Below are 57,671 nucleotides of genomic sequence, written 5' to 3'. Positions count from 1 at the left end.
TGAAAAAGCTGAAAAATATGCAGCGTTTCAAAAGGAAGTGGCTCTAACGGTTATGGACTCAATGAATGTGGCGTATTTAGAATGGAGTGATATGAAAGACCTTTCCGCAGAGGAACGTGATGCATATTATGAGATATTGGACAAAGTAAGACCGATTGTGGCCAGCAAGATGAAGGGCATGAAAGATGTTCCTGAAGGTGTCACTGTGGCTGATTTTGTAAATCATATTGATTATATGGTGAAGAAAATCGGGATCGAGCACGTAGGAATCAGCAGTGATTTTGATGGTGGTGGTGGTATTGTAGGCTGGAATGACGCCTCAGAAACCTTTAATGTAACGCTTGAACTTGTGAAACGTGGCTACACTGAAGACGAAATCGGAATGCTATGGAGTGGTAATTTACTACGGGTTTTAGACGAAGTGCAAGCTTACGCTAAAAGTGTACAAAAAAGCTAAAAATTGAGATATATACAACTAAAAAAGTCGGCATCATGCGGACTTTTTATTTTAAAAGGAATTTTATAATTACGATCTATTGTTGGCCAAAACCTCTAGCGCTCTTTGTTCATCAGCCTGGGCAACATATATTTCGATGTCTCCATGTATGACTAAAAAAGAGGAATCAGACTTGTTTAGTTCTTGATAATCGATCTGTTCATTTTCAAGAATATTTTTGATTTCCATGATTCTTACTTGTGAACTTCCTGAATATATTTTTACGTCGCTCATATGTTTTATTTTTAATGTGAGATTTATCTTTCTAAGTTAAGCAAAAAAGAGAGAAATAGAACTATTGGCGTGCGTAGTTTTCTCCTGATAAAATTTAAAAGCTTTAATTTTTAAATCCAACCGTCTATTTTAGATAACAATGTCTCAAATAACGCTCCAGTTATCCATAATTCAAAACTGTGGGTGTCTAAAAAAAATAAGTGCCTGCAATTAATTGCAGGCACCAATTATATCATTGAAGTACAGTCGGCAATCTTAATAATTTAAGACCGCTCGTAGCTCTGTCTCAAACTTACCTTTGGCCAAATATTGATCTTCCAATTGGTTGATGAACGGAATAGGTGTTTCCATACTCGCCACTCGTTTGACTGGCGCATCTAAATATTCAAAACAGTGCTCCATAATCATAGCGCTTAAATCGCTAGCAATTCCGCCAAACATGGAATCTTCCTGAAGGATGATCGCACGTCCGGTTTTCTTTACGGATTTGAAAATAGCGTCGGTATCTAGGGGCTGCAGCGTTCTTAAATCGATTAAATCGGCGTCAATATCTTCATTGTTCGCTAATGTGTCTAAAGCCCAATGTACCGCCGCGCCATAGGTTATAATGGTAATATCCTTACCTTCTTTTAAAAGTGCTGCTTGTCCAAATGGGATGGTGAAATATTCGGCAGGAACTTCCTGACGGATGCTTCTATACAATGCTTTATGCTCGAAAAACAATACCGAATTAGGGTCATTGATAGCAGTGGCCAATAATCCTTTGGCATCATAAGGAAATGCTGGATACACCACTTTTAATCCTGGAGTTTTGGTGAACCAGGCTTCGTTCGTTTGCGAATGGAACGGACCCGCCGCAACGCCAGCGCCACAAGGCATTCTGATCACCACATCAGCATTCTCATTCCATCGGTAATGCGATTTTGCTAAATAATTAACAATAGGATTGAAGCCTGAACTCACAAAATCAGCAAATTGCATCTCTACAATGGCTTTCATTCCCGCTATGGACAGTCCCATGGCCGCTTCTACAATGGCCGATTCACAAATCGGGGTGTTGCGGACACGCTCTTTACCAAATTCGGCTACAAAGCCTTCAGTGATTTTAAATGCACCACCGTATTCCGCAATATCCTGGCCCATAATTACCAAGTCTTTATGGCGTTGCATGCTCTGGCGTAAACCTTGAGAAATAGCGTCAATAAAGCGAATGTCCTCTCCACTCGACTTCGGTTCAATGTGCTGATAATCATAAGGAGCGTAGACGTCATTTAATTCAACACTTGCATCAGCGATAATCTCTTCCTCTGCGCCTGCCGCTTTCAAAGCTGCGTCAATTTCAGACTTTATTTCGGTTTGGAATTGGTTATCTTGCTCCGTGCTTAACACACCTAAATTGAGCAAATAATTTCTATAGTTATTGATAGGATCCTTTGCTTCCCATTCTTTAATGAGATCACTCGGAACATATTTGGTTCCACTGGCCTCCTCATGACCGCGCATTCTAAATGTTTTAAACTCTATCAAAATAGGGCGCGGACGTTTCCGGACGCTTTCTGCAAGTTTCAACATTTTGCCGTAAACTTCTAGAATATTATTCCCATCTAAAATAAAGGAATCAATACCATAGCCTTTTCCTCTATCGGCCAAATCCTTGCAAAAATATTGTTCACTAGTAGGAGTAGACAAACCGTAGCCGTTGTTTTCAATGCAAAAAATTACAGGTAATTGCCATACCGCTGCCACGTTAAGTGCTTCGTGGAAGTCGCCTTCACTTGTTCCGCCTTCTCCTGTGAAAACAGCAGTCACTTGATTTTTGTTTTTTAGGTTACTTGCCAGTGCTATGCCATCAGCAACACCTAATTGCGGGCCCAAATGAGAAATCATGCCTACAATGTTATACTCTTGGGTTCCAAAATGGAAGGAGCGATCACGACCTTTAGTAAATCCATTGGCCTTGCCCTGCCATTGACTAAATAGACGTTGCAACGGAATTTCACGCGTGGTAAACACCCCTAAATTACGGTGCATTGGTAAGATAAACTCATCCGGGTTTAGAGCCATGGTAACACCTACTGAGATGGCCTCTTGCCCTATTCCGGAAAACCATTTGGAAACTTTCCCCTGACGGAGTAGAATTAACATCTTTTCTTCAATCAATCTAGGCTTGAGCATAGACTTGTAGAGTTGAAGAAGTGTCTTGTTATCGAGATTCTTTTTATCGAAGTGAATCGCGCTTTTAATAGATGATAACATAAGGTTAGCGTTTTAAATCTCAAATGTAAATAAAATTAGAGAGAATGACTCTAAACCCTCAATTTTTTAGCACTTTATTGCGACCGCATTTTACAGTATTTTTCGTTACTTTTGTGATAAAGCAGTTAAATCTAAAACATATATAGCAATGAATGTGATACCAAGCGTAAATCTGAAGGATTTCGTCTCCGGCGACCCAGATAGGAAACAGAAATTTATTGACGAGATTGGAAAGGCCTATGAAGAAATTGGTTTTGTTGCCCTTAAAGGTCACTTTCTAGATGATGCCTTGGTAGACGATCTCTACGGAGAGGTTAAAAACTTCTTCTCACTCCCAACCGATGTGAAGCGCACCTACGAGATTCCTGGGATTGGCGGACAGCGTGGCTACGTATCTTTTGGAAAAGAAAGTGCAAAAGGTCAAAAACAGGGCGACTTAAAAGAGTTTTGGCATTTTGGGCAATATGTTGATGATGATCCTGTACGTGCTAAAGAATATCCTGAAAATGTAAATGTTGCTGAACTACCACGGTTTAATGAAGTTGGTAAGGAAGCTTATGCGATGCTCGAAAAAACCGCTAAATATGTGCTTAGAGCCCTGGCCCTACATTTAAATTTAGAAGAAACATACTTTGATAATTATATCCATAATGGCAATTCTATTTTAAGACCTATCCATTATCCACCAATTCATGAAGAACCTAAAGAGGCGGTTCGTGCTGCAGCACATGGCGATATTAACCTGATTACCCTATTAATGGGGGCTCAAGGGCGCGGACTGCAAGTTCAAAATCATAAGGGCGAATGGCTTGATGCCATTGCAGAACCGGATGAATTGATGATTAATGTGGGCGATATGCTATCAAGGCATACTAATAACAAATTGAAATCGACCATCCACCGTGTGGTCAATCCGCCAAGAGAATTATGGGGCACCTCTCGGTATTCCATTCCATTTTTTATGCATCCCATAAGCGAAATGAAATTGGATGTTTTGGAGAGCTGCATTGATGAAGACAATCCAAAACAATTTGAAGATATTACTGCTGGCGAATTTTTAACGGAACGATTGATAGAACTCGGATTAATTAAAAAATAAACAGTAATTGATCAGGGCTATTCGCTTGAATTTTGCCGACACTGAAGACTGAAAGATTTATGGATTTAGAAGACCAACTCAAAAAGTTATTTCCAGAACATACCCCAGAAGAAACCCCAGAAGAATCTCCCTCCAACATTTGGTTGCAGGATGATCCTATCCTCTGCAAATATGAAAAACGCAAAGGGAAACCTATTACCATTTTAGAAGGTTATACGGGCGCTACGGAAGACTTTAAATTACTCGCCAAAGAATTGAAAACCAAACTTAGTGTGGGAGGCAGTTTTAAAGACGATAAAATTATCATACAAGGTGATTTTGGAGATCAAATTATGACCTTATTAAAAGAAAAAGGTTTCGCAGTTAAACGTGTGGGTGGCTGATGGCATCTAAAACACTACATATTACCAACGGGAATAATCTGACTGATTATTTGAAAGAACTCCGCTATGAAGGCCACTTCCTAACGTGGCAGGAAATGTTATGCGAAGGCCCAACAACGGAACGGATTGCCACTCAGGAGTTTTACAATCTTAGAATGGAGTTTCTTCAAGATTATTATGAGATAGAAATCAATGAAGAAGAATTGATTGAGGAAATAGATATTCTCAACCATACCGAGCAGTTTGAGGAGATTGTATTGTGGTTTGAATATGATCTTTTTTGTCATATTAATCTGATGGCAATTATCAACCTGCTACGACAAAAGGACATTGAGCTTCCACTCTACTTGGTGTGCAGTGGCCGTGTAAAAGGAGAAAAGGAATTGAAAGCGTTGGCAGAACTAAAACTTGAACAACTGCAGCAACATTACACCGATAGAATTAAATTATCAACAGAAGATTCAGATTTGATGCGTTCTTTATGGCGTATCTACTGTGGTAAGGATCATAACCTGTTTAAACCTTATATTGTTCAAAATTCATCGTTTCCATATTTGAGCAACTGCTTGAGAGCACATTTAGAACGATTTCCCGATTCAGTAACGGGGCTTTCAACTTTAGAAACGCACACACTTCAAATGATTGCGGATCAAAGTATAAAGTCAAAGCGACATTTATTAGGCTATATTTTAAATTTTCAAGGGTATTACGGATTTGGAGATCTTCAAATCAACCGTATGATTGCTCTGTTAGAAATTTTTTACGAACAAGAAGATGGATTGCTTGTGCTGAATGAAAAAGGCAATGCAGCCATTAAACGAGAACGTGACTTTTCAGAAGAAATAAAGTCCCTAATGATTTTTGGAGGCGTAAAAAAATTAGATTTTCAGTTCAGTAAAACTGAAAACAAACTTATAACATCAACCTAATGGCTATAGCAGCATCAGAACTTATATTAAATCCGGATGGTAGTGTATACCATCTTAATTTGAGACCAGAACATTTGGCAACCACCATTATTACGGTTGGAGATCCAGATCGGGTGGACAGCGTTACGGAACATTTTGACACCGTAGAATTTCAAACACGCAAAAGAGAATTCCATACCCAAACGGGGACTTATAAAGGGAAACGCATCACCGTTATTTCTACGGGAATTGGTACTGATAATATTGATATTGTATTAAATGAATTGGATGCCTTAGTCAATATAGATTTAGAAAAACGCATTATTAAAGACACCCTAACCTCCTTGGAAATTGTCAGAATAGGAACTTCTGGGTCTATTCAAAAAAATATTCCTTTAGATTCATTTGTAATTAGTGAGTATGCAGCAGGCTTTGACAGTTTATTGCACTTTTATGATAATAACGCTATTCAAGATTTGAATATATCTGAAGCACTGGTTGAGCATACCAATTGGAGTCCTTTAAAATCTAAGCCTTATATTGTTAAATGTAATGCTGATTTGTACCAGAAAATGAATTCAGATCAAACTGTGAAAGGTTTTACAGCTACAAATGTTGGCTTTTACGGACCTCAGGGTCGGGTTTTAAGACTTCCTTTGCAGGATGAGGGCTTGAACGATAAATTGGCCAGTTTCAATTTTCAAGATAGGCCTATTACAAATCTTGAAATGGAAACGGCTGGAATTTATGCCTTATCCGCACTTTTAGGTCACAAAGCCGTTTCTATGAATGCGATCATTGCCAATAGAGCGACTGGCGAATTCAGCAAGGACCCCTCAGGTTTGATTAATAAATTAATTACGTATACCTTAGATAAATTAGTGCAATAATTAGCTAGTTTTAAACACTTTAAAACTTAAATTAACACACTTTTTCAATTTGAGAATTGATGAAGTGCTAACAGATCATTTTGATGAAGACAGTAAATATAGGTGGTGTACCGGAACATTTCAACTTAGCGTGGTATTTAACGTTGAAGAATGGCGAATATAAGGAAGAAGAAATCAATTTACGTTGGCAAGATTACCATAGTGGTACTGGTGCCATGACCGAAGCCTTGCGCAACGGCGATATTGATATGGCGGTGATTTTGACTGAAGGCATCGTAAAAGATATCGCTGAAGGCAATCCGAGTAAAATCGTTCAAGTTTTTGTAGAAACTCCACTCATTTGGGGGATTCATGTGGCAAATGGATCAGAATTTAAATCGATTGAAGATTTAAAAGGCAAACGCTGTGCCATTAGTAGATATGGTTCTGGGTCGCACTTAATGGCCTATATTAACGCCGAAAATAACGGATGGAATTTAGACACCGATTTAAAATTTGAATTGGTTAAAGATTTAGAAGGCGCCGTAAAAGCGTTGAGTAATGGCGAGGCAGATTATTTTATGTGGGAAAAATTTATGACCAAACCTATTGTCGATTCTGGAGTATTTAGACGCATTGGAAATTGCCCTACTCCTTGGCCTTGTTTTGTGATCGCGGTTAGAGATGAATTTTTGGCAGCCAATGAAAATCTGGTGAAAATCATTTTAGAAATCATTAATAATACGACGATCGATTTTAAGGAAATCCCTAGTATTGACCGAATGATTGCCAACCGCTATGCCTTAGAATTAGAGGACGTACAAGAATGGCTTTCGCTTACTGAATGGTCCCAACGCCATTTAGATGAAGCTACGGTTAATAAAGTACAGCAGAAATTAATAAAATTGGATATTCTTGCCGAAAAACGGCCTTACCATCAGATTGTCAAAAACGTATAATTTTACATTATCATAAGTAGCCTCGCTCAGAGTTTACCACGCAATGGGAGTCAAACCTAGATTTTTCAGCTGTACATTGGTTTTGCTGAAACTCTGGTTGCCAAACCAATATCCTCTATTGGCACTCAATGGGGACGGATGCCCGGAAGTGATGATATGATGTTTTGAAGCCTCAATAAATTTCACTTTTTGCTTGGCGTAACCACCCCATAATAAGAAGACCACATCTTCTTTTTGGTCGCTTATCGTTTTTATAACCGCATTGGTGAAGGTTTCCCATCCCCTCTTTTGGTGACTTCCGGCCATACCCGCCCTAACGGTTAAAGTGGCATTCAGTAACAGAACGCCTTGTTTTGCCCATGCTTCCAAATTTCCTGAATCTGGATACGTTTTCTGTGTGTCAGTTTCTAATTCCTTAAAAATATTTCTGAGTGATGGTGGATGCGCGATGCCATCATTCACTGAAAAACAAAGTCCATTAGCTTGTCCAGGTCCATGGTAAGGATCTTGACCTATAATCACCACTTTTACCGCATCAAATGGGCACCATTTAAAAGCATTAAAAATGTCGTCCTGTTTTGGATAACATTGCTGCTGCGCGTATTCTTGCGCTACATAAGTCATTAGCTCCTTAAAATATGATTTTTCAAATTCGGATTGTAAGTGCGCTTTCCAGCTCGGCTCTAGGTAAAACTCCATGTGTAATTGATCGTTTGGAATAAAAATAAGGTGATTTATGGTTGTGCTAAAATATACATTCCAAAACTTTAAATTTCCTTAAATTTGAACATAATTAAAAGATCTACAAAAAGCGAATGCACATTCAAGAGAAAACCCTTAAAGATATTGAATTCTATACCGTCCTTGATCAAATGGCGGCGCATTGCCTAACGCACTTAGGCACTGAAAAGGCCTTACAGACCGTTCCCTATTCTAAAAAACACGAGTTGCTGAACGCATTAGCGCTCACCAATGATTATTTAGCATCGTTTGACAATGACAATCGCATTCCAAATCATGGGTTTGAACCGATTACCAATGAAATTAAACTGCTTAAAATTGAAAACTCATATTTAGAAACCATCAGTTTTAGAAAGATTAAAGCAATATCAGCAGCCAGCAATGACATCATAAACTTTTTAAAAAAGTTTAAAGAATATTATCCAAATCTATTTGACTACGCTGAAAATATTACCGTTACCACTGATCTTATTACCCAAATAGATGCAATCATCGATCGTTTTGGAGATGTTAAAGACAATGCTTCTGACGAATTATTTCGTTTGCGTCAAGATATCAATGGGGTTCGCGGGAAGATCAATCAGAGTTTTGCTTCTGCATTAACCGCCTATAGTGGCCAAGATTATTTAGATGATATCAGAGAATCTGTGGTAGAAAACAAACGCGTATTGGCCGTAAAAGCCATGTACAGACGAAAGGTTAAAGGGGCAATTTTAGGTGGCAGCAAAACAGGAAGTATAGTATATATTGAGCCAGAAGCCACTTTTAAATATACTCGGGAACTCAATAATTTAGAATTTGAAGAAAAGGAAGAAGTCACCAGAATCTTAAAGCAGCTTACTAACTTTATCAGACCCTTCCGAGAATTATTACAGGATTATCAGCAATTTTTAACAGAATTGGACGTGATTTTTGCAAAGGCAAAATATGCGGAATCCATTAATGGTATTTTGCCTGAAATCTCGGAGACTAAGGATTATGTGCTCCGGGAGGCTATCCATCCGTTGTTGTATCTATCAAATAAAAAGAAGAATAAAACCACGTTTCCGCAGTCTATAGAATTGCATCCTGAAAATAGAATCATTGTAATCTCCGGACCTAATGCTGGTGGAAAAAGTATCACGCTAAAAACTGTCGGATTACTGCAGGTAATGCTTCAAAGTGGGATGTTGATTCCTGTTCATGAACGCAGTAAAGTTTGTCTGTTTGATAGGATTCTTACTGATATCGGCGATAATCAATCTATAGAAAACCATTTGAGCACGTATAGCTACCGATTAAAACAAATGAATTATTTTCTGAAAAAGTGCAATAAACACACGCTTTTTCTGATTGATGAGTTTGGAACTGGGAGTGATCCTGAATTGGGTGGCGCTTTGGCGGAAACCTTTTTGGAGGAGTTTTACCATAGGGAAGCGTTTGGGATTATCACCACCCACTACTCCAACCTCAAAGTATTAGCAAATGAATTGCCCTTTATGCAAAACGCCAATATGATGTTTGACGAAAAAAGTCTGGAGCCCATGTTTAAATTGGCACTGGGTCAGGCCGGAAGTTCGTTTACCTTTGAAGTGGCTCAAAAAAATGGCATTCCCTACAGTCTAGTCAATCGAGCAAAAAAGAAAATTGAGCGTGGTAAAGTCCGATTTGATGCCACTATTGCAAAGCTTCAAAAGGAACGTAGCAAACTTGAAAAAACAGAACAGTCTTTAAAAATTAATGAACGCAAAACCCAATCTGAAGCGGAAAAATTGGAAGAAATAAATTTCAAAATTCAGAAAAAACTGGAAAGCTATCAAGAATTGTACGACAGCAATCAGCGATTGGTTTATTTAGGACAGAAGATGAACGATTTGTCTGAGAAATACTTTGACAATAAGAAAAAGAAAGAACTCATGGACGAACTCTTTAAGCTCGTGCAGATAGAGAATTCCAAAAGAAAGAAAGTTTCTGCTAAAGTGAAGAAGGTTCAGAAGGCCAAAGAACAGAAAGTGATTAAGGAAGCAGAAAAGACGGTGGAAGTCATTCGCCAGAAAAAGAAAGCAGCCAAGATAAAAGTTGACGCAGCTCCTCAACCTAAACCCACTTTTAAAATTGGCGATCGCGTCCGTTTACAAGACGGTAGAGCGGTTGGAAGTATTGATAAAATCGAAAAAAATAAAGCATTTATTGACTACGGCATGTTTACAACAAGTGTGGACATGGGGCAGTTAGAATTGGTAGAACGGATGAAATAGCGTGTGTTGTCTATAACTACATAACTACATAACTACCAAACGCTGAATACTGAACGCTGAATACTGCAGATTGAATACTGAAAACTGGAGACTGAAAACTGAATACTGAAGACTGAAAACTGAAAACAAAACTGGAGACTGAAAACTGAATACTGAAGACTGAAAACTGAAAACAAAATGTCCATACCTATAGAAAAAAATAAACAACTGATCCTTTTTGACGGGGTTTGCAATTTGTGCAATACTTCTGTGCAATATGTCATTAAAAATGATCAACAGGATGTATTTCGGTATACCGCATTGCAAAGTGCCATTGGGCAAGAGGTTTTAGAGCACTTCAAGATTGATCGGAATGAGACAGATTCTATTCTGCTGTATTCTGAATCTGATGGGATTTCCTATAAATCGACAGCAGCCTTAAAAATAGTCTCCAAATTAGGGTTCCCAAGAAATTTGTTAGCCATTTTTCTGATTGTGCCAGCTTTCATCAGAAATTGGGTATATGATTATATCGCTAAAAACAGATACAAATGGTACGGTCAAAAGGACGAGTGTATGATCCCGACGCCCGAATTGAAGTCGAAATTTTTATAAATTGATTGTACATAAACTTAAAAAGTCCTCAGATGAGGACTTTTTGTAGTTTATAAATGTTTGAAAATTCAACCTATAGTTAACAGAATAAGTTTGTTATAATGTCGCCAATCGGCTGTTGTATAAATAATCATTGTACATGCTCTTATAATACACTTTTCGCTCAATAGATTCAATGACAGGAGTTGCAAAATCACAATCATACATTTGTCCCATCACGTTCAACCCACCAGGACTAAACACGTTGATCTCCATTAACTTTGACCCAACAATGTCAATTCCTACCAAGAACATTCCGTCTTGGACCAATTTAGGTTTTACGATATCGGCCAATTTCATGATCTGATCTGTCATCTTAACCAGCTCAGGTTTTCCACCTGCGTGAATGTTACTTCGGATATCTCCCGAAGCATTCACTCGTTGCATTAATGCATATTGACCATTAACTTGCAATGGCTCCCCGTTCATGATAAACAATCGCGTGTCGCCACCTGTAGCTTCGGTGAGATATTCTTGAGCAATCACGAATCCATCTCTACAGATGGCGTCTATCGTTTGGGACAGATTGTGTTCATTTTTCTTATCCATCATAAACACATTGGTCCCCCCAGAGCCTTGTAAGGGTTTCAAAATCATTTTTTGTTTTTGCTCCTTAAAGAATTCCTTGATCTCATTATGATCTCTGGTAATAATCGTTTTTGGTCGAATGATTTCCGGGAAATGCTGAAAATACATTTTATTGACCGCACCTGCCAAACTACTTGGGTGATTTAACACAATGACGCCATTACTCATGGCAATTTCACCAAAAATGAAGGCTGCATTATAGGCCCAATCACGTTCATTAATTTCATCGGCAGGGTTGTTTCTCAAAAATAAAACATCCAAATCTTCAGACGATAAGGTGGTAAACTCTTCTTTTTGGACAGCTTTAAAAAACGTCTCTTCCGATTTAAAAGTTCGGTCTTTTATGGTTTTACAACGCACGGACAAATGTCCTTTTGAGGCATAAGACAATTCGCCAACCCCAATAAAATAGACGTCGTGTCCTCTTTTGTAAGCTGCAAACCCTAGTGCAGGCGTTGTGTAATTCCACTTCTCTGTGGCATGATCATTTATTATAAATGCTATTTTCATTTTTATATAATTTAATTAACAAGTTCAACAATATTTATGCCTTCACGTAATTTTTGCAATCGGACCTGAACATCGTCACGATCTAAAAATCTGGGTAATATGGGCTGATTTAATACCCCGCGGTATAATAATTCTTCAATTAATTTAATGTGTGTTACATTAAACTTTCCAGTATATAAGGGCTCCAATTTACCACCGTCTTTTAAATAGGCCATCAAGTCAATTAAGCCGGCTAAATAGACGGCATCTTTGGTAAGTCCGCCTCCTCTATACACCCGCATACTGATATAATAGGCTACACGATCCTGAAACGCATAGGATTCCCTTAAGAGATTAAAGGTTTCGATAAACGTAGCATTGTCCACCATCGATTGAACGGCAATGACCCTTCCTGCAAGTAAACGAAGACGGTTTACGGTTAAACCACCTACCAAATATTCGGCAATTACAGCCAAACCTTCCTGAAGCTGATCATACCCTTCAAAACCTTCATACATTTGTTTTAAGGGTTGACTTTTTCCGTTGCAATAGGTCAGAATATGCGTGCCAATTTCGTGTTGAATGAGCGCATCACATCGGTTGACATCCAAATTCATTTCTTCGTTGATCAATAATTTCGATTTAGAAACCATAATCCCGGCAACATCATCTCTAATTTCAATACCTAAATCGAGATCAGGAAACTGTTGGATATAATGGTCCATTTCTTTTTGCGCAAACTGAGCAAACTCAATCCCGTTATAGCGTTTGGAGCTTTGGACGGTTTCTGCCGTTGGATACACTTGTAGGATGTGTTTTGCCATCTCCAAGATATCTTCGCGGATAACCCCGTACAAACTTTCACCAATAAACCTAAAATTGTCGGTGCCACGTTCTTCCAACATGATCAGTTGCTTTTCAATTTCAAGGCGTTTCCCCCTTAAAATAAAGGCGATGGTTGGATCTTCTATAAGATCTATAGGGATATTAAAAAGTTTACGTTTTTCGAGCTCAGGATCAACCGCTAGTAGTCGGTATTTAAAAGAGGGTTCTTTCTCATAATTATTCTGCTCAAATTTGTCCCATTCTTCATTGCTATTCACGGGGGTAACTCTCAGTAAAAACGACATGCCTTCACTGATTTCAGCTAATTTGGTGTCTGAGGACAGGGTAACCGCATCAATATGGGTTTTCCCGAGCATTAGGTAATTTTCAAAAGCATCTGTTGTTTGCACTCTTATAAATTCGTAGACTGCCCTTTTTATTGTTTCGGAAAAAACGGTGTAAAACTTTCTAAAAAATAAAGAGAACAGTTGGTCTGTTGTGGTGTTTTTATAAACCACAGGTACAGAGACCCCAATTACTAAGGCGCCTTGCTTTTTAGATTTATTAACATCTAATAGCGGTGATAAATGTTTAGGATGGCGGAATTCCGTTTGTATAATTTCAGAGCTTACGTAAGATAAGGTCTTTCTTATTTCACTAAACCCTTCTTTTAATGCATTAACCGTCTCTAAAGATTTATTTTTTGGTCCGTAAATTTGAAATTGATTTTTTAAACTATCTGCATTAGGCCACAATTCTAAGATTAAAAACGTTTCAAATTTTTCTGATGTAATTAATCTGATTGCCTCAAGTAGGTGGGAGATGTCAATGGTTTCGTCAACAATCATATAGGATGCCTGTGTTTTCAGTAAGCTAGAGAAATACACATCGCGATCCTTATAACGGTAAACGCAAATATATGGCAAGAGTTTATCAATATGTAAGAGCCCCTTATTTGGCAATGCGACATTTACAGGCACATTCTCTGTAACGTTTTTACAAATTGTCTCAACTAGTTCGGCATCTATATGATAATCTTCACTCATTTAATTGGAATATATATTATAAAAATTTGAAGCATGCTCTGGCAAACACGTTCTAAGTCCTTTACGAATTGCTGATACCACTTCTGGGTAGATAATTTGACCTTCTTCATCACAATAAATTTTAGCCACTTCAGTCGCTAACACTAATGTTTGGTCGAAATTTTCAGTTATAAATTTTAAAAAATAGCCGTTGCCCTGAAAGGTATCATTTATTTTAGCGGTACTGGCAATGCCATTTGGTAATTTGATTTCGGACAACTCTTGGCGCCAGTCTTCTATAGAATTTTTAAAACGTGTATTATCGACATTAGAAGTCCCTAAATTCCAGGTTGGCACTTCCCTATCCCAACGTTTCCAATTGTAACTGTGCATGTCGTAAACAATACAGCATCCAAACTTAGCCTCTAAAGTTTTGATGAGTGCATGCACGACTTTATAAAAGTTGCGATGTTTTTCTAAACTTTTAGATTTTTCTTCAGTGGTCAAAGGTTCTTTCCATAATTGTTTTCCCCAAGCATCTTCATAGATAGCATTGTCAGGATCGCGATTCAAATCATATTCAAAGCGAGAATCCATTCCCGAAATGACAATCGGATGGTGTTTGACCATATTTACGGTCTCTGGATCTTCTTCATACCAACGCTCGTATTCCGTATGCAGGCATTTTGGCCATAATTCCCTACGGAATTGATGTCCGTTATGTACAGCCGCACAGGCATAAGGTACATAATCGTCAATTTTGATGGTAAAGGAATAGTCTGAGGCAACTGCACGAAACAATTCTTCAGCTTCTATTTTTTTAATGATCTCTTCTATCGTTAACTTCTGCATGTGACTTATAAAGTGGTTTAAAAATGAAAATTAAGACTTATAAAACCTACCGGTGGACTCATATCATATCAATTGTATCCTTTTCTGACTGGCAGCTCGGAATTAAGAAAACCTTAAGAAGAACGCGCGTTTTATCACTGTCGGTGATATGATTTTTTTAGAAATAAACGAATACTTGTTCCTGTTTTTGAAATACATTTGCAAGCCTATTTCAAATCGGTCACCATGAACTCTAAATATTACATTGCAGTTATTACCGCCTTTAGTATTTGGGGCTTTTTTAGCGTGGTACTGAAATCGTTGGATGACTTCACAGCCTTCGAAATTCTGAGCTATCGCACTTTGGGATCTGTAGTGATCATGCTATTTGTGACTTTGGTATTGCGACCAAAAGCATTGAAATCTAATCTGAATCTTTTTAAAACTTTAGGGAAACTTGACAAGCGGAGAATTATTGTAGTCAATATTTTAAGCGGACTGTTTTTGGCGCTCAATTGGTACATCTTTATTTATGTCATGAACAACGTCAGTGTGAGCGCTACATCATTGGCATACTTGATTTGTCCTATCCTTACCATGGTTTTGGCCTATTTAATTCTGAAAGAAAAGCTTTTAAAATTGCAATGGGTAGCCGTTGTATTAAGTTTGATTGGCTGTTTACTGTTGTCTATAGGGAACATGACGGATTTGTTTTACAGTATGATTATAGCCCTTACTTACGCCCTGTATTTGGTTTTGCAACGAAAGAACCAAGAGTTGGATCGGTTTATAGTCCTAACCTGCCAGGTGTTTTTTGCGGTAATCTTTCTGCTTCCTTTTATTGTGACTTACGATGCGCCCAATGAAAAGACGGCTTTCTTTTATGGAATGTTGGCCTTAATTGCCGTAGTGTTTACAATCATCCCGATGTTTCTTAATATTTACGCTCTCAGAGGTCTAAATTCTTCCGTCGTTGGCGTATTTATCTATTTAAATCCGTTAATTAATTTTATGCTCGCCATCTTCTATTTTAATGAGGAAATCAGCTTTTTAGAGGCAATTTGTTACATATTAATTGTGATCTCCATTGTTATTTTCAACTTTGCCACAATAAAAAACAGAATCAACCGATGGCGTGCCGCTCATATTTAAGATTTCGAATCAAGATCAAACGTATCGGTCGGGCTTTTCTTTTCTTGATAGTCCAACATATTCTCACCATCTGCAATGATTGAACATACGGTCGCATCTCCCGTAACGTTGACCACCGTTCTAAACATATCCAAAATACGGTCAACCGGAAATATAATTGCAATCCAAGCGGGATTTAATCCAACAGAATCCAATACAATAATTAACATAACCAAACCTGCACTTGGCACAGCAGCCGAGCCAATGGAGGCCAAAGTGGTGGTCAACACCACGGTGATTTGCTGTCCTATAGTTAAATCAATCATGTGTAACTGTGCTAAAAAGATGACCGCCACAGCTTGATAAAGACTTGTCCCATCCATATTTACCGTAGCACCAATAGGCAATACGAAACTGCTTATTTTTTTATTTACCCCTAAGTTTTGCTCTACACATTCCATAGTTACTGGCAGTGTAGCAGCACTACTAGAAGTTGAGAAGGCTAAGGTTTGGGCAGGACTCATCGCTTTAAAAAATCCTGAATAGGAAATCTTCTTAACAAACCCTTTTAATATCAATGGATAGGTGATGAATATCATAATGAGCAGACCAGATAAGACAGTTAAGGAGTACCAGCTTAAGCCTTTAAAAATTTCCAATACTTTTCCGATATCATCTCCAGCCATTTTACTCACCACACCAGCCAATAGCGCAAACACAAAAAACGGCGCCGCTTGCATCACCAAATCGACCATTTTTAGGAATACTTCATTAATGCCATCGACTAATTTTAAAACGGGTTCTGATTTATCATCTGGGACAAACAATAAGGAAACACCAAAGAAAATAGCGAAAAAGATCACCTGCAACATTAAGCCATTGTTAGACAGGGCGCGAAAAAAGTTATCGGGCACAATATCAACCAAAGGCTGTAACGGTGTGGTCTCCTTTTGTTTGCCAGCGGTTTCAAGTTTGTCCGATACGGACACTTCTTTTAGAGCCTTTTTGGTCAAATCAGAAATTTCCTGTGCGCGTTGAAGATAAGCAGGGTCCTTCAAATAATTAATGCCGTCTTTTATTTGATACCCTTGGGAATCTGCCCAGATTTCGTAGTTAATCCGATTGTCTATTCGGCTTTGTTCGTCAATAAGTTTTCCTGGTTTTATGATATTTACAAGAACTAAACCAAGGGTTATGGCCAAAATGGTAGTGACCAAATACATCCCTAAGGTCTTTCCCCCCATACGTCCTAGACTTTTAGGATCTCCAATATTAGCAACACCACTTATAATGGAAAACAAGACCAACGGAACTGCAATCAATTTCAATAAATTGATAAATATAGTTCCGAACGGATCAATCCAATTAATGGTAAAAGCACTCCATCCCATTGAGCTTGATACTAATGCCCAAATGATACCGAGGACCATTCCAATAATGATTTTCCAGTGTAATGCCAATTTTTTCATGTAGATAAATATGTTTTTTTCCAGCGAAGGCAGGAGTCTTTTCAATGTGCAGCAGGTCCTGTTGAAAAAGGCTGCTGAATTCTAATTACTTATGAAACTCTTGCTTGCGTAACAAATGATAGTCCACTAGCACCAAGGCCGCCATAGCTTCCACAATAGGAATGGCTCTAGGCACAACACAAGGATCATGTCTGCCTTTACCCTGCATTTCGACGATATTCCCTTGATTATCGAGTGTTTCTTGCTTTTGTATAAGGGTGGCCACAGGCTTGAAAGCCACGCGGAAATAGATGTCCATTCCGTTACTGATGCCACCTTGTATGCCTCCAGATAAGTTGGTTTTGGTACTGCCGTCTGCATTAAATTGATCATTATGATCGCTGCCTTTCATTTTCGCTCCACAAAAACCGCTGCCATATTCAAAACCTTTTACGGCGTTGATGGAAAGCATGGCTTTGCCAAGTTCAGCGTGCAATTTATCGAATACGGGTTCTCCCAATCCTGCAGGTAAATTTTGAATGACGCAAGTCACGGTACCACCAATGGTATCGCCCTGTTTTCTTATTTCTCTGATACGTTCAATCATTTGATTTGCAATAGTTTCATCAGGGCATCGTACAGTGTTACTTTCAATCAATGAGAAGTCTAAATCTTGATAGGGTTTCTCTAAAAACAAGTCGCCCACTGAGGATGTATAGGCATGAATCTTAACGTCTTTAAGCACTTGTTTTGCAATGGCCCCGGCAACAACGCGACAGGCCGTTTCTCGCGCTGAACTTCTACCGCCACCTCTATAATCACGCACTCCATATTTTTGATCATAGGTGTAATCAGCGTGACTCGGACGGTACACATCTTTTATATGCGAATAGTCATTCGATTTTTGATTGGTATTTTTAATGATAAAACCAATAGGTACACCTGTAGTCTGACCTTCAAAAATTCCGGAGAGAAATTCAACAAAGTCTGATTCCTTTCTTTGGGTTACAATGTCTGACTGTCCCGGTTTGCGACGGTCCATTTCTAATTGAATCGCTTCAAAATCGAGGTGTATGCCTGAAGGGCATCCATCAATTACACCACCAATTGCGGCGCCATGAGACTCTCCAAAAGTGGTGAGTTTGAACAATTTTCCAAAGGAATTCCCTGCCATATTTCTTATTTTATGCTAATGTAATTGTATTCTGAGAGAAACAAAAATAGAGTTTTAAAAGTTTTTAAGAATTTTAAATTGCAAAAATCCATTCTTAATAACCTAATAACCTAATAATTTAATTATGAGATCTTTATAAATTTCATGTGTAACGTACTAATCACTATAGATACTCATTTCAAACTGGTTATATATGCCGGTTTACCGTGTCTATAAAAGTGCACGTCTTAAAATGCTAATGGGATGCAAGGCTTCTTTTTGGGTGCCGTCTTTAATTTGGTGCCTACAACTGGTGCCATTTGCAGAAATTATAGTGTCTTCTGGGGCCAATCTCACCGCTGGGAACAACGTCTGCTCACCCACTTGCATACTCACTTCATAATGTTCTGCTTCATACCCGAAACTTCCGGCCATGCCGCAGCATCCACTAGGAATTAGTGTAGCTGTGTAGTTTTCAGGAAGGTTTAATACTGCAAAACTTGATAATTGATTGCGCAGTGCCTTTTGGTGACAGTGCCCATGAAATTTTATGGTTTTTTTGTCTGTAGTAAACTGTGAGGTAGTAATGTGGTTTAAAAGGAGCTCCTGTTGGATGAATTCTTCAATAAGAAAGCTGTGTTTTGCGATATGTCTCGCGGCTTCTTTATCATCGGCAAGTTTTGGATATTCATCGCTAAACGTTAAAATTGCCGACGGTTCAATCCCGATTAAGGGTGTCTCTGCTGTTATCAGATCTTTAAAAATGGCCACATTTGCATTGGCTACTTTTTTGGCCTGTTCCAGCAATCCTTTAGATAAAAATGCGCGTCCGGATTCGGCGTGTTTCACAAATTTTATCTCGTAGTTTAAAGCACGGAGAAGTTCTATGGCATCTTGGCCAATTGAAGCGTCCAAGTAGTTGGTAAACTCATCATTAAAAAAGTAAACAGTTTTAATAATTTTCTTGGTATGTTTTTGATCTACAATGTTTTTAATGTAGGTACTTAAACTTGAAGTTGAAATTAATGGTAAAGACCGTTGCTTGGCTATCTTGAAGCTGTTTTTGATTATGGAGGACGTGAATCCGTTGCTGAAAAAGAAATTTGTAAGCTTGGGGAATATACTGGCATAGGTGTTTAGATCATTGTTGTAGGCAAACAATTTTGTGCGCAAAGGTACCCCATTTGCTTTTTGATACTGGTACTGAAACTCCGCTTTTAAACTTGCTACATCAACACTGCTCGGACATTCACTCGCGCAGGCTTTACAACTTAAGCACAGGTCAAAAACCTCTTTCAATTCTTGATGATCGAACTTATTGGCCTTTTCCGAATTGGTTAAAAATTCGCGCAATGCATTGGCTCTACCACGGGTAGTGTCTTTTTCATTTCTGGTCGCTCGGTAACTCGGACACATGGTTCCTCCAAATTCAGGCAGCTTTCTACAGTCTCCGGACCCATTGCATTTTTCGGCCTCTCTCAGAATTCCTAAAGAAGCGGAAAAATCCAACAAAGTTTCTATTTCTGGTTCCGTACGGTCTGGCTGATATCTTAAATTTTCATCCATTGGATAGGCATCCACTATTTTTCCCGGATTAAAAATATGCTGTGGATCAAACAGATTTTTAACCCGTTTCAAGAGGTCGTAATTTTCTTCACCAATCATCAGTGGAATAAATTCTGCCCGGACAATTCCGTCGCCATGTTCCCCACTCATCGAGCCTTGATACTTTTTGACCAACTGCGCCACATCAGTGGTTATTTGTCTAAAAAGGGCCACATCTGCACTCTTTTTAAGATTTAAAATAGGTCTTAAATGTAATTCTCCAGCGCCAGCATGGGCATAGTAAATGGCTTTTTGGCCGTGGCCTTTCATCAATTGGGTAAATTCATTGATATAATTGGCCAAGTCAGGCAAAGCCACAGCGGTGTCTTCAATACAGGCGGCCGATTTTTTATCGCCAATCATGTTACCCAACAATCCCAAGCCAGCTTTGCGCAATTCTACGGCTTTTTCAATTTCAGGGCCAATTAACACTGGTGTAGCGTAACTCAATCCAGATTCTTGGATGGCCAATACCAAGGCGTCGGCTTGTCTTTGCACCGATTCAAACGTGGTGGCACGGACTTCACACATTAAAATTGCTTCAGGATCACCAATAATAAATGCTCTGTTTTCGGCTTGGGTTTTATTTTGCTTGGTACAGTCCAAAATGGTTTTGTCCATCATCTCACAAGTGTATAGATGATGCTCCATGGTCATAGCGACACTTTGTAAACAAGTTTCGATGCTCTTAAAATGGGCAGCCACCATAATGCTTTCTGTGGGTGGCAACAGATCGAGTTGCAACGTTATTTCTGTAGTAAAGGCTAACGTGCCTTCACTCCCCGATAGCAACTTGCACATATTAAAACGCTCTAAGCTTGCGCTGAAAATTTCGTTTTTTAATAATTCATCCACCGCGTAGCCGGTGTTCCGTCGGTGAATTTCAGGCTTTGGAAAGTTAGCAACAATGCGCTGTTGCACCTTTACTGGTTGAAGTTCTGTATAAATATTTTGGTAAATATGACCTTCTAAAGTATTTTGTTTGGTTTTTTCAAAAAACTCGTCCTTACTAAGTTTCGTGAACATGGCATCACTGCCATCGCTTAAAATGGTCCTCATTTTAAGAACCTTATCCCGTGTAACACCATATTGAATTGAGGTTGTGCCCGAAGAGTTGTTCCCAACCATCCCGCCAATCATGCAACGGTTGGAGGTAGAAGTATTTGGGCCAAAAAACAAACCGAAGGGTTTTAAGTAATTATTGAGCTCATCCCGCACCACGCCCGGCTGCACCGTTACAGTTCTCTCCTTTTCATTAATGTCTAAAATCTTCGTAAAATATCTTGAGACATCCACTACAATACCTTCTCCCACACACTGGCCCGCTAACGAGGTACCCGCGGTTCTCGGTATTAACGAAATTTTATATGTACTAGCAAAAGCGATCAAGGTTTTAAGATCTTTAGAAGATTTGGGATAGGCAACGGCAACAGGCAACTTTCTGTATACAGAAGCATCTGTAGCGTAGAGCGCTTTCATCAATTCATCAGTGAATAATTGGCCTTCGAGCTGATTATAAAGGTCTTGAAATGGAATGTTGGAGTGGCTAACCATCGGTATCTAAAAAATTCAGTGCGGTTGTTAAAATAAGCAGTTAAAATTAGGTGTATTTAACCGAATTTAACAGAAAGTTAGCGTATTATTTTGTTAAATATGATCTGCAACATGTACATTTGTTTCAAACTTAAAAACTAACATTATGAAAAAAATATTTTTAATTGCAGTCGCTTTTATTGGCGGCACTATGATGATGAATGCTCAGGACATTTCTCCAAACGCTATCGGTTTACGTTTGGGAGATAGTGACGGGTTTGGTGCAGAAGTTTCTTACCAACGCGCACTTGGTTCAGAGAATCGTTTAGAATTAGATTTAGGAATTAGAAATGGAAAACATTACGATGGTTTCAAACTAGCAGGTATTTACCAATGGGTATGGAACATTGATGGTGGTTTTAACTGGTATGCAGGTCCTGGAGCAGGTCTTGCAAGTTATAGTTATGATTATAATGACAAGAAATTCCGTGATGACGATAGTGAAACCTTCGTTTTTCTTGCCGGACAAGTAGGTATTGAGTACAACTTTGATATCCCGTTAATGTTATCATTAGATTTTAGACCAGAATTTGGTTTTGGAAATGATGTTTTTGACAATAACGATTTAGATTTTGACATTGCCTTAGGGATCAGATACCAATTCTAATTCAACAATATGCTTCTGTTATGAAGTACATTTATAAAAACCATCAAAAATGCTTTGATGGTTTTTTTTTATGTCTTGTTTAAATGGAGACTTCGGTATTGGGTTGGCGTCATTTGATAGGCATCCCTAAAAATTTTGGAAAAATAACTGCGACTTGTGAGTCCAGTCTTATACACAACTTCTGAGATATTCAATGCCGTATCCCGCAACAGTGTAGACGCTAAATCTAGGCGAACCTCGTTTATAAAATTGTTAACGGTGGTATTGTATAAGATCTTAAATCCTTCTTGAAGCTTTGCTTCCGTAAGTCCAACTTCTTGAGCAATGTCATTTATTTGATAAGCCTTCTCCAAGTTGATTTTGATAAATTCTGCCGCTTTTCGTACACGGCCAACCTCATATTGTCTTAATATATGCCGATTTTCTTCACGATTTAAGTCGTCTTGGTATTGCACAATCTGTTTACCTAATAATTGATAACCACTGCTGATCATAAAAATACGTCGCAAAAAGAAATTGTTCTGAAAGCTCTTAATTTCTTCAAATACTTTGGCCAAAGCCAAACTGTAAAAGCCTTCATGATAAAAGCTTTTTGTGGCTAAAACATCAGCAAAAATTGCTTTGAGATCAGATTGGATAAGTTCAGAGGTGCACGACTCATCTAATGTAAACTGCTCTCTATCCATCTCCAAACTATACAGATTAATTTCCTGGTCTTTCTTGAATGCAATCACGTGGCCATTGTAGTCTTTACTGGCCACTATAGCTTGTTGGTATTCCTGAAGATCATGACGCTCGGCTTCATCGGAGAAGCGATGGTTGAATTTGCCTTTAGTACAGTATAGAAATTTTAAAGGATGGGTAAGGTCTTTAACAAATTGTATTTCAACGTCCATATTAAATTGGCAGTTGTATTCAATGATGCCTAACCCCGATTCGAGCATCATGGCTTTAATATAGCCTCTACCCACATCTCCCGTGAGCTCTAAATGATATTCTTTACAGTTTAATTGATAGGTCAGTTGTAAAGCGTTAGCCAAATCTTGAATGACCAGATCTACTGGTAAGGAATTCACTTTTATTGTCAACATCTCGTATAAATTTTGTGGCTTTCCAGAAATAAAATAAGGAACAGTACAAAGTTAATATTATTTATTTAACATACTATTTTCAAGCGTACGCAAATAAATGGCTTCATATTGCGGCACCACTTTGGAAATGCCAAATTTTGCTGCTTCTTTTGCGGCGTTGACTTTAAAAGTGTCAAGACGGGTTTCATCACTTAAAATATAAATGGCATTATTAGACATTTCTTCCACATCATTTACGTCACTCAAAAATCCTGAAACACCTTCTATATTAACTTCCGGTATTCCACCTGTATTGCTAGAAATTACTGGCACGCCGGAGGCCATAGCTTCCAACGCGGCCAATCCAAAACTTTCGGTTTGGGATGGCAATAGGAACAAATCGCTAAAACAAAGAATCTTGTCAATTTCATTACTGTTTCCAAAAAACACCACCTTATCTTCTATGCCCAATTTTTCACATAGACGCTCTGCTTCCATTTTTTCCGGTCCCTCGCCTACCATCATTAATTTTGCGGGCATCTGCTTTTGGATGTTATAAAAAATATTGATAACGTCCGGAATTTGTTTCACTTTCCGGAAGTTACTAATGTGGGTTATGATACGTTCGTCATCGTTAGCTATAATGTGACGCTGACATTCTGAAAACTGGGTTTTGTGTCGGCTAAAATCAATAAAATTGGGTACGACATCAATGTTGTTTTTAATATTGAAGAGCCGCATGGTATCGTCCTTTAAACTTTGAGAAACTGAAGTTACCGCATCAGATTTGTTGATGCTGAAGGTTACGGCAGGTTTATAAAAGGGATGGCTGCCCACTAAAGTAATATCCGTACCGTGAAGCGTGGTTACAATGGGAACATATATCCCTTCCTCCTGAAGCATCATTTTGGCCATATAGGCGGCATAGGCATGCGGAATGGCATAATGAACATGCAATATTTCAATACCGTGCAGTTTTACCATGTCGACTAATTTGCTGGACAGGGCCAATTCGTAAGGTTGGTATAGAAAAAGCGGATATTCTGGAACTGTAACTTCGTGATAGTGCACGTTTGTGCCCAATAAATCCAACCTTACCGGTTGGCTATAGGTGATAAAATGAATCTCATGACCTCTTTTTGACAAGGCGAGACCTAACTCTGTTGCCACCACACCACTACCTCCAAAAGTTGGATAGCATACAATTCCTATTTTCATTCTTTAAATATTAAGTTGATAAGTGCTAGAGACACTTAAGTGGATTGAGCAAAGTTAAAGATTTTAAACTTAAATGATACCACATCTATACAATGTCGATCAAAATGGAAAAATCTTACAACAACCTCAAATTAATCCATAATGGCTTCATAAATCAATCGTTGAATTTCAGTCCTAATACCTTCCTTTAATAAGACATTGTTGGCAGCAGATGGATAGGTTCTATTAGATAAAAATACATATACAATTTCCTGTTCCGGATCTGCCCACGCATATGTACCTGTAAATCCGGAATGTCCAAAACTGCTCAGGGACACGCAACCACAGGTTGGTCCTGCCGTCCCTAATTGTGGTTTGTCAAATCCAATGCCACGTCTGACGCCTGTTTCACAGTAATAACACGTATTAAACTTGTCTACGGTTTCTGTTTTTAAATAGCGTTTTCCACCATAAAATCCTTTTTGAAGGTACATTTGCATAATTTTGGCCACATCATTACTATTGCTGAAGATGCCGGCGTGACCGCCCACACCATTCTGCATCGCCGCACCCATATCGTGCACATAGCCTTGAACAGTTTGATGCCTATAATAATCATCAACTTCTGATGGCACCAACTGAGAGTTACTAAATTGTGAAGACGGATTATATGTGGTATGATTGGCACCCAGCGATTGGTAAAAGTGTTCTTGGACCAACTCATCCAAACCTTTATCATAATAACGCTCGATGTATTTCTTTAAGATAAAATAAGGAAAATCACTATATCTGTAGCGTAAACTTGGTAATAAATCTGAATCCCTAATGATTTTCTGAATGGTGTCCGGATAATCATGTCTCAGATACATCTCGTCCGCCACTTTAATGCTAAACATTGGGCTCGATGTTCTTCTGTAGTATTTGGGATCAGGTTTTTTGGCCGCATCTAAAGTTGCCGTATAAAACGGAATCCACGGTTTGAGTCGCGCGTAGTGCGAGAGCATTTGTTTTAAGGTGATATTCTTTTTATTGGACTCTCTATATTCTGGTAAAATTTGAGACAGTTTTGTTTCTGTAGACACCAGCCCTCTTTCTTCCAACTCCATCAACAAGGGTAAGGTGGCTAAAATTTTGGTCAAGGATGCTACGTCGTACATATCATCTAAATCCACTTTTTCATCCCCATTGTAGGTGTGTTTCCCGAAAGCTTTATTGTAAATAACTTTGCCTCTTCGCGCCACTAACAATTGCAATCCAGGAGCCGCTTTACGGGTGATGGTAAGTTTAGCCATGGAATCCAGCTTTTTCAGTTTTTCTGAACTCATGCCCACCGATTCAGGAAGGCCATAACTTAAGGATTGGATGCTGTTATAGATAAATCCGTCACCAACTTTAAAGTTTGCTCCAGATGATACCGGTAAAGTACCTTTAGCAGGAATAGCGCCGAAAATTAGTTGAGCGGACTTGCGCATGGCGATTTCACTGTTTTGATAACTGACCACAATGCCTTCAATATTTTGTATAGACTTCAAATCGATAAGCGCATACGGACGGGCAAAAATATCTAAGATGACAGTGTTGGTCCGGGCAATTTCATAGAGCCAAGTCATTTCGCGTTCAGAAAATTGATAAGGTTTCCAAGGGTTGACGTTCGATTTATGGAAGCCAACTATGACGGTATTGTAATTTTGCAATTTGGTCAACAATTGATCAAGCTTATCCGCTTTAATTTCGTGGACCTTTGTATACTTCCTTAATTCTTCAAGGTATGCCGAATTGTCTACAGCATCGCCCATTTCAACGTAAGCTATTTTTTTTGTTTCGAGATGTCGCAATGGAAGAATTTCTTTTTGATTGCGCACTACGGTTATAGCATTTTCCATGAGTTGCTCATAGAGCAAATCGTCCTTTAACCGGTTAAGATCCGCGACCAAATTTTTGGTGCCTATTGGTACATAGTTATGCAACCCCACTTTATACTTAGCCATCAAAATCTTTTTCACGGAATGCGCCAGACGTGCCTCATCAAAAACTTTAGTTTCATAAGCCGCTACCATTTTATCTATAGCCACAGGAATGTTTTCTGAAATAAGGAGCACATCATTACCCGCCATAAAAGCGGCCAGATCAATGTCTCCAGGCTTGCTAAAGTTAGAGACGCCTTTCATTTCTAGAGCGTCGGTAAAAATTAAACCTTCAAATTCCATTCGATCTTTTAATAAATCTGTAATAATTCGTTTGGACAGCGATGAGGGTGTACCTGCCTTAGGTTCTAAACTAGGCACATTTAAATGGGCCACCATCACGCTGGATAAGCCTTCTTTAATTAGTTTTTTATAGGGATAAAGTTCTATGGAATCTATGCGTTGCTCATTAAAGTTAATTGTAGGCAAGGTTTTATGACTATCTGTATCCGTATCGCCGTGGCCTGGAAAATGTTTAGCATTGGCCAAAACACCAACACTTTGGATACCTTTCATGAACGCTAAGGATTTTGCGGTTACGTTATCACGATCCTCACCAAAGGAGCGGTTACCGATGATGGGATTTTTTGGGTTGGTATTGATATCCACATCAGGTGCAAAATTAAAATGCACTCCAATCCGTTTACAATGTTCGCCCAGCTGTCTGCCCATTTGCTCAACTAGTGAATTATCGGTAATTGCACCAAGCGTCATGTTATATGGAAATGCATAAGTAGAGTCTAAACGCATGCTCAATCCCCATTCAGCATCCATACCAATCAACAGAGGAACTTTGGAAATCGCTTGGTAACGGTTGTTCAAATTTGCTTGTTTTACCGGTCCACCAGAGGAATAGATGATGCCTCCAATTTGATGATCATTGATCAACCTGGCCACTTCCGCTTCATTCGCCTTATTATTGTTAGACACCGCGCGAGCCATAAATAACTGGCCAATGCGTTCGCGAAGGCTCATTGAATTATAGAGGTCATCCACCCATTTCTGTTGTGCAGCTGCATCCTTGGTTGCCAATGGATTTTTAGAGTTCTGGGCAGAACTTTGAAAAATAAAAAGACATAACAGGAGGGAAAAAAGTAATCGCATATAAATTTGGGGCTTTTAAGCTAAGTGTTAGGTTTAACAGGTGGCAAAATACCACTTTTAGCGGATGTTCATAAAATTTTAAGATAGTTTTATAACGAAGAATGCCAGGTCATAGTGTGCTCTACAAATATCTCTTTGATATAAAAAAAAGGCAAGCAGTTGGTTCTCAAAAAGAGAAGCCAAAATGAATGCCAGATAAGTGAATGACCGTTATTTTACAAAACGGCTGTGCCAACTTTCACTGGCCGGGACTTCCCAATTTTCGTTAAATTCAGCAATATTATGGACCAAATTATTAAAGACAATCGTGTTTTTTGAAACCGCTTTGTCTTTCGCCATTTTTTTGAAATCAATTAGGGTTTTGTAGGCAATAAAATCGCCTTGCTTGTATGACACGTTCATTTTGTCCATCAGATCAACAGTGTATTCTTTTTCCAATTGCTGAATAAAATGAACAGATGCATCAATACTGCAACCTGTTGCCTTGGTTAAGCTTTGATTTAAGGCAATAACGATAAATCGTTTATATTTAATAAGATATCCTGATTGTAAATCGCTGCCATGGGCCGTCCAGTTAGAAATAAATGTATCTAATTTTGATTCCAATTCTACAATTTCTTCATCGGTAAAAGAGCGGTTGGCTTGATAGATCCAAACACGGGATTCTTCTGGTAAGGTATTAAAATCGACTAGCATAATGAAATTTTTAATGAGTTACAAAAGTACAACTTTTACATCCAATTTCGGTCTTGAGATTCAATCTTAAATAAGAGATAATCGTAAATTGATTTGGCGTTTTTCTCTGTAATATATGGGATTTTGACTGTATGAGAAGCCGTTGCAATATGGAGTGAAGCAATTTGCCGTTGCTTCTGAAAAAAACTTTGTTTGAGCGCTACAGATTGTATTTTGTGCAGCTGGTTAATTTGCCGCACCCGGTCAATAAATCCACTAGTCACGGTGAGGTATTCGTCCGTAATTTGAAAACTTGCTTTGTTATAAGTGAAATGCACAAATAAAACAATCCACGCAAGAATGCCAATATTAATCAGCCAAAAATAATCGCCTATAATAAAAAAAGCAGGAATGTTGAGGAGAACTCCGATAACCGCAGCCCGAAGGATCAGCACCCGTTTGTAATAGGCATCTGGTTTATGAAACTCCCCCACCCCTGGATATTGCGAAAATATTTTCTCAATTAAATGCGCCAATTGCGGTTTATCCAAAGCCACAATTTTAAAGTGTTTCTGCTGCTTCTTATTGATCATGGCCTGTTTTATCGATAAGGTGTGCAATCCAAAGAAAGATTTTAATCGGTTGGTTTTTATCACCAGATTTTGAATCCTTATTGGCGTTAAGATTAACGACAGCTTATTAAAAAGGCCTTTATTGATTTCAATAGTGTCTTTATTTTCAACAACTTCGAGATTGTAATTCGCAATAAACGTTTTAATAATTGAGAATAGCATGGAGACCAAGACCGCGAGCATCACCAGAAATAGATTCGCTAGTAAAACATTAAAGAAACTACCGGATTGCAGATTAATGGTCGATTTTACGCGATCGGCAATTTGATAGTCCTCTACATATTTTTCGAATTCATTAAAGAGTCCAAGAACAAACGAAATAATAATCAAAAAACTCCTGACGTGGTTCTGAGAAATCCCTTCTAACAATAGCCGCTGCACTGACGCTTTAAAAAAGATAGTTTGTTGCGGAGTTTCGGCTGGAACGTCTGAGTTCTCTAATTGAGCATTAGTAAACAGTTGGGCTTTAAGCTGCAGCGCTGTGGCACGATCTAAGGCATTGATTTCTATTTCAGCCTTATCGTCACCAGCAGTCTCGATTGTTAATGATACTACATTAATTATTTGTTGAATAAAATTTTGCTTGATATAGACATTTTGAATCTTCGATTTAGGAAGAATAGTAGTGTCTTTATTGAACACTCCAGTAGCTAAATGAAACTCATCTTTATCGAGATAGAACTTAAAATTGAGGTATTTAAGAATTGCAAATCCTAATATTACAATAAAGATACCGAGCAGCATTAGAATGATGTTAGTCGTGTTCAGGAAGGAAAAGGATTCATTTTTGGATAGCGATAGTCCTAACGCTAAAAAAAGCACGAAAAAACGCGCCACGAATTTATAGGTGTTTAGCGCAAAGATGATTATAATTCCTTTCGGTGATTGCCGTGCTGGATGTGAAAAATCAAATTGTGCCATTGACGCGTTCACTTAAATAGTCATTGATTTTTTTGGCTTCGCTATGATCAAGACCTTCAATGCTTAAATCAATTCCAGATTCGCCGGCGGTAAAAATGTTTAAGGTAGCTAAATTGAGTTTTCTGGCCAGCCAGGTTCGGGATATTTCTAAATGTTGAATGCGCGAAATGGGAACTGCCGCTATAGAATTGACCAACAATCCTTTGGTGTAGATGACATCCTGCTCTCTAATTGCATATTTACGGGTTTTAAATGCCATTATACAAAACATTAAATTGACAATAGCTATAAAAATAACCACTGCAAAGATGTACCAAAATAGGTTTTGAAACGTGTGGTCCATGACCTTCAATTTCGCAATCCATAACGCCGCCATTATGATGAGATAAATAGCGCTCCGGTTTATAATGATGATTTTGAGATATTGTTTTGAAACCGGTTTATAATTGAGATCATCAATAGTAGGCAAAGCATCTAAGTTAATTTGCTGATTGGTGAACATAGATGATGTGTCGTATTAATTTAGAAAACTTTACTTTTTTTGCTGCTTTTTAAAGTTGCGATAGCTTAAATAACCATAAACTACCACTGCAAACGGAAAATAAAATGCCAAGCGTTCCCACCGGATTCCGCGTCCTAAGATATAATCAAAAATAAGCACTACAATACAGAATATGGAGCCTCCTATCAATGCTGCAATCAGAACTCTTTTTTTGCTAACTTCAGGCATATCACAGGTCTTGTGCGTTGGCGATCAATTCAGCAATATCCATCACTTGAATTTCAGATTCTTTGTCTTTGGCTTTAACCCCATCCGTCATCATGGTATTGCAAAACGGACATCCAGCGGCAATAATTTGTGGTTTTACATCAATAGCTTGCTCGGTACGAGCTACGTTAATTTCTTTAGTACCTGGTTCAGCGTCTTTAAACATTTGGGCACCGCCGGCACCACAACATAAACCTCGAGATTTACAACTTTTCATTTCCACTAACTCGGCATCCAGCTTTCTGATTAAGTCCCTTGGTGCTTCATACACATCGTTGGCGCGGCCCAAGTAGCAAGGATCATGAAATGTAATGCGCTTGCCTTTAAATTGACCTCCTTCAATAGTTAAGCGTCCTTCATCTAAAAGCGACTTTAAAAATTGGGTGTGGTGCATTACTTGATAGTTGCCACCTAGTCCTGGGTATTCATTTTTTATAGTATTGAAACAGTGCGGACAGGCTGTGACAATTTTCTTAATTTCATAGGCATTGAGCACTTCAATATTGGTAACTGCCTGCATTTGGAAAAGAAACTCATTCCCTGCACGTTTTGCAGGATCTCCCGTGCAACTTTCTTCAGTACCCAATACCGCAAACTCTACGTTAGCTCGGTTCAATAACCTTACAAAAGCTTTGGTTACTTTTTTTGCTCTATCATCAAAACTTCCCATGCAACCTACCCAAAATAGGACTTCTGGTTGCTTTCCTTCTGCCATAAATTCCGCCATTGTTGGCACTTTCAATGTACTGCTCATAGTGTACTCTTTTATATCTTATTCACCTTGCCTTGGCAAGAGATTGGTCTAATCATGGTGCCCATCATCAAATACTTGAATGGTCACATTTTTGTCTACAAGTTCCGTAAACTTTCCTTTGTATTGGGTTGCCTTTACCAAATGGTTATCAATCCAATGGTAGTTGCCGCCACGTGGTTTGCCCATCAATAAAGTGTGGTATTTAAATCCGTGTTTTTTCAACCAAGTTTCCGTATATCCGCGGTGTGCTTCCATTCGGGAGGTGAAAAAACAAATCATATGACCTTCGTCATACCACTTATTACAGGTTACTAAAGCGTCAGGATATACTTCTGCCGTCAGCATACGTTCTGGCTCTTCATTTGGAATATCGTCGCAAACCGTGCCATCAATATCAATTAAATAGTTTTTGACACCTTCAGGAAGTACCGGACTGACTTTCTCTCCTTTCTCAACTTTATCGTGTAAAAATTTATCTGCTTCTTCTCTTTTCATACCTGTCGCACCCTAAATATTGTCGGGATTTTTATTAATTAAACTCTCGATTTATAATAACTCAAGCTTAAAACTAATATTATTCTTTCACATAGCCCTTAATAAGATTGTATTTGTCAGGGTTTTCAATATTGCTCAGTAATCCCTGAGCTCTGTTGCGTATCCTTTAAAATTTGGAATATATTTTATCAAATGTGAAATGCGGGTAGACTATTCATTTTTCCAATTCAGTCGGTCCATTTGATTATAAGGCCATGGTGCGCCATTATTTTCGACATTGGTCATCATAGTGTTCAACTCCATTGGTGCTGCGGACTGCTCCATTACTAAATAGCGACGCATGTCCATAATAATGGATAACGGATCTATACTTACCGGACAAGCTTCAACACAAGCATTACAAGTCGTGCAGGCCCAAAGTTCCTCTCTGGTAATATAATCATCTAATAATTGCTTACCGTCCTCTTTAAAAACTCCGTTGTTAGTATCTATATTTCTGCCTACTTCTTCAAGACGATCTCTAGTATCCATCATGATTTTTCGAGGCGATAATTTTTTACCCGTTTGATTGGCCGGACATTCACTTGTGCAACGTCCACATTCCGTGCAGGTATAAGCATTTAGTAATTGTACCCAGTTTAAATCTTGAACATCACTGGCTCCAAATTTTGCCGGTACTTCTGTAGTTTCTGGTTGCGCCGCGAAAGGATCGACATTTGGATCCATCATCATTTTAACCTCATTGGTTACGGCTTCCAAATTGTCCAATTCGCCTTTAGGTTTCACTTTTCCGTAATAGGTGTTTGGGAATGCCAAGAGGATATGTAAATGCTTGGAGAAATACAAATAGTTTAAAAATCCTAAAATTCCTAAAATGTGTAGCCACCAAGCGGTGCGTTCTACACTATGAATTGTGCTTTCTGAAAGTCCGCTAAACAAAGGTGTAATGAATTGACTGATCACGTTCCCATTATTCATGTTCTGGAACTGCAAATCAGTGGCATTCATGACCAAAAACAAGAGCATAAGTACCATCTCAATATAAAGAATATAGTTGGCATCACTCTTTGGCCAACTGGTCATCTCATTGGCCCAAAAACGCTTGATTTTAACAACATTTCGTCGAATCCAGAAGATAATTACCGAAATAAAAACGAGAAGTGCCAATACTTCAAAAGCACCAATAAGCACCCCGTATAGTGGTCCGATACCTGAGAAAATGCGATGTGTCCCCACCAGACCATCAATGATAATTTCTAAAACCTCAATATTGATGATAATGAAACCAACATACACTATAATATGTAGAAAGCCAGCAATTGGACGTTTCACCATTTTACTCTGACCCATGGCAATCATCGCCATGTTTTTCCAACGTTGTGAGGTGTTATCACTCACGTCCACATCGTGACCAAGTTGAATGTTGCGGATCAGCTTTTTTACATTTTTTGCAAAATAACCAATGCCTATAAACAATGCTATAGCAAAAAGGATATTTGGAATGTAATTCATGAGGTGGTTGGTTAGTTATTGTCTACTTCTATAAGAATCTCTTCTGGTTGTGTTTTTTCATCTTCAATAATATTGCCTTCCGCATCGAAACGTCTCGGTTTTTTTCCGAAAACAGAAAAGTGTACATAACGCTTAGGATTCAATTTAAAATCTTGAAGTAATTGCTCCAACTGAAGGGACGCCGATTCAAGGTTAACATACAACTGATCTTCATTAAGTAATTTTCCCAGAGAGCCCTTCCCATCTTTTACACTCGCTAATAAGTTATTAACTTCCTGTAAAGTATTGTCGAGACTTGCAAAGGTTTTAGAAATTTCAACTTGTTTGAACTCAGTAGTGATTTCGGCAAGATTTCCTGAAAGGGTATCAAAATTATCAATCGCAGAGGTCAAAGACTTATCATTCTTAACTACCAAGGAGTTCATAGCAGTGGATACGCTTCTAAAAGAAACAATTGTTTTATTCAGTTCAGCAATGGCCGCTTTTAAACCGTCTTCATTTTCACTAACGATCAAACTATTGAAGTTGGTCATCAACGAATCAGCAGCTTTTAGGGTAACGCCCAAATTACTACTGATTCCTGAAAAGTTTTTCGTCAAACTGGTGATGAGTCCTTCTTCTATTTCTGATTCCAAGAAATCACCATCTTTAGCCAATTCAGGACCGGGCATAGGCACAATGGCCAAAGCATTTCCGCCCATTAAACCAGTCTCATACATACGGATCTTGCTGTTAGTAGAAAATTTGACATCCTCAGTAATTATCAAAGTGACAATTGTTTTACCCGTTTTATCATCGTAGGTAATTTCTTCAATTTTCCCAATTTTATTCCCTTTAATGGTTACTAGGGAAGCGGTACTCAATGCGTTGTAATCAAATTGTGTTTGGTAACGGTTATGCTTTTTAAGGATGTTAATACCCTTTAAGTAGTTTATCGTAAATACCATAAGGAGAATCCCAAGGATAACGAGTATTGCAGTTTTAACTTCTCTTGATATTTTCAAAGTCTTTGAGATTTAGATGCACAAAATTAGGTATAAATATATTAAGAATCTTTTTAATTTACGGGAGATTTTAGAACCTCAGACAGGTCTACGCGCTCCCCATTTTGATAGGCTACAATAAAAGAAGATGGGTAGCCTTTAGCCTTGGCAACTTCAGCAAGTTTCTTAACTTCATTATAATCAGACGTATAGCCGGAGAAATATTTAAACAATTTACCTTCTTTTTCACGGGAAATATTCTGCAGACCTTTAAAATTAAATGATTTTGGTTCAACTTTATTTGAGCTTGCGGCCAATTGCACTTTAAAAACTGTGTTTGGATACACCAAGGCAGAAGTGTCTTCAACTTTCAATTCTTCATTTACCGCTTCTTTGATGCTCTCAATGTCAGCTACGTCCTTATAAACATTTTGTCCTACATTTCGATCGAGGATCATTTTATAGTCCATAATCCCTTTGTAGATGGATAAGGACATCTCACTCTGTCCTTTAGATGAATTTAAGTAAGCGCCTTCAGGCTTGTAAGTTAGGAATCCAGTTTCTACCAAAATACTTGGCATGTAAGTATTGTGCAGTACCCAAAACCCAGCCTGTTTTACACCGCGGTCCGTGCGCTTTAAACTGTTGGTGAAATTATCCTGTACCAAGCGGGCCAATTGTGTGCTTTGATCTAAGTAATCCTCCTGCATCAACGTCAAGCCAATAAACGATTCCGGAGCATTTGGGTCAAACCCATCATAGTGCGATTTATAATCTTCCTCTAGGAAAATCACTTCGTTTTCCTTTTTGGCCACTTCAAAATTGCGCTGGTTGGCGTGTAAACCTAGTACGAAAGTTTCTGTACCGTGAGCGCTAGAATTATGGGCATTACAATGCACAGAAACAAATAAATCAGCATCAGCGTCGTTTGCAATTTTTGCGCGACCCCTTAATGGCACAAAGAGATCGGTTTTTCGGGTGTAAATAACCTTAATATTAGGATGTTTCTCTAGCGCTTTTCCAACGGTGAGTACAATATTGAGGGCAATATCTTTTTCCTTATAACCATTTCCGGTATTTCCGGGATCCGTGCCCCCGTGACCTGCGTCTAAAACGACCACAAATTTACCCTTGTTTTTCTGAAAGGCTTGTGCAGTGGAACTAATACTAGTGAATAAAAATATCTGTAATACGAAAATGTAATGTAGGTGCGTTCTCATAAAGGTCTAAACGAATAAAAAACTCGGGTTATTTTAATTTTAAATTTTAAATGAATAATAATTAATCACAAAAAAATATATGTAATTTTGACTTTTCAAAAACCGAGCCATACTTTTACAAAAATACACTTAAAAGCATTGCATACAAATAGCTTTCATATTCTTTTTTTTCTGAGTTTTACAGTGTTTGTTAACACTTTGGGGTTCGCTCAAGATATTCCTAAAACACAAACACCGATCCTTCCAAAAACAGAAAAAGATTCTATGAGGGTGACTATAGATGTTGATTCTTTACTAAAACCCACGGCCAATCTTAAAGAAACGGATTCCATAGTACAAGATACACTTCCTAAGAAAAAAGAATTCTTAACCGATGTGGTTAATTACAAGGCGCTAGGCTATGTTACCCTTAATCAGAAGCTGAAACAGACCACCTTATATGATCAGGCTGAAGTCAATTACCAGGACATGGCCATCAAATCAGGCATCATTGTCATAGATCATAATAAAAATTTGGTTTATGCCGGTCGTTTAAAAGATTCTGCAGGGGTGTATTCTCAGGCGCCAACTTTTAAACAAGGGGCGAATTTGGTAGAACCTGATTCCATCATCTTTAATACAGAAACCAAAAAAGCCTTAATCTTTAATTCGAGAACCGAACAAAGTGGTGGTTACATTATCGCCGATATCACCAAAAAGGAAAACGACTCCGTCTATTTTATCAATCGTGGAAAATTTACGACTTCAGAAAATGAGGAAGATCCGGAATTTTATTTTTTGATGCGAAAGGCCAAAATTGTTCCTAACAAAAAAGTAGTGACGGGCTTGACCAATATGTACATCTATAATGTGCCAACGCCCATTGGATTGCCTTTTGCCTATTTTCCGTTGACCAAGAAACAAACCTCAGGCATCCTCTTCCCTAGTTTTGGACAGGATAGCAGGCGTGGGTACAATTTACAAAATGGAGGTTACTATTTTGCCATTAGTGATTATGTAGATTTGGCGGCCTATGCCGATTATTATACGAATGGTAGTTACGGTTTTAGAACGGAGAGCAGTTACGCTATACGTTATAAATTTAGAGGAAACTTTGGGTTCAGATATGAAAATCTAATCAATAGCGAACGCGGATTTCCAGACTATTCAAAATCGTCAATTTACAATTTGCGATGGTCACATTCCCAAGATTCCAAAGCGAATCCCAGCTCCCGTTTTTCTGCGTCCGTCAACTTAGGAAGCAGTAAATATTATCAGGAGTCTGTGAACCAGATTAACGCTTCTAATTTTTTAAACAACACCCTGTCCTCTTCCGTTTCCTATGCCAAGTCTTTTACTGGAGAGCCGCAAGTGAACATGAGCGTTACCGCCACCCACTCCCAAAATACCCGTACCCAGCAAATAGACATGACTTTGCCTACCTTTCAAGGAAGTGTGAGTAGAGTGTTCCCCTTCGCGCCTAAAGTGGGCACCAAAAAAGGTTTAATTGATAATATCAACTTTCAATATAACATCAACGCCCAAAACCGGATCAGTACTAACGATTCACTGTTCTTTAAAAAGGAAATGTTTGATGATGCCCGTATTGGTTTACAACAAACGATTCCGCTCTCTACCAACTTTAAGGTGTTCAAATACTTTAGTGTGAGTGCCAATACTAATTTTGAAGAAAATTGGACGTTAAACACCGTTCGTAAATATTACGACCAAGAAGCCAATGAGGTTTTAACTGAAGATTTATCTGGGTTTGACAGTTTTAGAACCTATAATTTTAGCACCAGTGTAGGAACCACGGTTTATGGGATGTTCAATTTGGACAAAAAAGGGAAAGACACCAAAATCAAGGCCATCAGACATATTATGAGGCCTTCCATCAGTTATAACATCAATCCCTCTTTTGACGAATATTATGATTCGTTCGATTATATTACCGCTAATGGCGATATTACCAGAGCAGAATACAGCCGATTTGAAGAATCACTTTACGGAGCGCCAAACAAGAGTTTTTCAAGTTCCTTAGGCTTGAGTTTAGGAAACAATATTGAAGCAAAAGTAAGAGACCGCGATTCGACAAAAACCGAACCTAAAAAAATTATTTTATTAAACAACCTCAACTTTTCGACCTCCTATAATTTTGCGGGCGATTCATTACAATGGAGCCCAGTCAGGGTGTCTGGAGGAACGCAGTTTTTTGACAATAAAATGAGCGTCAATTTTGGAATGACTTTAGATCCGTATGCCTTAGATAACAACAACCGTCGGGTGGATCAATACAACATCACAAATGGTGGTAGCTTGTTCCGTATGACCTCTGCCAGCATGAATTTGAGCTACAGCTTGAGCAGCACCAGTTTTTCAGGCAAGGAAGAACCGGATCAGCGCGCCATTGACGAATCGATTAGAAGTGGAGGTCGCGCGGATGATCTGTTCGGGAAGCCTCAAGACTTTTCTGATGATCGTTTAGGTGATGAAATGGATGAGAAGGACGAAGTAGCATCTGAATTTTATAATTTTTCCATTCCTTGGAGTTTACGGATTGCCTATGCTGTTAACTATTCCAACAACACCAGACAGAACGAAATTTCTTCCAATTCCCTTATGTTTTCAGGCGATGTTGACTTGTCACCACGTTGGACGGTGGGAGTCTCTTCAGGTTACGATTTTAAAAATCAAGGATTCACCTATACCCAATTGCGTTTTGAGCGGGACTTAATGAGCTGGCGTATGAATTTTAGCTGGATCCCTTTTAGTGAGCGTAGTTCTTGGAACTTCTTTATCGGTATTAAATCAAGTTTATTAAAGGATATTAAATACGATAAACGCCGCGAACCAGACCAACGTTTGTAACTTTGTAAAAGCACAGTGCATGCATTATATTGCATCTAAGAACTTATAAAATATAGTCATTATGAAAAAAATCATCAATACACCTCATGCTCCTGCGCCTATCGGTCCTTACAACCAAGCAGTTTTAACTGGGAATACCTTATATACTTCAGGACAGATCGCTTTTGATCCGACAACCAATGAGTTGGTTCTGGACACTATCGCTAGCGAAACCAAGCAGGTGATGGAGAATTTAAAAGCTGTTTTGCAAGCTGCGGATATGACTTTTGAAAACGTGATTAAATCCTCTATTTTTATAAGTGACATGAACAACTTTGGTCAGATCAACGACGTATATGGCACTTATTTTAATTCAGAAACCGCACCGGCAAGAGAAACAGTAGAAGTGGCGAACCTGCCAAAATTTGTGAATGTTGAAATTAGCATGATTGCTGTAAAGTAAATATTACAGAATCAAAACTATAAAAAAAGCAGTGTCCCCATTCGGAACACTGCTTTATGTTTTTTTCACTTTTAATGAAACTCAATAATTAGTTCAGTTTTTTAGTGTGATATGCGACTAAACCTTCAATAGGTCGACGCACAAAATTTCCTGTGGTAAAGCCCATTTCCTCAGCGACCTCTTTAATTTGCTTTTTAGCAAAAAAGGCAATTGAACCGGCAAAATGTACCGGGGCGGTTTTAATTTCTTCCTTATACTGAAAAATCATGTTTTTGGTAAAAAGACGAATACCCTCCTTAATCATTTCTTGAATGTATGTTGAATCGATATTCAAGAACATAAATTCTGCAAAACTGGCGAGATAAGCGTTTGGGCTTGGATTTTTGTACAGGTTGTATTTGATATAATCCGCATCCATATTAAATTTATCCGCGAAAGAAACTTTAATTGTTTCCGGCATATGATTAAAATAAAAGTCACGTATCATTTGTTTGCCGTAATAATTGCCAGAAGCGTCATCCATTAAGGTGTAACCTAAGGATTGTACGCGTTGGTCTATAGCTGAACCATCGTAGTAACTACAGTTGGATCCCGTTCCTAATATACAGACAATCGCTGCTTCATCATCATGATTTAAGGTTGCTCTTACGGCCGCCATGGTGTCTTCAGTAACCTCAACTTGGGCGTGGATGAAAATATCTTCCAAAACACGTTTTAAAAGGAGTCTCGGATTTTCAGTTCCGCATCCGGCACCATAAAAGAAAATATGGGTGACGTCGCGTTTGTTCATCATCAACTCTTCACTTTTGCGAATGATTTTGTAGAGTTTTTTTTCTTTTAGAATTTCAGGATTCAGACCACTGGTGCGAATTTTTTCCTGAATTTGTTTGCCACTACTGTCTACTGAAATCCAATCGCATTTTGTAGAACCACTGTCAACTATTAATATCATATGTGTATAGAATAAGAAAATCCGTATAAGTTAAGCTACACAATAAAAGCAAATCTTATACGGATTTTAGTGAGTTAGTTAGATTGAGTGAATGTGTTCTGCCAATTCAACCAACTTGGTAGAATATGCAAATTCGTTATCATACCAACCTACAACTTTAAAAAATCTTGAGTTCAGCTCGATGGATGCGTCGGCATCAAATACGCAGGTATTGGTTTCTCCCACAAAATCTTGAGACACTACCAATTCTTCAGTATAACCTACCACACCTTTCATATCGCCTTCTGAAGCATCTTTAAATGCTTTTTTAATTTCTTCTAAAGACGTTTCCTTAACTGTTCTTACCGTTAAATCGACAACGGATACATCAGCTGTTGGTACACGGAACGCCATCCCTGTTAATTTCCCTTCTAATTTAGGAATCACCTTACCTACAGCTTTAGCCGCTCCAGTAGATGCAGGAATAATGTTCATAAGTGCACTTCTACCGCCTCTAAAATCTTTTTTAGCAGGACCGTCAACCGTCAATTGGGTTGCAGTGGTAGCATGAACTGTGGTCATTAACGCTTCTTCAATACCAAAGTTGTCATCAATAATTTTTGCCATTGGTGCCAAACAGTTTGTTGTACATGATGCGTTAGAAACGATCAAGTCAGACGCTTTGACTTCTTTATGGTTTACGCCCATTACAAACATTGGCGCGTCTTTACTTGGTGCAGAAATAACAACTTTCTTGGCGCCTGCTTCAATATGATAATGTGCAGATTCCATGGTGGTGAAAATTCCTGTACAATCTGCTACGACGTCTGCTCCTACTTCATCCCATTTTAAGTTGCGTGGATCTCTTTCAGCAGTAACGCGGATTGTTTTCCCATCAACTACTAAATGTCCGTCTTTCACTTCAATTTCTCCGTCAAATCTGCCGTGTACAGAATCGTATTTTAACAAGTAGGCTAAATGCTCTACTTCCAGCAAATCATTGATAGCTACGATATCTACATTTGGTTTTTTTAATGTTGCTCTAAAAACGATTCTTCCAATTCTTCCGAAACCGTTAATTCCTAATTTTAAGTTTGACATATTCTTTCTGTTATTTATTACTATTATTAATTATGTGATTGCGCCAGGCAAATTATAAATTGACCCGTTATAAATTGTCTTAAATTAAGTAGACATAATTTCTGAAACGCGCAATAACTCTCTATTTATTTGTGATTTTCCTTTAACTGCTTGCTCTAATGGGGTTAAGATCATTTTACCGTCACTAAGACCCACCATAACACTGGATTTTCCTTCCAGCAAACTCTCTACAGCTTTAACGCCCATTCTACTCGCCAACACCCTATCAAAACACGATGGAGGACCACCACGCTGCATATGACCTAATACTGAAACTCTCACGTCGTATTCGTCTAAATTGGTTTCAACGTAATCTTTCAATTCAAAAACATTTTTACCAATTTTGTCACCTTCAGCAACCACCACAATACTTGATGATTTCCCTGAGCGCTTACTGCGTTGGAGGGATTCCAACAAACGTTCCAGTCCTAGATTTTCTTCCGGAATTAAAATCTCCTCTGCTCCTGCTCCAATGCCTGCATTTAATGCAATATGACCCACGTCACGCCCCATAACTTCTACAAAAAATAAGCGGTTATGTGAACTGGCGGTATCTCTAATTTTATCAATACATTCTACTACGGTGTTTAGAGCCGTATCAAAACCTAAGGTGTGAGAGGTGCCAAAGATATCATTATCAATCGTACCTGGAATTCCAATAACTGGAAAATCGAATTCTTGGTTAAAAATCAGTCCGCCATTAAACGACCCATCTCCACCAATAACCACAAGTGCATCTACTCCTGCATTCTTTAATTTTTGATGGGCAATTTTGCGTCCTTCCGGTGTTCTGAAATCTTTAGAACGCGCTGATTTTAATATGGTACCGCCTTTATTGACAATATCTTTTACGCTACGTGCGTCCATATCCTTAAAATCGCCATCCATAACACCTTCATAGCCGCGATAAATTCCCACACATTTGACATTATGATATGCACAGGTTCGGACTACGGAACGAATGGCTGCATTCATTCCCGGAGAATCGCCTCCAGAAGTCATCACCCCAATTTTTTTTATACTGTTTGACATTTATTTTTTGTTAGGAAAGTAAAACTACTAAACATATATTATAATAAAGGTAGCATTTATCATATTTTGAGTAGTGGACTTAAATTCAATCGTTTTCGTTAATAACTATCTGCAAATTGTTGTTAAAATCGGACCGTTATAAATTGTCTTCGTCCTCTTTGGCTTTCATTTTGATATACTCCACGAGTGGCTCTTCTTCTCTCAAGGCTGCTTTTTCTTCCTCAAGAGCATCTTCTTTCTTTTTATTCTTGCCCGAAAAGATGATGCGAAGTAATTCTCTAAACGTGTCAAATTCGACATTATAGGATAATCCTACCCCTTGCGTGTACCCTATTTCTTCACCAAAATTTCGGATGTTATTTTCCCGATTAAAGAATTTTGCTGATAATGTACCATCTTCATTCAATAAAAGCTCTATTTCGGCATCGCCAGCAATTACAGTTTCATTAACCCCTCCTATGGGTACTCCAACTTTACCATTAAAGAGTACGCGGTCGCTAATTTTAGTGCTTAAAGTTAACCCTAAGCGGTCATCGGTTCTATAGTCCGGCGTTTGTTCCCCTGCTTGAAAATTAAGCCCAAATTTAAGTTTATCATCATCACTGGACAATAGACCATTAAACAGACTATTCACACGGTCCGCAATAGTCCCGTAGGCCTGTTGTCCTAAACTGATTTCGCTGGCAAAAGATCCGGTGGCCAATAAAAACAAAGCCTGATTTTCTCTACTTTCCTTGGTTTCCAGACGGTATTCCAATTCTGATCTCACGGTGGAACTCGCATTGGGAAAAGTCACTGCGAAGTCTGGCGTTGGTTGCTCCAATTGCCCGGTCAGACTAATTTCTACATTTACGGGAATACTTCTATTAATTGGATTATCCAATAATATGGACGGATTGGCTTCGGTTTTGTAAATCGCTTTAAGATTGATTTGAGCTTTTAAGGCATCACCTTCCCAAATGATACTACCGCCAGGCTCAACCTCCAAATCTTTTTGAATTAAGCCTCCATAAGAGAAATTGTAAATTCCTTTAAAGACGGAGAAATCGCCCCACATTTTGAATTTACCATTAGTGTTGATCTCAAATAATAAGTTGCCCTCACCACTACCTTGAATGGTGCTCCCAGAATTTCTATCGATAACAATTTCAATATCTGCATTCTGGTTGACGTCTAAATCAAACTTAAGTTCCAGGCCTTTAACCTGGGTTTCCGTAATCACTTCCCCTCGTAATCGGGCAGCTTTTTCCTCAGGACTTAAAAAATGAATGTAAGAGTTATCCCCAAAGCTTTCCACATCGTTTAAAGGAATTTTAAAAACGGTGCCTTCTGAGGTGCTGCCATCCACGGTAATCACTAACTGATCCGTTGGTCCGAAAATACTGGCGGTCCCGTTCATAAATGCGGTGCCGTAATATAAGGCATCTTCAGCATCATCCGTATTTAAAACCAGTAATCGGTTGGTATCAATATTCAATCCTAGCTTCCAATCTGAGAAGTTCTGATGAGACATATAGCCGTTTAAGGTGGCTTTTGAGAAGAATTCTGAATCGGTTAGCACCACGTCATTCATGATAAAACGTTGTTCTTTTAAGGTGACTTCCGTATCAAAATCAAATTCATAATTGACATTTAAATACGGGATGGCCATCCCTGCGTTATCTAAAATTAATTTCCCTTCAATTTGTGGTTTCTTAAGCTCGCCGGAAACTTCTACATGTCCAGAGGCCAGCCCGCGAATCTTGTTGATGACATCAGCACCAAACACATTTAAGGGTTCTAAATCGAATTCATCAAAATCAATACTTAAATCGATGCTGGAATTATTGGCACTCACATCAATATTCCCAACGGCCTGCAAGGATTTCAAGTTGTCGTTCCGTAAAAATAAATCGACTTCATAGTTTGTAAGGGATTGATTCCCCACAATATCTGCTTTCAGATCACCAATCAAATATTCATTTAATTTGAATTTATCTATTGTAACGTTAGAATTGGGAACATACACCCCGTTCTGTTGGAGCACATCTAAATTACCATTAACAATGCCACCAAAGGAAAGACTGTCTAAGGTTGGGGTAATCTTATTTAAATTGACATCATTGAAGCGCAGCTTGATGTCTTTATAGGTGGAATCCCTCAACGCGCCCGCTAAAAGGATTTCTTCATCCTCATGACTGAACGTGATGTCAGAAATGTTGAATTCCTTCAATCCTCTGTCAAAAGCAACTTTATTCAATTGATTTTTCTCTTCGTTGATAAACCATTTATTGTCTTTCAGATGAATATCAGATTTTTTAAATCCAACTACTGATTTGTTGTCTTGGTCAATAGTGTAAAACAAACTTAAATTGAAATGGTCTTTATTTAAGGTGCCGCCGTCAAACTCAGATTTGATGAATAAGGTGTCTCTAACGGTCACATTAATCAGACTGAATTTTGAAATGTTATAGAATTTCGTATTAATGGAATCGACTTCTATAAAGGTGTTATAAAGCGGGTTATTATTGTCAATAGTAACTTCAATATTATTGGCAAAATAATTTAGTAATTTTATTTGAGGCGAATTAAACTTTAAATCGAAACCCTTTTCATCACTCTCAATCCGTCCTTTAAGAGAGGTGTTTTTACCCAGTTCCAAATCATGATAAAACACTTCTACAATCTTGTTATAGATGGTAAAATCGAAATTCATGTACTGTTCCGACATCACTTTATGCGGGATGTAATTGGTATAAATACTGCCTATGGAGTTTTCGACCAATTTTCCAATATCTTTAAACTTGAAAATACCACTAACGGTACCCTGTACAATATCTGGAGAATTGATTTCTATAATACGCTCCCGTTCTTCAAAACGCGAAACAATCTCAAAATCATCAAAGTGGTAATAATCGTGTTCGTTAATGTAAGTGGTATTGGTAAACGTCAGTTTACCGTAAGCGTCATCAATGTTTGAGCCATCCATGTCCATGGCGATTGTGCCCATAAAAACCGACATACTATCCTTTTGGGCAAAATTCAATTCCTTTAAGTTGGCGTATTCGACATCTGCTTTAAAATCGAGTGAATTTACCGTTTTTGATAGGTCTGCTAAGCCACTAAATCTGAATTTAAAATTCTCGTCGTGGGACACCAAATTACCGTTAAACACCTTGTTACCCAGTTTTCCCGCAACATCAAGATTTTTATAATTGTAGTTGTTGTAATTGATGCTAAAAACCTGACCTTTAACGTTCGTCTTCAAATTCTCTAGGGTAAAACCCTTCCCGTCCACATCAACGTTAAAACTGGTTTCTTTAACCTTAGGATCGTTTAAAAGTTCGCCAATATTAAAGTTTTCTACAATGATGTTTCCTTTGTAGCTGGCATTGTCAATATCATTAAAACGCAAGAGATCTAACTTTGATTCTATATGGCCTAATGCCGTATTAATTTTTAAATCAGCAAAGATATCTGTAGAGGTGATTTTTGTTCTACCGTATACCGTAAAACCTCCCAATTTGGAAAACACGCTCGGAATAGATGCTCCCAAAACATTGGGCATTAAAGATTTTAAATCGTAATAATTTGAAGAAAGGTTACTGAAATCACCCTCCATAACAAATGAGTTGCTTTCCGGATTAAACAAGTTTTTAAAGTTGATATCACCATAAATCTTTGTTTGACTGCTGGTGTTGAGTCGGAGATTGTTCATATTGAGATCATTCAAGGTCCCGGTCAGATTGACATTAAAGGTGGCGTGATCATCACTACTAAATTCATTGTAAAAGGTATTCAGCTCATTCAGCATCACATCAGAATCTTTAAAACTGGCAACAATCTCTACTTTGTTGGTAAAGTCTATAAAATCTTCTCGATTGTATTTAAACGTTAATTCCCCATTTAGGAAGGACTTGGGTGTTTTGATGGAAAGGTTGGCAAAAGTCATGTACTCTAAGGTGTACTCAAAGTCCGTTACCATATTCTGAATGGTCAAGCCCCTACTGTCCCTAAAGGTAAGCGTATTGATACGGGCACTTACATCACTGCCATTAATTAAAAAGTTGGTAGCATTGAGATTAAGTTGGTTAAATTCAAGAAGTTTTGGGTTTTCTTTATTGTCATTAATCATTCTAAATACACTATTGTAAATAGAAACATCACTGGATGACAAGAGAAACTCACTAGTTTTGGACGGATTATCTTGAACAAATTTCGCTACAAACACGTCTAAATTGGTCTCCTCTTCCCCTAAATAAGTGCGCACATTAAAGGTTAAACCCTGAACATCAATATCCCCAAAAACTAATTTCCCACTTATAAGGTTTCTATAGCTTCTTATAGACGTATTCAACTCGTTGATACCAATTAACGTATCCTGCTTAAAATCTTCAATGAAAATTCCTTTGAGTTCCACATCGCCGTTGAGTTGTAGGGCGACTTTATTGATATAAATATGGGTGCCATAGGTGTCATTAATACGCTGCGTGACTTTTTTTCCTAGAAAAGTTTGAACTGGTGGAATAGAAAGAATCAGCACCAAAATGATGAATAGCAATAGGATTATTGCTACAATTTTAGATGCTATTTTTAAAAGTTTTTTGATACGTTTTAAAAGTTATAACTTTGAAGCCAAAATTAACAATTATTGTGCCTAATTCTTACTAATGGCGATACAAAATATTTATATTCTTGCGATTGAGTCTTCCTGCGATGATACTGCTGCTTCCGTGATGCTTAACGGCAAAATATTGAGCAATGTTGTTGCGGGACAAAGTATTCATGAAGCCTATGGTGGTGTGGTGCCAGAACTGGCTTCACGTGCCCATCAACAAAATATTGTACCTGTTGTAGATCAGGCCTTAAAGAAGGCCAATGTGGACAAAAATCAACTCAATGCCGTTGCCTTTACACGTGGTCCCGGATTAATGGGCTCGTTGTTGGTTGGTACTTCTTTTGCGAAATCGTTGGCCTACGGACTCGGCATTCCCCTAATTGACGTCAACCACATGCAAGCACATATTTTGGCGCATTTTATAGATGAGGAAGGATTTGAAAAACCTCCATTTCCATTTTTGGCCATGACCATTTCTGGTGGACATACTCAAATTGTACGAGTGAACTCCCATTTCGACATGGAGGTCATTGGGGAAACCATTGATGATGCGGTAGGTGAAGCTTTTGACAAAAGTGGCAAACTATTGGGACTGGGTTATCCTGCAGGTCCAGAAATTGACCGACGTGCCAAACTGGGCAATCCAAAAGCCTTTAAATTCACCAAGCCTAAAGTTGACGGCCTAAATTTCAGTTTTTCAGGATTAAAAACCGCTATTCTTTATTTTATTCAAAAGGAAATCAAAGCGAATCCGAATTTTATTGAAGAACATTTAAACGATATCTGTGCCTCCATTCAATACACCATCATCGGAATTTTGATGGACAAATTGAAGCTTGCCACCAAGGCAACTGGTCTTACTCACATTGCGATTGGGGGTGGTGTTTCAGCTAATACCGGCATTAGACAGGCACTTAAAAATGGTGAAGCAAAATTTGGATGGACCACCTATGTGCCTAAGTTTGAGTTTACGACAGACAATGCGGCAATGATTGCCATTGTGGGTTATCTGAAGTATTTAGAACAAGATTTTGCAGAACAGAGTGTAACCGCTTCCTCACGTTTAAAAATTTAAATTACTCAGATGCCATGCAACTGTTCTACAATCCCACCATCACCGAAACAACAACTGAAATCGCCTTTTTAAAGGATGAAAGCAGGCATATCGTGAAAGTCCTTCGTAAAAGTACTGGCGATCAACTTCAAATTACCAATGGTCAGGGAGGGTTTTTTATTGCAGAAATCACTAGTGCAGACCTGAAAAACTGTCGAGCAACGATTTTATCCAAAACATATGAAGCGCCCCGCCCTTACAAAATTCATCTGGCAGTTGCGCCTACAAAGATGAACGATCGTTATGAATGGTTTTTGGAAAAAGCCACGGAACTTGGCGTGGATACCATTACCCCAATTATTTGTGACCATAGTGAGCGTAAAGTGATAAAGAATGACCGATTTGAAAAAATTTTGCAATCGGCCATGAAGCAATCGTTGCAGAATTATTTACCAGAACTTCAGGAAGCAATTCCGTTTTCTGAATTTATAGCGCAAGATTTTGAAGGTCAAAAATTTATTGCCCATTGTGAGGAGACGGATCGCAAATCTTTAAAGATGGTACTAAAGCCGCAACAGGATGTGCTTATTTTAATTGGTCCCGAAGGCGATTTTAGTGTCAAGGAAATTAGTTCTGCTCTATCCAAAGGGTTTCAACCGGTAACGCTTGGAAACACCCGATTACGAACCGAAACAGCTGCAGTTGTAGCTTGCCATAGCGTTGTGTATGCCAATGAATAAAAAGATAATATAAAGCGTTATAATAGATTTATAATGAGCGTATTACTACGATAATAAAATCTCATAAAGCTCAAATTAATTACATGTTGTATGGTATTTGAAACATTATATAATTATGATTTTAATAACTTATAAATAGATCTGTAATCGCCCTATTCCTTATTTTTATTTCTATTTTTGAAGTATGACACGCAACAGAACCTTATCCATGCACTTCTTCTTAGTATTTGTTTTTGGATTGTGTACCACACATTCCATAATTGCGCAGGATATTGCCGTTCTGAAATATAAAGGTGGTGGAGATTGGTATGCTAATCCTACAGCCTTACCCAATTTAATTGCATTTTGCAACGCCAATATCAATACTAAGATCAATTCCAAACCACAGACCGTAGAAGTTGATAGTCCTGATATTTTTCAGTATCCTTTACTTCATATGACCGGACATGGCAATGTATTTTTTAGCGAAACAGATGCAGAAAATTTGAGAAATTACCTTATCAGCGGTGGTTTTTTACATATTGATGACAACTACGGGATGGAACCCTATATTGTGAAAGAACTTAAAAAAGTATTCCCAAATAAGGAGTTGATTGAGTTACCCAAAACCCATCCGATCTTTAAAGCCCCCTATAAATTTCCAGAAGGTCTTCCTAAAATACATGAGCACGATGGCAAGAGGCCGCAAGCCTTTGGCATTTTCGAAAACGAGCGTTTAATACTCTTATTTACCTATGAAAGTGATTTAGGCAATGGTTGGGAAGATGCAGAAGTACATAACGACCCTGTTGAAGTGAGAGAGAAAGCCCTAAAAATGGGAGCTAATATTGTGAATTATGTATTTATAAATTGATCGTCATGCACTTTTGTACCGATGCAATTCCTTTAGTTTGTGAAAAATATTGAATATCACTTTCTCAGTTCAAAAATAACCAATCAAAAATCACCAATCAACAATCAAAAATCATCAATCAAAAATCATCAATCAACAATCCCCAACCCCATGCAACTCACCCACTACACTTCCAAATTCGCTGCTAAGACATTTCCTATAATAATCGTCTGTGAAAATGTGACAAACGCAGCAAATATTGGAAGTTTATTCCGCAGCGCTGATGCTTTCGGGATTGAGAAAATCATCTTTTGTGGAAGTTCGATTCCGTTGGGGAGGAAAATGACCAAAACCTCTCGATCTACTGAAAAGTATGTGCCCTATGAAACCCACGACGATAGTTCTGAAATCCTCCTGAAACTTAAAACAGCTGGTTATCATATGGTAGCTCTTGAAATTACCGAAATAAGCCAACCACTTCATACTGCTAGGTTTGATAAAAAAAAGCCGATAGTATTATTGGTTGGCGATGAAAATTTCGGGATTTCAGAGTTCTGTTTAACATTGGCAGATCAGGTTTTGCACATTTCTATGTTTGGACAAAATAGCAGCATGAATGTCACACAGGCCACCAGTATTGCCTTGTATGAAATAACCAGGCAACTCACTGATTAGAGAATTGATGCGAATTTTTTAGTATTATTTCGAAAACCGTTAAAGTTTCTTGCAACTGCAACCTAAATTTGGCTAAATTTAAAACATGAAATCGAACGCTATCTCTAAAGGGCTTTTAAAAACCTTGGCCATTGTATTTGGCATTATAATCTTTGCTTATATTCTTTATCAAATACAGTCCCTTATTCTATACTTATTTATTGCTGGTGTTATTTCATTGATTTTCAGACCAGTGGTTTATTTTCTCAAAAATAGATTGCGTCTTGGCAAAAACCTTTCGGCATTTATCACCTTGCTCATTATAGGTGGCCTTTTCACTTTAATTTTGTGGATTTTTGTTCCTATTATTTTAGAGCAAAGCAAAAACATCTCTGAAATTGATTTTGAGATGGTAAAAACCGATTTAAATGAATTGAATATTCAGGCCAGTGAATATCTTGGCGTAGAGAAAATCAATATTATCGAAGCCATTAAACGTACAGATACAGTCAAAAATTTCGATTCAGAGATTGTAGAAAGTTTTGTGGATATTTTTGTCAATAATATTACTGCTTTCATTGTCGGTCTATTCTCAGTGTTATTCATATCGTTCTTTTTATTAAAAGATGAGCGCATGATTTCCAATGCCGTCGCTGTGTTCGCCGAAGAAGGGAAAGAACGACGGTTTATTAGAGTCTTGGATAAAGTTAAGGAATTGCTATCGCGTTACTTTATTGGTTTGATGATTCAAACCACCATTATGGCCATATTTTACCTTGTTTTACTGATGTTTATTGATGTTAAAAATGCCTTGGCGATAGCAATTATTTGCGCATTTCTTAATATTGTACCCTATTTAGGACCGTTATTAGGTGGCGTAGTGATGATTTTGGTGGTGGTGTCTAACAATTTGGGTGCCGATTTTTCGTCAGATTTACTACCGCTTCTTGTAAAGGTTTTGATTGGTGTTGGGATTGCACAGCTTATTGACAATTTAGTATCCCAACCCATCATTTTTAGCCATAGCGTGCGTTCCCATCCCTTAGAAGTCTTTATCGTTATTATTTGTGGCGGTCTTCTCTTCAGCATCCCTGGAATGATTATGGCGGTACCTGTCTACACAACACTCAAGGTGATTTCTAAAGAATTTTTATCTGAATATAAAATTGTCAAGCATTTGACCAAGGACCTCTAATTACTTTTTGATATTTTCGCTTCAAATTGATTGTCATGAACGTTGCTATCTTAACTCCTGAAGTCCAAGATTTCATTAATGGTCATCTTAAAACAGATGCTACTACGCTAATTCTAAAAGGTGTGCCTTTTAATGAGGTGACGGTTCAGGAAGTGGTAGAGCAAATTGAAGCCAAATCAAAATCAGAAAAAAAGCTGCCAACTTGGTTTCAGCAGCCTAACATATACTTCCCTAATAAATTAAATATTGAGCAGACCTCTTCAGAAGTTACAGCACATTACAAATCGAAATTAATTAACGGGAAAACGCTGATTGATCTTACAGGAGGTTTTGGTGTAGACGCCTTTTATTTTGCAAAACACTTTAAAAAAGTTACACATTGCGAATGGAATAGCGACCTAAGCACCATAGTTCGGCATAATTATGAACAATTAGAGGTCTCAAATATTACCTGCATTTGTGACGATGGACTTTCTTATCTTCAGAGTTCACAAACTACTTTTGATTGGATTTATGTTGATCCCTCAAGACGTCATGACAGCAAAGGGAAAGTGTTTTTTTTAAACGATTGTGTGCCAAATATTCCAGAGCATTTAGTGAAGCTTTGGAGCCATTCTAAAAACATCATGATTAAAACCTCACCTTTATTAGATCTTACGGTGGGTTTAAGTGAATTGAAATTTGTGAAAAAAATTCACGTGGTTGCGGTGAATAATGAAGTCAAGGAATTGCTATGGATATTAGAATACGGCTTTACTGGGGAAATAGAAATAAAAACGATCAATATCAAATCTCAACTGGTAGAGCACTTTGATTTTTTTATGAATCAGGAACCTGCCGCAGAAGATCATTTCAACAAACCATTAGACTTCCTTTATGAGCCTAATGCAGCAATCCTAAAATCGGGAGGCTTTAATATTCTTACGAGCGTCTTAAGCGTTTCTAAATTGCACAAACATTCACATTTATACACCAGTGAACATCTTTTAAATTTCCCAGGTAGAGCTTTCGAAATACTTAAAGTGATACCTTACAACAAGAAGCAGGTGAAGGGTTTAAAAATTGCGAAAGCAAACATCACCACACGGAATTTTCCTGAAACGGTTCAAAATATCCGAAATAATTTTAAGATTAAGGATGGTGGGGATCAGTACCTGTTTTTTACCACCAATATGAACAATGAAAAAATAGTAATTATCGCTAACAAGGTGCTATAAAACAGATCAAGCTGAATTAAAATGACCATGTGATGACACAAGACACTTAATTCAGCTGACTATATTATTAAGTTAACGGGTTTAAGGCAGTTAGGTCTTAAAACATATTGAATACTGGACCTAGGAGTACATAAATTATGATAAAAACTACTATGGTTCCAATACAACCACATTTTCCACCACCAACTTTTTTTGCTCCCCATCCTGCTAGAAGCGCTCTAAATATATTTTTCATCTTTATAAATTTTAAGAATTAAATATACTGCAAAATTCGATTGACGTGTAACGCATTAAAAAAAATTTATAGCGCAAACAATGATTTTGCCGTAAAACCATAACACACTGCATAATCTACGGTGCGTTTGGTATTCAATCCCGTAAATTCACTGAATGCGGGCAAGATTAAACGCTGCTCTGAGACTTCAAAGCACGGCAGTTTAATAAAAACTTTACCTCTGCCCTTAATGGTCACTCCTGGATGTGTATGTCCGGATATACAGAACATATCCGCATCGCAATGCTGTTCATCGTGAACAAATCTGACCTCATCTATGTCTTTATGAGTTTTAAAAACCGCAATGTTCATGGTTTGATAAAAAGCATCCTTAAAACGGTCGTGATTGCCTTTTATGAGTTCAAAGGAAACACTTGAATTCGCTTGCATAAACCTTTGGAATTGATCGATATCCGTGTTGTTTTCAGCATGAAATAAATCGCCCACAATCAAAATATGTCGCACAACAAAATGGTCGATCAGCGTTTGTAAACGGTGTAAATCACTATCGAGAACTGCTGACGGAATGGCTATCCCTGCTTTTCTAAAATGTGCAGTTTTACCGATGTGCAGATCAGACACTACTAAGGTTTCATGCTCTTTCCAATAGAGTGCGCGCTGGTTGGTAAGGGTAAAAATGGTATGCCTAACAGTAATATCTTTGGTAATAATGGTCATATCTGGATTTCCTTCATCACGTCATCACGAATACGTCTGATGCGCGCATCCAGATCTTCACTGGTAAGCGATTGACGTAAACTATCCACTTTTATAGGGAAACTTAAAGGTGTGAAAGATTTTGCAAATTTAAGAATAAGTTTGCTTTTAGAGATCCGTTCAAATGCTTCTTTTAAACGTACTTCCTCTAATTGCTGATTAAAAACTTCCGTATAGGCTTGTCGCAATAATAAATTTTGAGGTTCATAATCTTCCAAAACTCTAAAGATAAGTCCTGAAGACGATTGTAAGCTTTTGTTATTTTTCCGATTGCCGGGTTGACTTTGCACAACGAGTCCTGAAATGACTGCAATGTCACGGAATTTTCGTGAAGCCATTTCTGAGGCATTGATGCTGCCAATGACATCTTCCATCAAATTTTCCTTTGACAAAATTGTTTTTATACTGTGTTCATCAATGGGAATGGATTGATCACTTAACAATTCAAAACCGTAATCATTCATTGCGATGGTAAAGGTCAACGGTTTAATCAAGCTCAAACGATAGGCGATTAATGCCGCCATCACTTCGTGAACCAAACGGCCTTCAAAGGGATACATGAATACATGGTGTCCATCTTTGGTTTCAATCAGTTCAATTAAAAACTCGTCTTTTTTAGGAATGTGCGAATGCTTCTCTTGTTGTGAAATCAGCGGATATAAAAATTTGAGTTCCTTTTCCGTGGTTTTAGGATGTAAGGACTCAGACAGTTTTTCGCGCAGATAATGACTCAAGTACGAAGATAAGGGCAAACGTCCACCCAACCAACTCGGCGTTATTGCTGATTTTCGTTTGCTGCGTTTTACTAAAACCGTCATGTCCTTTATGGTTACAATTTCTAGAACGCGTCCGGCTAAAATAAAATGATCATTGGGTTTTAATTTCGAAATAAAATATTCTTCTACCATCCCAATATAGCCTCCGGAGAAAAATTTAACTTTCAACATAGCATCGCTAACGATGGCACCAATATTCATGCGGTGCAACATGGCAATGCGTCTACTTTTTACTTTGTATAAACCATCCTCATCATCAATAATGACTTTATGGTATTCCTCATATGATTTTAAGGTATTTCCACCTTCGGTGATAAAATGTAAGGCCCAATGCCAATCCTCTTCGGTCATATAATGAAAGGCATGCACCTTTTGGATGGCCGTGAACAATTCTGTCTCATTAAAGCCTTCACCAACCGCTAAAGACACCATATATTGGATCAACACATCAAAGGTAAGCACCATGGGTTCTCTTGCTTCAATACGTTTGTCTTTTACCGCTTGCTTAAGCGCTGCCGCCTCAATCAGTTCTAACGAATGGGTGGGCACAAAATAGATTTTTGAAGTTTCATACGGCGAATGGCCACTACGACCTGCGCGTTGCATAAATCGGGCAATGCCTTTAGGCGATCCAATTTGGATGACGCAATCTACAGGTTTAAAATCGACCCCCAAATCTAAGGACGATGTGCAAACAACAGCCCTTAAAAGTCCGTCAGAAATAGCATCTTCAATCCAATTCCGCAACTCAGCATCAATAGAGCCGTGATGAATGGCAATTTGACCCGCCAAATCGGGTTCAATTTTTAATATCTGTTGATACCAAATCTCCGACTGATTTCGGGTATTCGTAAAGATGAGTGTGGTATTGTTTTCATAAATAATGGGTATTATTTTAGCGGCCATTTTAACGCCCATATGCCCTGCCCAAGGCAAGACTTCAATTTCATCTGGTAAGACAGTAACGATTTCAATCTTCTTTTTTTCTTTGGCTACAATGCGTTTTGTTTTGATATGCTCATAAGGAATCAAGACCTTTTGTGCTTCATCAAGATTGCCAATGGTCGCGGTGATGCCGTAAATCTGTAGTCTTGGTGAGAGCGTCAACAATCGTGATACCGCCAATTCCGTTAACACCCCGCGTTTGGAACCTAAAAGTTCGTGCCATTCATCAATAGCAATACAATTAAGGGTTTTAAAGAATCGAGAATTGTTTTTTTGGGTAAATAAAATGTGAAGTGTTTCAGGTGTCGTCAACAACACATCTGGCATTAAACGTTCCTGACGTCGACGGTCCTTTTGCGGAGTATCGCCATTTCTGACCTCAACTTCCCAGTCCAAACCAATTTCTTCCACAGCAATGGTCATAGCTTTGGCCAAATCTTTTGCTAAGGAGCGCAACGGACTCACCCATAACAGTTTCATGCCTTTTTTATAGACTTCCGGTTGGTTTAAATAATCAATAACAACGGCTAAAAACACTGAAAATGTTTTCCCAAATCCCGTTGGGGCTACTACCATCCCGCTATAACCATTATGGTATTGGTTCCAGGTTTGCAACTGAAAATCGAACGGCTTCTGCCCTTTCTCATGCATCCAATCAACAATGATCTGATAGCCTGGGGAGTCTTGAACGTTTTTCAAATTGGATTGGTGATTAAGAGTTTTACTTGTTCAATGGTATCTATCTCCTCTACTGATTTATCACGACGCCATTTTAAGATGCGGGGAAACCGCAAGGCTACGCCAGATTTATGGCGATTGCTAAACGCAATCCCTTCAAAAGCGATTTCAAACACGAGCTCTGGTTTAACCGTTCGTACAGGACCAAATTTTTCAATGGCATTTTTATTGACGAATCTTGAAATTTCTGTGATTTCTTTATCAGTTAACCCCGAATAGGCTTTCGCTACGGTCACTAACCCGTCATCTTTTTTAACTGCAAAGGTATAATCAGTATACTTGCTACTGCGCCGGCCACTCCCCTTTTGCGCGTAAATCATCACAGCATCAATGGTTAGCGGATCTACTTTCCATTTCCACCAATCGCCTTTCTTTCTGCCGGTATGGTACGGCGAATTTTTCTGCTTTAGCATCAAGCCCTCGCTATTAAATTCTCGAGCTCTATTGCGAATAGCATCCAATTCATTCCAATCTGTAAACTCTATAATTTCTGATATCACTAAGGTATCATGGGCGCTATTCGAACTTAGTAATTGTTCTAACAACTGACGTCGGTACTGCAAAGGTTGTGTTCGGATATCATCACCATTCCATTCCAAAATATCATATACATAAAATCCGACCGGCACCTCCTCAAGCATCTTTTTACTGATATTTTTCCGGTTGAGACGTTTTTGTAAATCGTTAAATAAAAGTACAGCGTTATCCTTGAGTGCCAAAATTTCACCGTCAATAACAAAGTCCTCCTTAAAGTTTTGTAAAATGGTGACGAGTTCAGGAAATTGACTTGTTACCAATTCTTCACCTCTAGACCAGATAAAGATTTCATCGTTGCGTTTTACGATTTGGCCTCTAATGCCGTCCCACTTATATTCCACTTGCCACTCCTCAGGTTGTCCCAATTCTGACAATTCTTTTTCTAAGGAATAGGCTAAGCAAAACGGATAAGGTTTGGAATTGTCATAATTAATATGCTCCCCATTAACGAGGTCGTCAAAGCTTATGGTATCCATATCCCAATGACCAATAATACTATGCATCAGCTGATTGGCATCTATACCTGAATATTTTGATAACGCATTCACTAAGGTTTTCTTGGACACCCCAATCCTAAAACTTCCTCCAATAAGCTTATTAAAAATCAGACGTTCTTGCATTTGCAATCCTGACCAAGCATGAAGCACATAGGCTTTTTTTTCTGCATCAGATTTTGGCTTAAGCGCTTTTAGTTCGGTCATCCAATCGCTTAACGTTTTATCGATATGATGAGTGGGATCAGGCAACATTAAGGCAATAGTCTCGCCTAAGTCGCCGACACTGCTATAACTTTCTAAAAACAACCATTCCGGAAGACCTGTAATTTCTAGGCACCATTGTCGCATAAGCGTTGTTTTTACGGGACGCGGTGGACGTTTACCCGTGAATAAAGTGATTAGCCATAATTTATCCTTTTCCGGTGCTATCTTCAGATAATCGACCAAGGCATCAATTTTTGCATTGGTTTTATTGGTGATTTCAATGGCGCTAATAAGGTCAGAAAAATGTTTCATTGGCTAGAGGTTTTATCTGTAATTAGTTCTACCTCTTCCTCTTCCGTGCCGTATTCTGTTTTCACTTCTGCAGATGGAATCCCTATTTCATTTAAATATTTGGAGAATGTGGCTTGGCTACCATGGGTAACATACACTTTTTCAGCTTCGGTAGCTTTCACTGCGGATAGAAGCCCATTCCAATCGGCGTGATCACTAACGGCGAAACCGGCATCTACGGCTTGCCAACGTCTATTTCCTCTAATTTGCATCCAGCCGGAGCAAATAGCAGTAGCGGCATTAGGGATTTTTTTGATTAATTTTGATCCTAATAATCCTGGTGGTAGAATGACTATTCTATTCTGTACGTCCTCTTTCTTAAAATCGTAGATTAAAAGTTCCGTTTCCGGAAGTGGAATGCCTGAATCCTGAATAGCGGTATTCAAATTGTGGATGGCCGAGTGCACAAACATTTTATCCACCCCTTCCATAAGTTTCATCAGACGCTGCGCTTTCCCCAGAGAATATCCTAAAAATACACTCGTTCTGTTATGTGCTTGATTTCTCTGCACCCAGTCGTGCATCTGTTGTTGCAATTGCGCTTC

General features: G+C 38.3%; 48 protein-coding genes (2 of these 48 cut by a window edge). 18 read left to right on the top strand and 30 right to left on the bottom strand.

Annotation, left to right across the window (positions count from 1 at the left end; all coding sequences use genetic code 11):
* Positions 1-457 carry the 3' end of a dipeptidase gene (locus tag ES711_RS14460; protein ID WP_146894015.1) on the top strand. 860 nt of this gene lie to the left of the window's left edge, so 457 of the gene's 1,317 nt are visible here — the last part of the coding sequence; its start codon lies beyond the left edge, outside the window; its stop codon occupies positions 455-457.
* A gap of 69 nt (positions 458-526) precedes the next feature.
* Here the strand turns inward: ES711_RS14460 and ES711_RS14455 are convergent, their stop codons facing one another.
* Together ES711_RS14455 and ES711_RS14450 are read right to left on the bottom strand one after the other, a co-directional pair.
* The gene (locus ES711_RS14455; protein ID WP_146894014.1) at positions 527-730 is read right to left on the bottom strand and encodes a putative signal transducing protein; all 204 of its coding nucleotides are present in this window, start codon (positions 728-730) and stop codon (positions 527-529) included.
* Positions 731-985: 255 nt separating this feature from the next.
* Positions 986-2,986 (bottom strand): alpha-ketoacid dehydrogenase subunit alpha/beta, encoded by a 2,001-nt coding sequence (locus tag ES711_RS14450; protein WP_146894013.1) that lies wholly within the window; start codon positions 2,984-2,986, stop codon positions 986-988.
* 148 nt (positions 2,987-3,134) lie between these two features.
* On the opposite strand from ES711_RS14450, the gene ES711_RS14445 reads away from it, so the two are divergent.
* The 5 genes from ES711_RS14445 to ES711_RS14425 all read left to right on the top strand — a co-directional run bounded on the left by ES711_RS14445 (position 3,135) and on the right by ES711_RS14425 (position 7,204).
* Complete coding sequence (locus tag ES711_RS14445) at positions 3,135-4,085, top strand: isopenicillin N synthase family dioxygenase (RefSeq protein WP_146894012.1); 951 nt, start codon at positions 3,135-3,137, stop codon at positions 4,083-4,085.
* 59 nt (positions 4,086-4,144) lie between these two features.
* A complete protein-coding gene (locus tag ES711_RS14440) occupies positions 4,145-4,468 on the top strand; it encodes a translation initiation factor (RefSeq protein WP_146894011.1) in 324 nt (107 codons plus the stop codon).
* On the top strand, positions 4,468-5,397 hold the full coding sequence (locus ES711_RS14435; RefSeq protein ID WP_146894010.1) for a DUF1835 domain-containing protein: 930 nt from the start codon (positions 4,468-4,470) through the stop codon (positions 5,395-5,397). Before ES711_RS14440 ends, ES711_RS14435 begins: the two co-directional genes overlap by 1 nt.
* Positions 5,397-6,266 carry a nucleoside phosphorylase gene (locus ES711_RS14430; protein ID WP_146894009.1) on the top strand — a complete coding sequence of 290 codons (870 nt, stop codon included), beginning with the start codon at positions 5,397-5,399 and terminating at the stop codon, positions 6,264-6,266. The genes ES711_RS14435 and ES711_RS14430 overlap by 1 nt, the downstream gene beginning before the upstream one ends.
* An 83-nt stretch (positions 6,267-6,349) precedes the next feature.
* Positions 6,350-7,204, top strand: a complete 855-nt coding sequence (locus ES711_RS14425; RefSeq protein ID WP_146894008.1) for a substrate-binding domain-containing protein — start codon at positions 6,350-6,352, stop codon at positions 7,202-7,204.
* Between the two features lie 33 nt (positions 7,205-7,237).
* On the opposite strand, the gene ES711_RS14420 is transcribed toward ES711_RS14425, so the two are convergent.
* Positions 7,238-7,903, bottom strand: a complete 666-nt coding sequence (locus ES711_RS14420; RefSeq protein ID WP_146894007.1) for a uracil-DNA glycosylase — start codon at positions 7,901-7,903, stop codon at positions 7,238-7,240.
* Between the two features lie 116 nt (positions 7,904-8,019).
* On the opposite strand from ES711_RS14420, the gene ES711_RS14415 reads away from it, so the two are divergent.
* Together ES711_RS14415 and ES711_RS14410 are read left to right on the top strand one after the other, a co-directional pair.
* Complete coding sequence (locus tag ES711_RS14415; RefSeq protein WP_146894006.1) at positions 8,020-10,182, top strand: endonuclease MutS2; 2,163 nt, start codon at positions 8,020-8,022, stop codon at positions 10,180-10,182.
* Between the two features lie 177 nt (positions 10,183-10,359).
* Complete coding sequence (locus tag ES711_RS14410) at positions 10,360-10,776, top strand: thiol-disulfide oxidoreductase DCC family protein (RefSeq protein WP_146894005.1); 417 nt, start codon at positions 10,360-10,362, stop codon at positions 10,774-10,776.
* A 96-nt stretch (positions 10,777-10,872) separates the two neighbouring features.
* Here ES711_RS14410 and ES711_RS14405 read toward each other — a convergent pair whose 3' ends face one another.
* From ES711_RS14405 to ES711_RS14395, 3 genes are read right to left on the bottom strand one after another with little or no spacing between them, the layout of a single operon-like run.
* A complete protein-coding gene (locus ES711_RS14405) occupies positions 10,873-11,913 on the bottom strand; it encodes a glutathione synthetase (protein ID WP_146894004.1) in 1,041 nt (346 codons plus the stop codon).
* Positions 11,914-11,924: 11 nt separating this feature from the next.
* Positions 11,925-13,763, bottom strand: coding sequence for a flavohemoglobin expression-modulating QEGLA motif protein (locus ES711_RS14400; protein WP_146894003.1), 1,839 nt, complete (start codon positions 13,761-13,763; stop codon positions 11,925-11,927).
* Positions 13,764-14,594 (bottom strand): N-formylglutamate amidohydrolase, encoded by an 831-nt coding sequence (locus ES711_RS14395; protein WP_146894002.1) that lies wholly within the window; start codon positions 14,592-14,594, stop codon positions 13,764-13,766.
* Between the two features lie 225 nt (positions 14,595-14,819).
* On the opposite strand from ES711_RS14395, the gene ES711_RS14390 reads away from it, so the two are divergent.
* Positions 14,820-15,725 (top strand): EamA family transporter, encoded by a 906-nt coding sequence (locus tag ES711_RS14390; protein WP_146894001.1) that lies wholly within the window; start codon positions 14,820-14,822, stop codon positions 15,723-15,725.
* On the opposite strand, the gene ES711_RS14385 is transcribed toward ES711_RS14390, so the two are convergent.
* From ES711_RS14385 to ES711_RS14375, 3 genes are all read right to left on the bottom strand, one after another.
* Positions 15,722-17,173: a dicarboxylate/amino acid:cation symporter gene (locus tag ES711_RS14385; protein WP_146894000.1), complete on the bottom strand. Its 1,452-nt coding sequence runs from the start codon at positions 17,171-17,173 to the stop codon at positions 15,722-15,724. The genes ES711_RS14390 and ES711_RS14385 overlap by 4 nt on opposite strands.
* A gap of 85 nt (positions 17,174-17,258) precedes the next feature.
* Positions 17,259-18,326, bottom strand: coding sequence for a chorismate synthase (aroC, locus tag ES711_RS14380; protein WP_146893999.1), 1,068 nt, complete (start codon positions 18,324-18,326; stop codon positions 17,259-17,261).
* 210 nt (positions 18,327-18,536) lie between these two features.
* On the bottom strand, positions 18,537-21,464 hold the full coding sequence (locus ES711_RS14375) for an FAD-binding and (Fe-S)-binding domain-containing protein (RefSeq protein ID WP_146893998.1): 2,928 nt from the start codon (positions 21,462-21,464) through the stop codon (positions 18,537-18,539).
* A gap of 145 nt (positions 21,465-21,609) precedes the next feature.
* Between ES711_RS14375 and ES711_RS14370 the strand changes: the two genes are divergently transcribed.
* Positions 21,610-22,110: a porin family protein gene (locus ES711_RS14370; RefSeq protein WP_146893997.1), complete on the top strand. Its 501-nt coding sequence runs from the start codon at positions 21,610-21,612 to the stop codon at positions 22,108-22,110.
* A gap of 68 nt (positions 22,111-22,178) precedes the next feature.
* Here ES711_RS14370 and ES711_RS14365 read toward each other — a convergent pair whose 3' ends face one another.
* The 12 genes from ES711_RS14365 to ES711_RS14310 form a co-directional block, all read right to left on the bottom strand.
* Entirely contained in the window at positions 22,179-23,201 is a 1,023-nt protein-coding gene (locus tag ES711_RS14365; RefSeq protein ID WP_146893996.1) for a helix-turn-helix domain-containing protein, read from the bottom strand.
* Positions 23,202-23,258: 57 nt separating this feature from the next.
* Entirely contained in the window at positions 23,259-24,398 is a 1,140-nt protein-coding gene (gene bshA / locus ES711_RS14360) for an N-acetyl-alpha-D-glucosaminyl L-malate synthase BshA (protein ID WP_146893995.1), read from the bottom strand.
* A 131-nt stretch (positions 24,399-24,529) separates the two neighbouring features.
* A complete protein-coding gene (locus tag ES711_RS14355) occupies positions 24,530-27,445 on the bottom strand; it encodes a glycoside hydrolase family 3 N-terminal domain-containing protein (protein ID WP_146893994.1) in 2,916 nt (971 codons plus the stop codon).
* Positions 27,446-27,655: 210 nt separating this feature from the next.
* Complete coding sequence (locus ES711_RS14350; protein WP_146893993.1) at positions 27,656-28,141, bottom strand: ABC transporter ATPase; 486 nt, start codon at positions 28,139-28,141, stop codon at positions 27,656-27,658.
* A gap of 35 nt (positions 28,142-28,176) precedes the next feature.
* The gene (locus ES711_RS14345) at positions 28,177-29,673 is read right to left on the bottom strand and encodes a PH domain-containing protein (protein WP_146893992.1); all 1,497 of its coding nucleotides are present in this window, start codon (positions 29,671-29,673) and stop codon (positions 28,177-28,179) included.
* On the bottom strand, positions 29,660-30,175 hold the full coding sequence (locus ES711_RS14340) for a PH domain-containing protein (protein ID WP_146893991.1): 516 nt from the start codon (positions 30,173-30,175) through the stop codon (positions 29,660-29,662). Before ES711_RS14340 ends, ES711_RS14345 begins: the two co-directional genes overlap by 14 nt.
* A 30-nt stretch (positions 30,176-30,205) precedes the next feature.
* On the bottom strand, positions 30,206-30,403 hold the full coding sequence (locus tag ES711_RS14335; protein ID WP_146893990.1) for a hypothetical protein: 198 nt from the start codon (positions 30,401-30,403) through the stop codon (positions 30,206-30,208).
* A gap of 1 nt (position 30,404) precedes the next feature.
* A complete protein-coding gene (locus tag ES711_RS14330) occupies positions 30,405-31,196 on the bottom strand; it encodes a (Fe-S)-binding protein (protein ID WP_146893989.1) in 792 nt (263 codons plus the stop codon).
* Positions 31,197-31,244: 48 nt separating this feature from the next.
* Positions 31,245-31,691, bottom strand: coding sequence for an LNS2 domain-containing protein (locus ES711_RS14325; RefSeq protein ID WP_146893988.1), 447 nt, complete (start codon positions 31,689-31,691; stop codon positions 31,245-31,247).
* Between the two features lie 210 nt (positions 31,692-31,901).
* Complete coding sequence (locus ES711_RS14320) at positions 31,902-33,203, bottom strand: (Fe-S)-binding protein (protein ID WP_146893987.1); 1,302 nt, start codon at positions 33,201-33,203, stop codon at positions 31,902-31,904.
* An 11-nt stretch (positions 33,204-33,214) separates the two neighbouring features.
* Entirely contained in the window at positions 33,215-34,207 is a 993-nt protein-coding gene (locus tag ES711_RS14315; RefSeq protein ID WP_246139207.1) for an MlaD family protein, read from the bottom strand.
* A gap of 53 nt (positions 34,208-34,260) precedes the next feature.
* A complete protein-coding gene (locus ES711_RS14310) occupies positions 34,261-35,406 on the bottom strand; it encodes an N-acetylmuramoyl-L-alanine amidase family protein (RefSeq protein ID WP_146893986.1) in 1,146 nt (381 codons plus the stop codon).
* A gap of 87 nt (positions 35,407-35,493) precedes the next feature.
* Between ES711_RS14310 and ES711_RS14305 the strand changes: the two genes are divergently transcribed.
* Both ES711_RS14305 and ES711_RS14300 read left to right on the top strand, forming a co-directional pair.
* A complete protein-coding gene (locus ES711_RS14305) occupies positions 35,494-38,253 on the top strand; it encodes a putative LPS assembly protein LptD (protein ID WP_146893985.1) in 2,760 nt (919 codons plus the stop codon).
* 61 nt (positions 38,254-38,314) lie between these two features.
* A complete protein-coding gene (locus tag ES711_RS14300; protein WP_146893984.1) occupies positions 38,315-38,695 on the top strand; it encodes a Rid family detoxifying hydrolase in 381 nt (126 codons plus the stop codon).
* Between the two features lie 88 nt (positions 38,696-38,783).
* Here the strand turns inward: ES711_RS14300 and ES711_RS14295 are convergent, their stop codons facing one another.
* The 4 genes from ES711_RS14295 to ES711_RS14280 form a co-directional block, all read right to left on the bottom strand.
* Positions 38,784-39,647: a BadF/BadG/BcrA/BcrD ATPase family protein gene (locus ES711_RS14295; RefSeq protein WP_146893983.1), complete on the bottom strand. Its 864-nt coding sequence runs from the start codon at positions 39,645-39,647 to the stop codon at positions 38,784-38,786.
* Positions 39,648-39,725: 78 nt separating this feature from the next.
* Entirely contained in the window at positions 39,726-40,727 is a 1,002-nt protein-coding gene (gene gap, locus ES711_RS14290; protein WP_146893982.1) for a type I glyceraldehyde-3-phosphate dehydrogenase, read from the bottom strand.
* A gap of 84 nt (positions 40,728-40,811) precedes the next feature.
* Entirely contained in the window at positions 40,812-41,798 is a 987-nt protein-coding gene (gene pfkA / locus ES711_RS14285) for a 6-phosphofructokinase (RefSeq protein ID WP_146893981.1), read from the bottom strand.
* Positions 41,799-41,934: 136 nt separating this feature from the next.
* On the bottom strand, positions 41,935-46,338 hold the full coding sequence (locus tag ES711_RS14280; protein WP_246139206.1) for a translocation/assembly module TamB domain-containing protein: 4,404 nt from the start codon (positions 46,336-46,338) through the stop codon (positions 41,935-41,937).
* A 109-nt stretch (positions 46,339-46,447) separates the two neighbouring features.
* Here ES711_RS14280 and tsaD point away from each other — a divergent pair, with 109 nt between their 5' ends.
* From tsaD to ES711_RS14250, 6 genes are all read left to right on the top strand, one after another.
* Positions 46,448-47,470, top strand: a complete 1,023-nt coding sequence (gene tsaD, locus ES711_RS14275; RefSeq protein WP_146893980.1) for a tRNA (adenosine(37)-N6)-threonylcarbamoyltransferase complex transferase subunit TsaD — start codon at positions 46,448-46,450, stop codon at positions 47,468-47,470.
* Positions 47,471-47,484: 14 nt separating this feature from the next.
* The gene (locus tag ES711_RS14270) at positions 47,485-48,189 is read left to right on the top strand and encodes a 16S rRNA (uracil(1498)-N(3))-methyltransferase (RefSeq protein WP_146893979.1); all 705 of its coding nucleotides are present in this window, start codon (positions 47,485-47,487) and stop codon (positions 48,187-48,189) included.
* Between the two features lie 208 nt (positions 48,190-48,397).
* A complete protein-coding gene (locus ES711_RS14265; protein ID WP_146894029.1) occupies positions 48,398-49,042 on the top strand; it encodes a DUF4159 domain-containing protein in 645 nt (214 codons plus the stop codon).
* A gap of 39 nt (positions 49,043-49,081) precedes the next feature.
* Positions 49,082-49,696: a TrmH family RNA methyltransferase gene (locus tag ES711_RS14260; RefSeq protein ID WP_317129877.1), complete on the top strand. Its 615-nt coding sequence runs from the start codon at positions 49,082-49,084 to the stop codon at positions 49,694-49,696.
* An 85-nt stretch (positions 49,697-49,781) separates the two neighbouring features.
* The gene (locus ES711_RS14255) at positions 49,782-50,870 is read left to right on the top strand and encodes an AI-2E family transporter (RefSeq protein ID WP_146893978.1); all 1,089 of its coding nucleotides are present in this window, start codon (positions 49,782-49,784) and stop codon (positions 50,868-50,870) included.
* A gap of 35 nt (positions 50,871-50,905) precedes the next feature.
* Positions 50,906-52,087, top strand: a complete 1,182-nt coding sequence (locus tag ES711_RS14250; protein ID WP_146893977.1) for a class I SAM-dependent methyltransferase — start codon at positions 50,906-50,908, stop codon at positions 52,085-52,087.
* A gap of 97 nt (positions 52,088-52,184) precedes the next feature.
* Here the strand turns inward: ES711_RS14250 and ES711_RS16300 are convergent, their stop codons facing one another.
* From ES711_RS16300 to ES711_RS14230, 5 genes are all read right to left on the bottom strand, one after another.
* Entirely contained in the window at positions 52,185-52,322 is a 138-nt protein-coding gene (locus ES711_RS16300) for a hypothetical protein (RefSeq protein ID WP_170245278.1), read from the bottom strand.
* A gap of 66 nt (positions 52,323-52,388) precedes the next feature.
* Complete coding sequence (gene pdeM, locus ES711_RS14245) at positions 52,389-53,039, bottom strand: ligase-associated DNA damage response endonuclease PdeM (RefSeq protein WP_146893976.1); 651 nt, start codon at positions 53,037-53,039, stop codon at positions 52,389-52,391.
* Positions 53,036-55,498 (bottom strand): ligase-associated DNA damage response DEXH box helicase, encoded by a 2,463-nt coding sequence (locus tag ES711_RS14240; protein WP_262713428.1) that lies wholly within the window; start codon positions 55,496-55,498, stop codon positions 53,036-53,038. Before ES711_RS14240 ends, pdeM begins: the two co-directional genes overlap by 4 nt.
* Complete coding sequence (locus ES711_RS14235; RefSeq protein WP_146893975.1) at positions 55,495-57,087, bottom strand: ATP-dependent DNA ligase; 1,593 nt, start codon at positions 57,085-57,087, stop codon at positions 55,495-55,497. Before ES711_RS14235 ends, ES711_RS14240 begins: the two co-directional genes overlap by 4 nt.
* Positions 57,084-57,671, bottom strand: the 3' portion of a protein-coding gene (locus ES711_RS14230) for a ligase-associated DNA damage response exonuclease (RefSeq protein ID WP_146893974.1). It continues 435 nt past the right edge of the window; the window shows 588 of its 1,023 coding nt (coding positions 436-1,023); its start codon lies beyond the right edge, outside the window; its stop codon occupies positions 57,084-57,086. Before ES711_RS14230 ends, ES711_RS14235 begins: the two co-directional genes overlap by 4 nt.

It is taken from the genome of Gelidibacter salicanalis (genome assembly GCF_007997285.1).
Lineage (GTDB): Bacteria > Bacteroidota > Bacteroidia > Flavobacteriales > Flavobacteriaceae > Gelidibacter > Gelidibacter salicanalis.
This window is presented reverse-complemented; position numbering and strand designations above follow the sequence as displayed.

Excerpts from the sequence above, each read along its gene's own strand:
- ES711_RS14455 (WP_146894014.1), bottom strand. The coding sequence starts at position 730 with ATGAGCGACGTAAAAATATATTCAGGAAGTTCACAAGTAAGAATCATG.
- ES711_RS14450 (WP_146894013.1), bottom strand. The coding sequence starts at position 2,986 with ATGTTATCATCTATTAAAAGCGCGATTCACTTCGATAAAAAGAATCTC.
- ES711_RS14445 (WP_146894012.1), top strand. The coding sequence starts at position 3,135 with ATGAATGTGATACCAAGCGTAAATCTGAAGGATTTCGTCTCCGGCGAC.
- ES711_RS14440 (WP_146894011.1), top strand. The coding sequence starts at position 4,145 with ATGGATTTAGAAGACCAACTCAAAAAGTTATTTCCAGAACATACCCCA.
- ES711_RS14435 (WP_146894010.1), top strand. The coding sequence starts at position 4,468 with ATGGCATCTAAAACACTACATATTACCAACGGGAATAATCTGACTGAT.
- ES711_RS14430 (WP_146894009.1), top strand. The coding sequence starts at position 5,397 with ATGGCTATAGCAGCATCAGAACTTATATTAAATCCGGATGGTAGTGTA.
- ES711_RS14425 (WP_146894008.1), top strand. The coding sequence starts at position 6,350 with ATGAAGACAGTAAATATAGGTGGTGTACCGGAACATTTCAACTTAGCG.
- ES711_RS14420 (WP_146894007.1), bottom strand. The coding sequence starts at position 7,903 with ATGGAGTTTTACCTAGAGCCGAGCTGGAAAGCGCACTTACAATCCGAA.
- ES711_RS14415 (WP_146894006.1), top strand. The coding sequence starts at position 8,020 with ATGCACATTCAAGAGAAAACCCTTAAAGATATTGAATTCTATACCGTC.
- ES711_RS14410 (WP_146894005.1), top strand. The coding sequence starts at position 10,360 with ATGTCCATACCTATAGAAAAAAATAAACAACTGATCCTTTTTGACGGG.
- ES711_RS14405 (WP_146894004.1), bottom strand. The coding sequence starts at position 11,913 with ATGAAAATAGCATTTATAATAAATGATCATGCCACAGAGAAGTGGAAT.
- ES711_RS14400 (WP_146894003.1), bottom strand. The coding sequence starts at position 13,763 with ATGAGTGAAGATTATCATATAGATGCCGAACTAGTTGAGACAATTTGT.
- ES711_RS14395 (WP_146894002.1), bottom strand. The coding sequence starts at position 14,594 with ATGCAGAAGTTAACGATAGAAGAGATCATTAAAAAAATAGAAGCTGAA.
- ES711_RS14390 (WP_146894001.1), top strand. The coding sequence starts at position 14,820 with ATGAACTCTAAATATTACATTGCAGTTATTACCGCCTTTAGTATTTGG.
- ES711_RS14385 (WP_146894000.1), bottom strand. The coding sequence starts at position 17,173 with ATGAAAAAATTGGCATTACACTGGAAAATCATTATTGGAATGGTCCTC.
- aroC (WP_146893999.1), bottom strand. The coding sequence starts at position 18,326 with ATGGCAGGGAATTCCTTTGGAAAATTGTTCAAACTCACCACTTTTGGA.
- ES711_RS14375 (WP_146893998.1), bottom strand. The coding sequence starts at position 21,464 with ATGGTTAGCCACTCCAACATTCCATTTCAAGACCTTTATAATCAGCTC.
- ES711_RS14370 (WP_146893997.1), top strand. The coding sequence starts at position 21,610 with ATGAAAAAAATATTTTTAATTGCAGTCGCTTTTATTGGCGGCACTATG.
- ES711_RS14365 (WP_146893996.1), bottom strand. The coding sequence starts at position 23,201 with ATGTTGACAATAAAAGTGAATTCCTTACCAGTAGATCTGGTCATTCAA.
- bshA (WP_146893995.1), bottom strand. The coding sequence starts at position 24,398 with ATGAAAATAGGAATTGTATGCTATCCAACTTTTGGAGGTAGTGGTGTG.
- ES711_RS14355 (WP_146893994.1), bottom strand. The coding sequence starts at position 27,445 with ATGCGATTACTTTTTTCCCTCCTGTTATGTCTTTTTATTTTTCAAAGT.
- ES711_RS14350 (WP_146893993.1), bottom strand. The coding sequence starts at position 28,141 with ATGCTAGTCGATTTTAATACCTTACCAGAAGAATCCCGTGTTTGGATC.
- ES711_RS14345 (WP_146893992.1), bottom strand. The coding sequence starts at position 29,673 with ATGGCACAATTTGATTTTTCACATCCAGCACGGCAATCACCGAAAGGA.
- ES711_RS14340 (WP_146893991.1), bottom strand. The coding sequence starts at position 30,175 with ATGTTCACCAATCAGCAAATTAACTTAGATGCTTTGCCTACTATTGAT.
- ES711_RS14335 (WP_146893990.1), bottom strand. The coding sequence starts at position 30,403 with ATGCCTGAAGTTAGCAAAAAAAGAGTTCTGATTGCAGCATTGATAGGA.
- ES711_RS14330 (WP_146893989.1), bottom strand. The coding sequence starts at position 31,196 with ATGAGCAGTACATTGAAAGTGCCAACAATGGCGGAATTTATGGCAGAA.
- ES711_RS14325 (WP_146893988.1), bottom strand. The coding sequence starts at position 31,691 with ATGAAAAGAGAAGAAGCAGATAAATTTTTACACGATAAAGTTGAGAAA.
- ES711_RS14320 (WP_146893987.1), bottom strand. The coding sequence starts at position 33,203 with ATGAATTACATTCCAAATATCCTTTTTGCTATAGCATTGTTTATAGGC.
- ES711_RS14310 (WP_146893986.1), bottom strand. The coding sequence starts at position 35,406 with ATGAGAACGCACCTACATTACATTTTCGTATTACAGATATTTTTATTC.
- ES711_RS14300 (WP_146893984.1), top strand. The coding sequence starts at position 38,315 with ATGAAAAAAATCATCAATACACCTCATGCTCCTGCGCCTATCGGTCCT.
- ES711_RS14295 (WP_146893983.1), bottom strand. The coding sequence starts at position 39,647 with ATGATATTAATAGTTGACAGTGGTTCTACAAAATGCGATTGGATTTCA.
- gap (WP_146893982.1), bottom strand. The coding sequence starts at position 40,727 with ATGTCAAACTTAAAATTAGGAATTAACGGTTTCGGAAGAATTGGAAGA.
- pfkA (WP_146893981.1), bottom strand. The coding sequence starts at position 41,798 with ATGTCAAACAGTATAAAAAAAATTGGGGTGATGACTTCTGGAGGCGAT.
- tsaD (WP_146893980.1), top strand. The coding sequence starts at position 46,448 with ATGGCGATACAAAATATTTATATTCTTGCGATTGAGTCTTCCTGCGAT.
- ES711_RS14270 (WP_146893979.1), top strand. The coding sequence starts at position 47,485 with ATGCAACTGTTCTACAATCCCACCATCACCGAAACAACAACTGAAATC.
- ES711_RS14265 (WP_146894029.1), top strand. The coding sequence starts at position 48,398 with ATGCACTTCTTCTTAGTATTTGTTTTTGGATTGTGTACCACACATTCC.
- ES711_RS14255 (WP_146893978.1), top strand. The coding sequence starts at position 49,782 with ATGAAATCGAACGCTATCTCTAAAGGGCTTTTAAAAACCTTGGCCATT.
- ES711_RS14250 (WP_146893977.1), top strand. The coding sequence starts at position 50,906 with ATGAACGTTGCTATCTTAACTCCTGAAGTCCAAGATTTCATTAATGGT.
- ES711_RS16300 (WP_170245278.1), bottom strand. The coding sequence starts at position 52,322 with ATGAAAAATATATTTAGAGCGCTTCTAGCAGGATGGGGAGCAAAAAAA.
- pdeM (WP_146893976.1), bottom strand. The coding sequence starts at position 53,039 with ATGACCATTATTACCAAAGATATTACTGTTAGGCATACCATTTTTACC.
- ES711_RS14235 (WP_146893975.1), bottom strand. The coding sequence starts at position 57,087 with ATGAAACATTTTTCTGACCTTATTAGCGCCATTGAAATCACCAATAAA.